The following is a 57,671-nucleotide window of genomic DNA, read 5'->3' on the forward strand; positions in this document are numbered from 1 at the left end:
CCAGTGATGCAACAACTATATGAATGGCTCAACCAACATCATCTGACAGTGCCATCGAGTTCTCCCACCGCCAAGGCCATCAATTACACTCTGAAGCGTTGGCCAGCCTTAAGCCGCTATCTGGATGATGGCAATCTACCGATATGCAACAATTGGGTAGAGAATCAGATGCGTCCCTGGGCGTTGGGGCGCAAGAACTGGCTGTTTGCAGGTTCGCTGCGCAGTGGTCAGCGAGCGGCAAACATCATGACTTTAATCCAGTCAGCAAAGCTGAATGGGCTGGATCCGTATGCCTATTTAAGTGATGTGCTGAAAAGGTTACCGACACATAAAGTGACCCAGATTGAAGAGTTACTGCCGCACTGCTGGAAACCTAAATCGAATTAAAAAATAGGTATGGGATTCAGCGGACGCTTACATTTAAAACCATTTTTCACCAACTCATTTATCGAACTCGATGTTTTTGGTGTTTTTATAATGTATATAGCATTACCTGCCGCATCAGTAGTTTGAGTAGATACGCCTTCTATAGATACGTTATTTGTTGGATCATCTAATTCCAAAGTGACATTAGCACCAGCAACACCGCCTTTATCCTTATCTAAAGCTCTAACAGTAACAGTTAAAGTATCATTCGTTGCAGCAACTGATAATTTATCTAGTTCTATCTTTAAAGCTGTAGCAGTCGCTTGCTGAGATCCGCTATTATTACTTCCAGATGAAGGATTATTACTATTTGATGAACCATTCTGGTAATAACCATCACCTCCCCCGCCACAACTTGCTAACATAATTGATACAGCAATAGCCGACAACTTCAAGGTAAGTTGTTTTTTATACATACTTTTCATTTCCCCAATCTTTCCTAAAGGTATAAGATTTTTTAATTATTTATATTATTAGTGTAATCATATTGGATGCACTCTGTAAACATAAATTACATTGTGTTTTATTATGTAACTTATTATACGAAAAATTTATAGTTATTAGGATTCATAATGTTCGATCTTATTATCATTGGCGCGGGTACGGCTGGTATTAGCGCTTATAAAGAAGCAGTAAAATACACTAATAATCTTTTAATTATAAATGATGGCCCTTGGGATACCACTTGCGCACGTGTAGGGTGTATGCCAAGTAAAGTCTTAATCTCTACTGCAAACCGTATGTATGATATACAAAATGCTCAAGAGGTTGGGCTGAGTGCTTCAGCAGATATTAGTACTGATCAGGTTATGGAGCATGTGAGAACCTTACGTGATCGTTTTACTAAGGCCACATTAAAAGATGTCGAACAATGGCCCACTGAACATAAAATTTCGGGTAAAGCTCATTTTATTGATGCAAAAACTATTGAAGTAAATGGTAAACGGTATCAGTCAAAAAGTTTTATTTTAGCAGTAGGCTCTACACCTAATTATGATCAAACTTGGAAACAAGAATTAGGTGATCGTCTTATTACTACAGATCAAATATTTGAATTAAACACCCTACCCAAGTCTATCGCTATTATTGGAAGTGGAGTAATTGCCTTAGAGATTGCCCAAGCCATGCATCGTGTGGGTGTAGAAACCACTATATTTGCTCGTAGTAAAAGAATCGGGATATTTACTAGTCCTAAGCTACAACAGCTAGCTCAAGAAGAACTGAGTAAAGAGTTAAATTTTTTATTCGAGACATTGCCTCATGAGGTTAAGTCTACTTCTGATGGCGTTATATTGAATTATAAAATTGATGAAAAAGAGGAATCTATCCAAACTGAGTATGTGTTATCTGCAACAGGTCGTTCGAGCTTACTTGACACGCTAAAGTTAGAAAATATTGATAAGTCTTTTAAAGATATTAAATTACTACCTGTAAATGCAAAAACTAAACAACTAGATAACTATCCAATTTTTATTGCTGGTGATGCATACACTTCTACGCCTTTACAACATGAAGCTGCCCATGAAGGTAAAAAAGTTGTTTATAACTGTTTAAATTATCCACAGGTAAACGCAGTTAAGACACTTACTCCATTAGGAATTGTATTTAGTCATCCAGAAATGGCAATTGTGGGACAAAGTTATAAACAACTTAAAGATAATGGAGTAGATTTTGTTACAGGTGAAGCATCTTATGAAAGACAAGGAAGAGCTATCGTACTCGGGAAAAATAAGGGTGCTATTGAAGTTTATATAGAGCGAGAAAGTCAGAAATTGCTTGGTGCAGAGTTATTTACCGAAGCTACAGAACATATGGCTCATCTATTAAGCTGGATTATTGGAGAAGAACTAACTTTAAATGATATTTTAGAGAAACCTTTTTATCATCCAACACTAGAAGAAGGCCTGCGTACTGCCCTTAAACATGCTCGCAGGCAGTTGAAATAATTATTATTAAAAGAGAGCTTTCTTGCAAAGTTAGCTCTTTATACTTCAAGAAGCCTTCTTCTGTTGAGTGCTACATTATTTTTGCTTGATTGAGGCTAAGTTTGTTCAGTTAGATAATACACAGTTTATTTTTATTACCTAGCCACTTTTACCCCTTTCCCATATAAAAAAACACCCCAACCTCTTTTGAGATTGGGGTGTTTAGAATAATGAGCTGGCGATGACTTACTCTCACATGGGTAATCCCACACTACCATCAGCGCTAAGAGGTTTCACTTCTGAGTTCGGGAAGGGATCAGGTGGTTCACTCTTGCTATGGTCGCCAGCACAACTGTTTATGGATACTTGCCTGGGTCTTATTTAATGCCGAAGCGTTTTCCAAATCTGTAACAGACTGGGCTGATTGAATCTTACTTTATCTGTTCATTTTAGCTAGAGGTATAACTAAATCAAGTTGTCTTGCATATTTAAGAATCGATTGATGCTTCATATACAACTGCTTGGGTGTTGTATAGTCAAGCCTCACGAGCAATTAGTATTGGTCAGCTTCACATATCACTATGCTTCCACATCCAACCTATCAACGTCCTAGTCTCGAACGGCTCTTTAGAGGACATAAAGTCCTAGGGAAATCTTATCTTGAGGTAGGCTTCCCGCTTAGATGCTTTCAGCGGTTATCCCTTCCGAACATAGCTACCCGGCGATGCGACTGGCGTCACAACCGGTACACCAGAGGTTCGTCCACTCTGGTCCTCTCGTACTAGGAGCAGATCCTCTCAAATTTCCAGCGCCCACGGTAGATAGGGACCGAACTGTCTCACGACGTTCTAAACCCAGCTCGCGTACCTCTTTAAATGGCGAACAGCCATACCCTTGGGACCTGCTTCAGCCCCAGGATGAGATGAGCCGACATCGAGGTGCCAAACACCGCCGTCGATATGAACTCTTGGGCGGTATCAGCCTGTTATCCCCAGAGTACCTTTTATCCGTTGAGCGATGGCCCTTCCATACAGAACCACCGGATCACTAAGACCTACTTTCGTACCTGCTCGACTTGTGGGTCTCGCAGTTAAGCGCGCTTTTGCCTTTATACTCTACGCGTGATTTCCGACCACGCTGAGCGCACCTTCGTACTCCTCCGTTACTCTTTAGGAGGAGACCGCCCCAGTCAAACTACCCACCAGACACGGTCCTCGTCCCGGATCACGGGACAGAGTTAGAACCTCAACATTACCAGGGTGGTATTTCAAGGACGGCTCCACTGGAACTAGCGTTCCAGCTTCAAAGCCTCCCACCTATCCTACACAAGTAAGGTCAAAGTTCAGTGTCAAGCTGCAGTAAAGGTTCACGGGGTCTTTCCGTCTAGCCGCGGGTACACTGCATCTTCACAGCGATTTCGATTTCACTGAGCCTCTGCTGGAGACAGCGCCGCCATCATTATGCCATTCGTGCAGGTCGGAACTTACCCGACAAGGAATTTCGCTACCTTAGGACCGTTATAGTTACGGCCGCCGTTTACTGGGGCTTCGATCAAGAGCTTCGCTTACGCTAACCCCATCAATTAACCTTCCAGCACCGGGCAGGCATCACACCCTATACGTCCACTTTCGTGTTTGCAGAGTGCTATGTTTTTAATAAACAGTTGCAGCGGCCTGGTTTCTGCGGCTGTCGTCAGCTCAGGAAGCGAGTTCCATCACCAACAACAGCGTACCTTCTCCCGAAGTTACGGTACCATTTTGCCTAGTTCCTTCAGCAGAGTTCTCTCAAGCGCCTTGGTCTACTCGACCTGACCACCTGTGTCGGTTTCGGGTACGATTCCTGTGTAACTGAAGCTTAGAGACTTTTCCTGGAAGCATGGCATCAACCACTTCGCTGTACAAGTACAGCTTGCTATCAGATCTCAGCATAGAGTACCCCGGATTTGCCTAAGATACATGCCTACTTCCTTTCACCTGGACAACCAACGCCAGGCTGATTTAGCCTTCTCCGTCCTCTCATCGCATTACACAGAAGTAATGGAATATTAACCATTTTCCCATCGACTACGCCTTTCGGCCTCGCCTTAGGGGTCGACTCACCCAGCCCCGATTAACGTTGGACTGGAACCCTTGGTCTTTCGGCGAACGGGTTTTTCACCCGTTTTGTCGTTACTCACGTCAGCATTCGCACTTCTGATACCTCCAGCATGCTTCTCAACACACCTTCATCGGCTTACAGAACGCTCCCCTACCACGTATACAAAGTATACATCCGCAGCTTCGGCACATAGTTTTAGCCCCGTTACATCTTCCGCGCAGGCCGACTCGACTAGTGAGCTATTACGCTTTCTTTAAAGGGTGGCTGCTTCTAAGCCAACCTCCTAGCTGTCTATGCCTTCCCACATCGTTTCCCACTTAACTATGATTTTGGGGCCTTAGCTGGCGGTCTGGATTGTTTTCCTCTTGACTACGGACGTTAGCACCCGCAGTCTGTCTCCCGGATAGTACTCATAGGTATTCGGAGTTTGCATCGGTTTGGTAAGTCGGGATGACCCCCTAGCCGAAACAGTGCTCTACCCCCTATGGTATTCGTCCGAGGCGCTACCTAAATAGCTTTCGGGGAGAACCAGCTATCACCAGGCTTGATTAGCCTTTCACCCCTATCCACAAGTCATCCCCTGGCTTTTCAACGACAGTGGGTTCGGTCCTCCAGTTAGTGTTACCCAACCTTCAACCTGCTCATGGATAGATCGCCTGGTTTCGGGTCTATACCCAGCAACTAAACGCCCTATTAAGACTCGATTTCTCTACGGCTCCCCTATACGGTTAACCTCGCTACTGAATATAAGTCGCTGACCCATTATACAAAAGGTACGCAGTCACACCACGAAGGTGCTCCCACTGCTTGTATGCATGCGGTTTCAGGATCTATTTCACTCCCCTCACAGGGGTTCTTTTCGCCTTTCCCTCACGGTACTGGTTCACTATCGGTCAGTCAGGAGTATTTAGCCTTGGAGGATGGTCCCCCCATATTCAGACAAGGTTTCACGTGCCTCGCCCTACTCGTCATCATTATGTGTGCCCTTTCGTGTACGGGAATATCACCCTCTACGTTCGCACTTCCCAGAGCGTTCCACTAAAACACACATAACTTAATGGGCTGATCCCCGTTCGCTCGCCGCTACTGAGGGAATCTCAATTGATTTCTTTTCCTAAGGGTACTGAGATGTTTCACTTCCCCTCGTTCGCCTTGCAACACTATGTATTCATGTTGCAATACCTACCTTAAAGTAGGTGGGTTCCCCCATTCAGACATCTCCGGATCAAAGGATATTTGCCGCCTCCCCGGAGCTTTTCGCAGGCTATCACGTCTTTCATCGCCTCTGACTGCCAAGGCATCCACCACATGCACTTAATTACTTGACTATACAACCCCAAACAGTCGATGTTACCTACAAGTTAGTAACTTCAACATTTCAGTTTAGAGCACTGTGCACTTAAGCACCGTACAGCTTCAATCTAAATTCACATACCAAAACGCTTGATTCAGTTAATTTGCTAGTTCTCAATTCATCTAGATTAATCGCTTAACCTAAACTCTTGAGTGAACAATTTATTTCAGACTCAATTTTGCCAATCTGTTAATGAGTTAATGTGTCTTCGTCAGATCACACTAATTACCGTGATAATGAAATCACAGAAGTTAATAAACCAAGATCTTAATCTTTATTTACTAATTTCTGTAATCCGAACTTATCTTAAGTTCTGGTGGAGACTAGGAGAGTCGAACTCCTGACCTCCTGCGTGCAAAGCAGGCGCTCTACCAACTAAGCTAAGTCCCCAGCTTACATCATCAATCATGTATCTTTTATCTATAACTTCAACCAGTCAAAGTCATGGTGGGTCTGACAAGACTTGAACTTGTGACCCCACGCTTATCAAGCGTGTGCTCTAACCAACTGAGCTACAGACCCTCAGATACATCTATGAAGAACAACTTGTTGTGGATTCTTACCAATCGTCAATCTTTCGTTAAGGAGGTGATCCAGCCGCAGGTTCCCCTACGGCTACCTTGTTACGACTTCACCCCAGTCATCGGCCACACCGTGGTAACCGCCCTCTTTGCAGTTAGGCTAGCTACTTCTGGTGCAACAAACTCCCATGGTGTGACGGGCGGTGTGTACAAGGCCCGGGAACGTATTCACCGCGGCATTCTGATCCGCGATTACTAGCGATTCCGACTTCATGGAGTCGAGTTGCAGACTCCAATCCGGACTACGATCGGCTTTTTGAGATTAGCATCACATCGCTGTGTAGCAACCCTTTGTACCGACCATTGTAGCACGTGTGTAGCCCTGGCCGTAAGGGCCATGATGACTTGACGTCGTCCCCGCCTTCCTCCAGTTTGTCACTGGCAGTATCCTTAAAGTTCCCATCCGAAATGCTGGCAAGTAAGGAAAAGGGTTGCGCTCGTTGCGGGACTTAACCCAACATCTCACGACACGAGCTGACGACAGCCATGCAGCACCTGTATCTAGATTCCCGAAGGCACCAATCCATCTCTGGAAAGTTTCTAGTATGTCAAGGCCAGGTAAGGTTCTTCGCGTTGCATCGAATTAAACCACATGCTCCACCGCTTGTGCGGGCCCCCGTCAATTCATTTGAGTTTTAGTCTTGCGACCGTACTCCCCAGGCGGTCTACTTATCGCGTTAGCTGCGCCACTAAAGCCTCAAAGGCCCCAACGGCTAGTAGACATCGTTTACGGCATGGACTACCAGGGTATCTAATCCTGTTTGCTCCCCATGCTTTCGTACCTCAGCGTCAGTATTAGGCCAGATGGCTGCCTTCGCCATCGGTATTCCTCCAGATCTCTACGCATTTCACCGCTACACCTGGAATTCTACCATCCTCTCCCATACTCTAGCTCACCAGTATCGAATGCAATTCCCAAGTTAAGCTCGGGGATTTCACATCCGACTTAATAAGCCGCCTACGCACGCTTTACGCCCAGTAAATCCGATTAACGCTCGCACCCTCTGTATTACCGCGGCTGCTGGCACAGAGTTAGCCGGTGCTTATTCTGCGAGTAACGTCCACTATCTCTAGGTATTAACTAAAGTAGCCTCCTCCTCGCTTAAAGTGCTTTACAACCATAAGGCCTTCTTCACACACGCGGCATGGCTGGATCAGGGTTCCCCCCATTGTCCAATATTCCCCACTGCTGCCTCCCGTAGGAGTCTGGGCCGTGTCTCAGTCCCAGTGTGGCGGATCATCCTCTCAGACCCGCTACAGATCGTCGCCTTGGTAGGCCTTTACCCCACCAACTAGCTAATCCGACTTAGGCTCATCTATTAGCGCAAGGTCCGAAGATCCCCTGCTTTCTCCCGTAGGACGTATGCGGTATTAGCATCCCTTTCGAGATGTTGTCCCCCACTAATAGGCAGATTCCTAAGCATTACTCACCCGTCCGCCGCTAGGTCCGGTAGCAAGCTACCTTCCCCCGCTCGACTTGCATGTGTTAAGCCTGCCGCCAGCGTTCAATCTGAGCCATGATCAAACTCTTCAGTTAAAATCATTTTGTACCTTATTTATAGACAAGGTACCAATTCTGGCTCATCAATTACTGACTTAAATTTCGCTCAAATAAACTTCGAGTAATTTAAACCAATCAATCAATGAAAATTATTTCGATTAATCAATCAGTAAAAATCCACACAAGTTGTTCTTCAATTCTCTTAATGATCTTCTTACTGGTTCGTCACCAGCAAGCTAGGTCGGCTATATTACTCTTAATCTCTTAAAAGTCAACAGGTAATTTCGATATTTTTAAAACTTAGTCTCTAAACCAACTTACCATCAAACTCATCGCTTAAAGCAACCAATCTAATCACAAGTAACTGTTTTTCAACAAGTTTCTATCTGCATCACCGCCGATGGATGTGCATTATAGACCATCTCTCTCCCTTTGCAACCCCTTTTTCTAGCATTTCATATCAAGCGTACATTTTTTAGGCTTTTCACTGGATATTAGATGAGATATTAAACTTTTTTTAGTTATTCAACTTCATGTAGAATAGATTATTCGTGCAATTGATTTGGCATTAACTCACCATGTGGCACTCCGCTAAGAAAGTATTATTTTGCATACTTGTAGTGTTTGCTACGAGTGGGCCTGCTTATGCCAATTCAAAACATAACTTTTATGTGCTCACTTTATCTATTTTAAGTTATAGCAAATGGGAGAATGTAAGCACGCCTACTCTTTGTGTAATTGATAATGCATCAATTACTTCTACCTTCCAGTCTTATATTCAACAATTATCTTATAATTATCGTGTACAAACCGTTAATGCTAAAGATTTTTCTAAATCGCATTGCCAGGCTGTTTATTTCTCTACTACACCACCTCAGCAGCAACAAAACTTAATTCAGAATTATCCATATCGTTCTTTGCTTTCTTTAAGTATTAATAATCCAGAATGTGAAGTTGGTAGTATCTTTTGTTTATATAATCAAAATAATTACACCACTTTTAAAGTTAACTTAGATGCATTAAGCCATTCCAAGGTCCATATTGATCCAAGGGTTTTACTCTTGGCTAAGAACGCGGAGTAAGGATTATGATATCTAAGTTGTATCAATCCACTTCGCTACATGCACTTTTTAGAAAGTCTCAATTTACAATCTTTGCTATAACTTTCTTTATTTGCTCTTTTACATTTGTATCAATTTCCGTTTTTACGATGGAAACTTATGCAAAACAAAATTTGCAATTACTTAGCCATACTCTTCTTGAGCGTATTCAGCCTGCCGTTGTGTTTAACGATAAGATCACGATCGAACAAATCTTAAATGAATACACAAATGATCACTCTATTCGAGCGATTCATATTTATGACTCTGAACATCACCTGATTGCTCAAAGTTTTAAGTTGTCGAGTCAAACTTCAGTGTTAGAGAAATGGTTTGATCACTGGTTTTTAAATGAGCCGGTACATTTAACGATTTATCATCATCAACAGAATGTAGGTGAACTCACCCTTTTTGGTAGCTCTGAAAAAATATTGCAATTTTTAAAGATGATTATGGTCGGCCTTGCTATTGCGATGCTATTTATTGTTTGTGCATTGTGGTGGTCAGTGAATTTGACTTATCGTCAAATTATGCAAGCGATTTACCCACTCACAAATATTGCTCAAATCGTGAGTGAACAAAAAGCTTATAACCTTCGTTTTCCTTATAACCGAATTAAAGAGTTTCAAGATCTAAATACAGTTTTTAATGAGTTACTTGAAGAAATTCAAATTTGGGATAATCAGCTGCAAAAGGAAAATCGTAAATTATCGTTTCAAGCTCATCATGACCAGCTGACCCTACTACCGAATAGACATTATTTTTATCAAATACTATTAGATATGTTTGAAGATAAGGATTTTGATAATAAGTCAGCCTTATTGTTTATAGATAACAATAACTTCAAATCAATTAATGATCAGTTCGGACATTTAGCTGGTGATGAGGTTTTAAAAGAGATGGCGAAAAGGTTACAAACGCGTTTACGTCATCAAGATTTTATTGCCCGTTTAGGCGGTGATGAATTTGCGGTTATTTTGCATTCCATTACGCATGCCGATCATTTAATATCTATTGCTGAAAATTTACTCGAAAGCTGTAAAGAACCTTTGCATCTAAATGATCAAACGATTTATTTCAGTTTTAGTGTAGGGATTGCTTTATCCCAATTTGCGTCTAGTCCAGAAGATTTTATTATGCAAGCAGATCAAGCGATGTATAAGGCTAAGACTTCTGAGCAACATTGGTTTATTTATAAACCAGAGAATTAAATTTAGGCTAATTTATGAATACAAGATCTTTGAAACTCTCCTTTATTGCATTGCTGTGCATTGCGCTTGCAGGCTGCTTGAGTTTTGGTCCTTTGAAATATCGTCAAGTAAAAATGCTAAAAAAAGAGGGGTTTGTACTTACTAATGAAGGCTGGACTCTAGGTTTACCAGAACGCTTATTATTTGATTTTAATGACGCAACATTAAAACAAAGTCATGAAGCAGAGCTTACACGTTTAGCAAATCAATTAAATAAATATGATTTGAATAAATTAAAAATCGTTGGTCACACTGACGATGTAGGTAATCCTGAATACAACCAGAAGTTATCTGAAGAACGTGCACAAAGTGTTGCGAACCTTTTCTTGACTCACGGTTTTAAAAAGGAAAATATTTACGTTATTGGACGTGGTTCAACTCAACCGTATGTACCGAATACAACCAATGAAAATCGAGCAATTAATCGTCGTGTTGCTATCGTAATTATTCCTTAAATTTTCCATTATAAAAAAGCCAATCCTTTGTGATTGGCTTTTTTGTTTTATACAAGTTCAATAATATCAATAGTAGGTGGTACACGAAATCTTAATGGTATTCCAACCATACCTGTTCCTACGGTAACAAATACATCGGCATGTTCATGCGAATAGAAACCACGTTTATGGCCTAAAATTGATACTTTTTTCATAATATAGTTGGTTACCCACGGAAGTTCGACCTGCCCTCCATGTGTATGACCTGACAACATTAAAGGGCGATTAGGTAATTTAGGAACCATATCTACCGTATCGGGGTTATGGGAAAGAATTAACCATGGTTTATCTTGAGGTAAGTCTGGCATTGAACGCATATCGGTTTTCCCTGCCCATAAGTCACCAATCCCGATTAAACGAAACTCATCAAACTCAACAATTTTTCCTTCAATATCCATTACATCATTGAAGTGAAGTGCATCTTTTAATAATTGTTGAATAGGCGGACCCGGATATTGCTCGTCATGGTTCCCTGGAACTGAATAAACTGGAGCTTTAATATCTTTAAGTACACTCAGTTCCTGTACTAGCTTATCTTCTGGCTCATAAGTCCAGTCTCCTGCCACAACTACTAAGTCTGGCTGTTGTTCATTAAGCTTTTTCACAATGATTTTGAGTTGACGCTCATGCCCAGAGAATAGGCCTATATGTAAGTCTGCAATTAAAGCGACTTTTACAGGTTTAGCAAAACGGCGATCTGGGTTTAAACGATATTGGTGAACATCGATACGCACCATATGTGGCTCTATAAAACGTGCGTAAATGAGAATACCGCTTAATAAAAAGATAAAAATGGTTTCATGAATTGAGTAATAACCTATCCAACCAGCATATAAATTAAAGAACCAAAGTGGAATAAGAAGATAAGATAGATAAAAAGCAAGTAAGTGAACAAAAGCTTTAAATGGATGAATCGTTTCAGTACGTGATTGATGAACCCAAGCTTCAATAATTCCCCAGAGAGCAAGTATTGAAAAAATAAGGTAAAAACAAAAGATGATTGAATTTGGGTTCCACATTACGATTCTCGACTTATCTTATATTGATTGCTAGTGATCAAATTCAATATTTATCTTTCAATATGCACGAATTATACTCTAGCTCACCTTATCGTATGTATTGATTATGGCACAATCCTTTCATTCCAAACAGCTTCAAACTCATCAACTGGCTAAAGGCTTTTTGATTAAAGCTTCTATAGTCGTATGTTCAAGTTTCGCTGTGGCTTTGACAGGTTGTAGCACATTACCCAAACATAGCCCTGAACCAATCCAGTACGCACGAGATATCGATACATCTCAAACTTCTCTTTCAAAAATTATTACGCCTTTACGTGAAAAAAATCCGAATTTAACGGGTTATCATCTTTTAAATGATCCCTTAGAAGCACTCGCGGCTCGCTTAAGGCTGATTGATAAAGCCGAAAAGACTTTAGATTTACAGTACTATATTTGGGATAACGATAAAGTCGGTGCTTTAGCTTTACATGCCATTATTCGTGCTGCTGATCGGGGTGTTAAAGTACGTTTATTAATTGACGACAATAATGCTAAAAAGATGGAAGGCGTGTTACTCGCACTTTCTCAACATAAAAATATTGAAGTTAAATTATTTAACCCATACCGTTTCCGCAAATATCGCGCGATGGATATGATTTTAGACTTAAAACGTATCAATCGTCGTATGCATAACAAGAGCTTTATTGCTGATAATCAGGTTGCGCTTATTGGTGGGCGCAATATGACAAATCAGTATTACAACGTCAGCGACAGTTATCAGTTTTCTGATGTCGATGTCATGTTGGTTGGAGCTGCCGTTGATGATATCGTGAATTCTTTTGATGACTACTGGAATCATGAATATGCATATTCAGTCCAAAGTATCGTCAATGCTCAACAACACCGTTTGCGCTATGAAAGCTTAAAACAACAACTTGATGCTCATTATCAACAAGCCACTGTTCAGAACTTCCTTGACTTAACCTCTAGATCACATGCTTTTGATAAATGGTTAGACCGTAATATTAAATTTGATTGGGTTAAAGCAGAGGTTGTGAAAGACTCACCTGATAAAATTAGATCAAAAGCGAAAAAAGAAGAACATTTAAATTTCCAATTGATTAACCATTTAGAAAAACCAGAAAGCAATGTTGACCTGATTTCAGCTTATTTTATTCCAGAAAAGCAAGGTGCTAAAATTTTAAGTACGCTTGCTAAAGAAGGTGTAGAAGTTCGAGTTTTAACAAACTCATTCAAAGCAAATGACGTAGCTGTTGTTCATGCGTTTTATGGAAAATATCGTAAAGAACTTTTGAAAAACGGCGTTCAACTTTATGAGTTTTTACCAACTCCAGATAAACGCGATTTAAATAAAAATACGGATGAGTTGGCAACCAAAGCGAAAGTAAACATGAAAGGTTTAAGCCGCTCAAGTTTACACACCAAACTTATGGCATTAGATGAACAGGTTTTTATCGGTTCATTTAACTTTGACCCACGTTCGGCGTATTTAAATACTGAAATTGGCGTAATTTTAGATAGTCCATCACTGGCCAAAACAATTCACCATACGATGGATGAAAACTTAAACAAATATGCTTATAAATTAAAGCTCGACCCAAACAATCATATTTACTGGCAACAGGAAACTCCAAAAGGCCCTGTAATTTATAAAAAAGAACCAGAAATGAAATGGTGGCAAAAGGCAGGCATGAAACTACTATCATGGCTGCCACTCGAAGGTTTTATGTAATTAACTTTTTGGCTTAAGTACTTTTTTATGTAATTGAGCCAATCCTTCAACCATTTTTTCTTGCACTTCTTGAGTCAAACTTTTTACATCATGGCCTTCTACCGAAATAGGAGGAAGTGTAAGTAAATGGGCTGTTACTTTCGGCATTTCTAGCACACGTTGAATATGCTCAACGAATGACATCTCACCAATAAATGGTGCAACGGTATCTAACTCACCATGACGGTTTACGTAACAGATTAAACATACCTGTACCGGACGCTGAGCTTCGATAGCAGCTCCGAGTAAACGACCATGAACCCGCTTAACAGAATGGCCATCTGTAGTAGTCGCTTCAGGGAAAAATAAAACCGGAATATTTTGCTTTAAAAATTCGGTAATTTGCTCTCGAATTTTAATGGAGTCACCTGATCCACGTTTAATAAATAAGGTGCCCCCACCTTTCGCCAAATTGCCAAGAATAGGCCACTTTTCTATCTCGGCTTTAGCTAAGAAGAAGACACGTGCACCTGAACCTAAAACGGCGATATCAAGCCAAGAAATATGGTTACTCACCCATAAAGCGGGCTCTCTGGGGATCGTGCCATGTACTTGAACTTCAAGATTAAATACTTGGCATAAACGACGACAGAAATATTGAACATATCGAGTGTTAACAGGGTTATTTGGATCTTTATAAAGTCCATGACGATAAACTAAGTAAAAACCTTCACTGATTGCCGCAGTCGCTGAAGTAACTTTTTTTCCGTATAAACCTATTTTTGAAAATTTCTTTAACGTTGAATTCACTATACTTTGCGTTTGAGTCATAAAATTTCACTAACGATCAATCATTGTTATACCCATCTCGAGCCATTCTATACGTTTCGGAATAAACTTGCATCGCTGTATGATAGACACAAATAAAAATAAAATGCGCTGTAGTTAATCTAAAGAATAAGAGTAAACCCTTTCCCCTTTTGTCCAAGTTTCCTCTAGAATAAAGTTTTACCTTATTCAGGATTTATAGCCACGTGGAATATGTTGATCGGCATCAAGGCGGTGAACGCACAATATTAGTGAGTGTGTCTGTACAATTATTAGATGATCTGGATGCCGAAGAATTTGCTCTACTTGCACAGTCAGCTGGTGCAGATATTCTTGAGCACATTAAAGTTCAACGTAATAAACCGGACCCTAAGTTTTTTATTGGTTCAGGTAAAGTTGATGAGATTGCAGAACAAGTTCAGGACTTAGAAGCAAGTCTTGTTATTTTTGATCATGCATTAACCCCTGCCCAAGAGCGTAATTTAGAAAAGATTTTAAAATGCCGCGTTATTGACCGCACCGGACTCATCTTAGATATTTTTGCCCAGCGCGCGCGGACCCATGAAGGTAAATTACAAGTTGAACTTGCTCAGTTAAAACATTTATCAACCCGTTTAATCCGTGGTTGGTCTGCTGATTTTGAACAACAAAAAGGTGGTATCGGTTTACGCGGTCCCGGTGAATCACAACTCGAAACAGACCGTCGTCTCATTCGTGTTCGTATTACCCAGTTAAAAGATAAGTTAGAGAAAGTCCATCAAACCCGTATGCAAGGACGAGCTGCAAGACAAAAAGCTTCGATCCCAACTGTTTCATTAGTTGGTTATACCAACGCGGGTAAATCAACCTTATTTAATATTTTAGCAAAAAGCGATGTGTATGCAGCCGACCAACTATTTGCAACACTTGATCCAACCTTACGTCGCCTAGAATGGGATGGAATTGGTACGGTGGTTCTAGCAGATACTGTAGGGTTCGTACGAAACTTACAACATGATTTGGTCGAATCATTTAAAGCAACTTTAGAAGAAACGCTTGAAGCTACCCTGCTTTTACATGTCATCGATAGTAGTAGTCATGACATGCTTGACCAGATTGAAGCCGTTGAAGGTGTATTGAAGGAAATTGGCGCGGATGCACCCGTACTTCGTGTTTATAACAAAATTGATTTGAGTGGCGAAGAAGCGAAAATTATTTATTCAGAGCCCCATGTTCCAGATCGTGTTTATGTATCTGCACACTCAGGGTTAGGTCTAGATTTACTTCGCCAAGCCGTACAAGAATGTCTAATGGGACAACTTCAACACTTCTCATTGGTACTTAAACCTGCTTATGGCAAATTGCGTACTCAACTTTATGCTTTAAATGTCATTCAATCTGAGCATTATGACGATGAAGGGCTATTACATATTGATATACGAATTGCACCTCATAAGCTTGAGCAGTTAATTCGCCAAGCCAAACTCCCTATAGATGAGATATTAGGTGAACGCGCGAGTCAGTTTAAAAGACCACTGGAAGAGTTTGAAATCAAGCACTAGATCAGTTAAAACTTGATAAGTAAACTTTTAGAGATAAAAAATATGGATAAGATCAAAAGTATAGACTGGGCAGCATGGGTAGGAACTTTACTACTTATTATCGGTTTTCGCGAAGGCTCAGTCGTCGTTATGCGTGCTTTTGGTCATCCAGAGTTAGGCAATCTGGTAGGTTTAATTAGTTTACTTATCGTTTTACTCATTTGGCGTAAATTTAAGAAAATCCCGCTAAGACTTGTCGATACTAACAATAAAGTCATGAAAGAAAGTGGTTTTGCTTTTTTACCCATTTGTGCAGGCTCCTTAATTATGCTGGTGCATATGGGTAAAGAAATTCCGCTATTTCTTTTTGTTTTGGTAGTGAGCACCCTTATACCCTTGTGGGTCTATGCAAAAATGGCAAAACATTGGTTATAAGGAGAATAAAATGTTTATGATTCTTTATGGATTTTTGATCACTTTAGTTGGCTACCTTTGTGCAAAACCATTAAACCGCCGCTTTCCTCAAGTTCCCCTTTTAGTTTTCGGCATGTTCATTGTCATTGGGCTATTATCAATCTTGAAAGTTCCCTATGAAGAATACCGGCTTTACGTAAATGATTTATTTAGCCATTTATTAGGATATGTCACGGTTGCTTTAGCTATACCTTTGGCTGCAATGCGTTATGACGATTTACCTCTTAAATCGGTGATTGGTATTTTATGCTTTGCCAGCATTAGTGCCGTTGCTTTACCAATGGGCCTTGCTTACCTACTGCATATGTCTGAGCCGACTATTTTGGCTTTTGCTACACGTGCAGTAACCACCCCAATTGCTTTAAACATCGCGACCTTATTACATGCTCCAGAGACATTAGTCACTCTCATTGTGATTTTATCCGGAGTTATTGGTGCAGCATTTTCACCATTTTTACTTAAGCATATACACGATGAAAGAGCTTCAGGTTTAGCTCTAGGCTTAGCTGCACATGCAATTGGAACTGCTCAGGCTTGGCAACGTGGACCTGTAGCAGGTCGTTATGCGGCATTTGGTATGGCATTAAACGGTGTATTTACTGCTATTTGGCTACCAACCTTCATGTTATCTTTTGGAATACACTGATTAAAAAGTAGTTTAAATAAACATTGAACCCGTTATTAATTACAAATAAGATGGACCTTTCAAATCTAAAAGGATTTTTTGATTATGGGGAAATTTTTTGTTGGAGCTTTGCTCCTAGTGGGAATAAATACAGCTACTTTTGCAGCTGATATTACAGGTCTTTGGCAAACGATTGATGATAAAACAGGTACACCTAAAGCACATGTAGAAATACGGAAAGAGGCAAATGGTACTTATGCAGGTAAAATCGTAAAAATTACACCGCGCCCAGGTTATACACCAAAAGAAATTTGTGATAACTGCCCTGCACCTTATACCAATAAGCCTATTTTAGGCTTAGATATCGCAACCGGGCTCAAGCAAACTGATAATTCAACCTATACAGGTGGAAAAATTCTAGACCCAAATACAGGTAAAGTTTACGGATTAAAAGCAAAACTCAGTGCAAATGGTAAACGTCTACACATGCGCGGTTACCTTGGGGTATCTGCTTTAGGCCGTAATCAGATCTGGATTCGCCTAGAATAAATATCTTAAAAATAAAAAAAGCCGCTTCAGCGGCTTTTTTTATTACATAACAGGATTGCTCACAGAAAAAGCTTGTTGATCTTCAAGACGATAAGCAATTAAGTTTTTACCCCATACACAACCGCCATCAACATTTTGGATGTGTTCACTAATAGTTCTACCCTCTAGAGCAGCCCAATGTCCAAAAAATATTTGATGGGTTTGTGCAGCCTTACTTGGAAATTCAAACCACGGTAAATAACCTTCTGGCATTGGTGCATCTAAAGTATCTTTAAAACTAAACTCCAAAGCCCCTTCTGCATTAGTTAAACGCATACGAGTTAAGTAATTGGTAATACAGCGTAAACGTTCATTACCTGTCAAATCATCTGTCCAAAGATCGGGTTTTGAACCATACATTTCAGCTAAAAATGCATCTAGCACAGATAAATCATCATGCGCCAATACAGCCTCAACTTCTTTTGCCAATGCAGCAGTTTTTTGTGCATCCCAAATACAAGGTACACCTGCATGCGTCAGTATTGTTTGCTCATTTGGAAATAAACATAACGGCTGTTTACGTAACCAATCGATAAGATCATCACCATCCACGGCGTCAATAACATCCTGCGTGCGATCTTTTTCTTTAATTTCCTTAAGACCACGAGCACCGGCAATCAGGGTTAAATCATGGTTACCCAATACGGTAGCAGCAGCCCCTCGATCAGCTAGTTTTTTAATAAAACGTAGAGCTCCTACAGAGTTTTCACCACGTGCAACCAAGTCACCAGCAAACCAGATAAAATCTTGATCAGGGTCAAAACGTATTTCTTTTAATAGCGCTTTGAGTGCCTCAAAACAACCTTGCACATCTCCAATTACATAGTTATAGCGCTTAGTCATTTATGCCACCATTTGATCTGCCAAAGCCACAAACTCTGCAAGAGTTAAAGTTTCTGGACGAGCCATTGGGTCGACTCTTGCTTTCTCGAAACCATCTTCTGCTAACATACCTTTAAGACTGTTTCTTAGCGTTTTACGGCGCTGAGTAAAGACGTGGGCAACCAAGCGAGCTAAAGCTTTTTCATCTTTCGCCGTAATTGGTTTTTGTTCGTAAGGAACTAAGCGAAATACTGCACTTGTCACTTTTGGTGGCGGGTTAAATGCGCCTGCTGGAACTTCAAATAAAAAGGTAGGTTGACAATAATATTGGATCATGACTGATAAACGGCCATATTCTTTTGTATTCGGTTCAGCAGTAATACGTTCTACCACTTCTTTTTGCAACATGAAGTGCATGTCTTTAACTTGGCTACCAAATTCCAAGAGATGAAAAAGCAATGGTGTAGAAATGTTATAAGGCAAATTGCCGACAACGCGTAATGGACGCCCATCTTTTACAAGCTGACTAAAATCATATTTTAATGCATCAGCTTCTACGATAGTTAAACGTTCTGGATGTGGCACGCGTTCAGGTAAGCCGGCAGCTAAATCACGGTCTAATTCAACTACAGTTAATGCATCACATTCTCCAATTAAAGGAGAAGTTAAAGCAGCTAAACCTGGACCAATTTCGACGATATTATCACCCGTACGCGGATTGACTGAACGTACAATTTTGGCAATGACTCGTTGATCATGTAAGAAGTTTTGACCAAAACGTTTACGAGCTTTATGCCCTTCATCTTTCGGGTTTAGGGCATTAATTTGATACATAGAACATTTCCAACATGAAAAATTTAACTCGCTGCCAAGGATAAAGCTAAATCGACAGCGACATTTAAACTTGAGCTTTTTGCCAATCCTGTCCCAGCTAAAGACAGAGCAGTACCATGATCGACCGAAGTCCGAATAAATGGTAAGCCCAATGTGATATTGATTGCTTCACCAAAACCCTGTGATTTTAACACAGGTAAGCCTTGATCATGGTACATCGCAAGAACAGCGTCAGCATTTTTAAGATGTTCGGGCGTAAATAAAGTATCAGCTGGCAAACTTAAACTTAATTTAACTCCCTGTGATCGGTAGCTTTCAAGTACCGGATTGATCGTATCAATCTCTTCACGTCCCAAATAACCATCTTCGCCTGCATGAGGATTTAACCCACATACTAAGACTCGAGGATCATTAATTTTAAATTTGGTCTTTAAGTCGTGAAGTAAAATATCAATCACTTGATGCAAGCGTTCTTTGGTAATTGCATCTGCAACATCTCTTAATGGTAAATGAGTTGTCACCAGAGCCACCCGCAACGTTTTCGTTGCCAGCATCATAACAACACGCTCTACACCTGCAAATTCTTGATAATATTCAGTATGTCCACTAAATAAAATCCCTGCATCATTAATCACCGACTTTTGAACAGGAGCAGTGGCTACACCGACGCTCTTACCAGACATAGCATAATCAGCTGAGCGACGTAATTGCTCTAATACATAAGCGGCATTAGCAGCATTAAGCTGTCCATCAACGACTATAGTTTCTAGGGGTACATGTTCTATATAAAGCTCGCCTTGCAAAGACGATTCAGCTTGTCCGCTATACTCTAAAAATTTAATGTCTAGACCAAGCTTTTGAGCGCGTTGTTGTAATAGATTTCGATCAGCCAAAACCACAACAGGACGTTCATCAACCCGTTTTGCCAGACTCAAACAAATATCTGGACCAATACCGGCAGGTTCACCGGAAGTGACATATAAAGGCAGCACAATCACCCCCGACACATCTCTAAAATTTGAATTATTTTAACATATCCTACATTCATCGGATTAGGGATAAAATTATGTAGCTTATATGGGATTTTTCTTGTGATTGACGACAAACTCGTTTAGAATCTCGTCTCCTTTTTGTTTGAGCGATGTCTAGCTCAAACCAACTATAATAGGTAGTGTTTGAATGAAAACTCTCAGCGCAAAGCCTGCTGAAGTACAACACGATTGGTTCGTTGTTGATGCTACAGGTAAAACTCTTGGTCGTTTAGCGACTGAAATTGCACGTCGTTTACGCGGTAAGCACAAAACTTCTTATACTCCTCACGTTGACACTGGTGACTACATCATCGTTATCAATGCTGAACAAGTTCAAGTGACTGGTAACAAAGCGCTTGACAAGAAATACTATCGCCACACTGAATTCCCAGGCGGTTTAAAAGAAACTAATTTCGAAAAATTAGTTGCTCACAAACCTGAAGAAATCTTTGAACGTGCTGTTAAAGGCATGTTGCCAAAAGGTCCTCTTGGTTATGCAATGATCAAGAAGATGAAAGTGTACGCTGGTAGCGAGCATCCACACGCTGCTCAACAGCCACAAGTTTTGGACATCTAAGGGATACAGCACATGGCTACTAATTATGGTACAGGTCGCCGTAAGACCGCAACTGCACGTGTTTTCTTGTCAGCTGGTACAGGTAAACTCGTTATTAACAACCGTACTTTAGAGCAATATTTCGGTCGTGAAACTGCTCGTATGGTTGTTCGTCAACCTTTAGAGCTTTTAGAAGCTACTGAAAAATATGACCTTTACATCACTGTTAAAGGTGGTGGTATCGGTGGTCAAGCTGGTGCGATCCGTCACGGTATTACTCGTGCACTTATCGCTGCTGACGAAACTTTAAAACCTGTTCTTCGTCAAGCTGGTTTCGTTACTCGTGATGCTCGTGAAGTTGAACGTAAGAAACTTGGTTTACGTAAAGCTCGTAAACGTCCTCAATTCTCTAAACGTTAATTCGTTTACCGAATCGGACAAGAAGCCTTGGTTTTTCCAAGGCTTTTTTATTGCATATTCATTTTGTAGATGAGTGAAACAGATAAATATATGAAACTCTATCTTTGTCACCGTGATTTCCACGCATATTTTTAGTATTCTAACCGATTCACACAACCATACCTTGTGATATGTCGGTCGAAAACACCTCAATTCAGGGAATTACCCTTTACAGCCATGCTGATGATTTCCGTTCACACTGGATCCGTTTTTTATTGGCAGAAAAACAAATTAAATATCAATTAATCGTAACTGATCACGAAGATGAAGATCTGGCAAGCCTAAATCCTTATAATCAATTGCCAATGCTGGTTGAGCAAAATCTTAAATTATTTTCAGCACCTATCATTGCTGAGTATCTCGATGACCGATATCGTCAGAATAAACTATATGCCGATGCCCCTATGGCACGTGCAGAGCAACGCCAATATATTTGGCGTCTTGAAAATGATTGGTTTAAGTTGGCCGATCATATGCTTAGACATGCAGATACGTTAAATGTAGAACAAAAACAAAAAGCACAAAAAGAATTGCGTGATACCTTAATATCACTTACCCCTTTATTTCAGCATTTCCCTTATTTTATGTCCGAAAATTTTTCAATCCTGGACTGTATGCTTGCTCCAATTTTTGTGAGACTTAATAGCATGGGAATTGATTTACCAAAGCAGCAGTGTCGACCTATATTTTTGTATTGTAAACGTATCTTTAGCCGCCCTTCTTTTGTTAAATCAATGACGCCCCAAGAGAAAACCCGTTACAATGAACTATTAAATATGGAATAGTGTGATATGTCTGAGCAAACTATTGAATTAACCCCTACACGTCCTTATCTTGCTCGTGCAATCTATGAATGGATTTGTGACAATCAACTCACACCTTATTTACTCGTTGATGCAACACAACCACACACTGATGTACCACAACAGTTTGTGAAAGATGGGCAAATTGTTTTAAACATTGTGCCTCATGCGGTACATCAACTACTCATTAGCAATGATGCGATTACATTTTCAGCACGTTTTGGCGGCGTTTCCAAAGATATTTACGTACCTATTCAAGCAGTTTTAGGTATTTATGCACGTGAAAATGGACAAGGTTTATTCTTTGACCCTGAAGAATATGCCAATGTAGCGCCTGTAGAAGATAAGTTAGACTCAGAAACACAAGAAACATCTGAACCAACCAAGAAAAAGCCAACATTAAGAATTTTAGATTAATTTTAGAGGAATAAAGTATGGCATTTGATTTAGTCCAATACTTTGCTGAGCAAATAAAAATTCAAAAGCCTCAGCTTTTAAATCAATATCCAGCCAATGAGAAAAATAAGCTGATTGACGAAGTGAATATATTGACGCTTGGTAAATTAATCAGCTTATGGCGTCAGGACGACAATAAAATTTATCATGAAATCAAAACTGCCGATCCATTGTATATTCAAGAAGTTGCACGTCATCTAACTACGTCAAAACACAATAAGTCAGTTTTAAAAAATTCTGAACTTGAGCAAAGTATTTCTGAGATTCTGGCATTACAGTTAACAGAACTTAATCAACTTGATGAGACTGGTGGTTTCGGCCAAAGTGGTTTAAAAGAGCTCATTTTAGGGCAAGTTGAACATTTATCTGGCCAAGCTGAAGATTGGGTTTGGTCAACAAACCATCTAACAGAGCTCATTGGTTCTAAACCTGTTGAACAAGAAGAGCTATCATTGGATGCAACAATGAAGGAGTTCAACCAAATGGTTCACCAAGCCCAACCACATCATGAAGATTTACATGTTGAAGAGCAACCTATCGAAACTTTTATTCCTGGATGGTCAAAAGTTATCGCTCCTCTTGTTGCTTTAGCTATTTTAGGCTATCTCTATTGTATGTATACACAGCTTGTATAATTTTGTTTTTTATAATTAAAGGGAACGTATGTTCCCTTTTTTGATTTAAATAATCATCTTCTATAAATCAATAGTGATTACTAGTAACCACAATTGCTCTTCTCTTAAATTTGGATACTAAATAACATCTGCCGTTTTTTCACTTGTTGACCTTGCTGACCTAAAATTTCATCGACTACCCCATCCACATCAGATTTAATCTGTTGCTGAATTTTCATGGCTTCAAGAATCAATAATGTTTGCCCCTTCACTACTTGATCGCCTTCATTGACCAGAATATTCACCACAGCACCATCCATCGGTGCACGAATTTTGCCATCACCAGCCACATCAGCTATTTCGGGGGCAGCATAAGTTACGTTGCGAATTGCAACATTGCCATTATCTCGATCTAAATAAACCTGATCATCATTTAATACATATTGGACACGGCGGCGTACACCATCAATTAAATAAACTAATTGCTCTGGCATTCTCTCAAGTACTTCAATACAAATAGTTTGATCGCAGAGCTGTACCGTAAACGTATTATTTAGCGATGAAAGCTGCAATTGAACTTGCTGATCATCATATTTAAGCTTTAATGGTAATGGCACACCTAGACCCGTTTGCCACACTGCCGTACCGTTACTTTGGCTAAATAATGCCGCAGCAATTGCTAAGGTTTCTAAAGATAGAACCTGCTTATGTAGACTGCTGTCGTTTTGAAAATGCTGTTGAATGAATGCAGTATTGGTATCTCCTGCAACAACAATTGGATGACGCAGTAAATTGACCAAAAACTGCTTATTACTATTTACACCTAGCAACACACAGTCATTAACTGCACGCGCCAGTAAGCGAATCGCATCCTCACGGGTTTTCCCATATGCGATCACCTTTGCTACCATCGGATCGTAAAATGGACTAACCTCATCAGTTGCCAACATCCCATGATCAATCCGTACATTTGGCAAAGTTGCTGGCTGCCAACGCAGAACTTGTCCTGTTTGTGGTAAGAAATCTTGCCGTGGATCTTCTGCATACAAACGTACTTCAATAGCATGTCCGTTTAAAGTCAATTCATGTTGTTGCAGTGGTAAGTGCTCACCATTGGCAACACGTAACTGCCATTCAACCAAGTCCAATCCTGTAATAAGCTCAGTCACAGGATGTTCTACCTGTAAGCGGGTATTCATTTCCAAAAAGTAAAATGCACCCGATGCATCTAGCAAAAATTCAACTGTACCAGCTCCGACGTAAGCACATGCTTTTGCCGCTGCTACGGCTGCCTCACCCATTTTCTGACGAAGTTCAGGCGTCATCACTGGACAAGGTGCTTCTTCAACGACCTTTTGATGACGGCGCTGGATTGAACAATCACGCTCGAACAAATAAACATAATTGCCGTGTGTATCACCCAAAACCTGAATTTCGACATGGCGTGGAGCAATGACTGCTTTTTCTAAAATCAACTCCCCCGAACCAAAAGCATTTTCAGCTTCTGAACGTGCGGTTTGTAATGCCTCAAACAACTCGGATGCTTGCTGTACCAAACGCATGCCACGACCGCCACCACCCGCCGAAGCTTTGACCATAATTGGAAAACCAATCTGCTCAGCTTGAGTTGCTAAATATTCAAGGTCTTGTCGGTCACCTTCATACCCCGGCACACAAGGTACACCTGCTTCAATCATGGCGATTTTTGAAAGGCGTTTACTGCCCATTAACTCAATTGCAGAAGCGGTAGGCCCAATAAATGTAATCTGGTTGTCGATACATGCCTGAGCAAAATCAGTATTTTCTGACAAAAAACCATAGCCAGGGTGAACCGCATCTGCCCCAGTTTTTTTGCATGCATCTATTATCTTGGTAATAGAAAGATAAGACTCTGATACTTTTGAAGCACCAATATAGACAGCTTCATCGGCCTCTTGCACATGGCGAGCATGACGGTCTGCATCGGAATAAACTGCGACAGTTTGATAGCCCATTGCCTTAGCAGTTTGCATGACTCGAACTGCAATTTCTCCACGATTGGCAACCAGTACTTTTGAAAATTTCATTATTTTTATCCCTATCGCTTATGATTCATCAGCCCAATTCGGCAACCGTTTCTGAATAAAAGCCATCGTTCCTTCTTGTCCCTCAGTACCACCAACTGCTTGAGCAAACTGCTGTGCAGCATCATCTAATAAACCACTCAAAGGTTCATTGAGCGTTCGATGTAACAGCGTTTTAGTCACACGCGAAGCCTGAGGAGCTGCTCGTTTAATTTGCTGAATTGTTTCTTGTAAAGCTTGCTCAAGTTCAATTTCATTATGTGCAATTTGATGAACCACACCGACATTCAGTGCCGTATGCCCTTCAAAACGCATACCTAATAAAGCTAATCGACGAGCTTGAGTTAGACCAATACGTTTCACTACAAAAGGAGCAATTTGCGCAGGAATCACACCAAGTCCAGTTTCAGGTAAACCAAACTGCGCATTATCACGACTAATGGCAACATCGGAAACACATGCCAGACCAAAACCACCACCTAACACCGCGCCTTCTAAAATCACCACAACCGTTTGCGGTGCGGCTTCAACTTGCTCAAGCAAGGCACCAAAACGGCGGTTAAAGTCCACATAAGGTTGTAGACTGCCAACATTAGCTGCCTCAACACGTAAAGCTGCCATGTCTTTAATGTCACCACCCGCACAAAAAGTTCCACCTTCACCACGGATAATTACCGCGCGAATTGAAAGGTCATCGCGAATGGCAGCAAAAACTTGCTGAATGGCATTGACCATATTCAGGTTCATGGCATTGCGACTCTCTGGTCGATTTAACCAAAGGTATAAAATACCGCCGTCCTGTTCCAATTGAATGCTGTCATCAAGATCTAAAACTTGTAGAGATGCTGAAAGTGTCATGGCTGATTCCTTATTTTTGTTTTTTTGGCAAGATATCCATCAACTTACAAATAATCCCCAACATAATCTCATCTGCGCCCCCGCCAATAGAGCCTAAACGACCATCACGATATAGCTGGGATGCAGGGTTATCCCACATAAAGCCATTGCCGCCCCAATATTGCAAGCAGCTATCGGCAACTTCACGGCTTAAACGGCCTGCTTTGAGCTTTGCCATAGATGCCAGTTTGGTCACATCTTCACCAGCAATATGCTGTTCACACGCTTGGTATGTTAAGGCTTTAAGCGCTTCTACTTCAGTCATGAGTTCGGCAAAACGAAAATGGATATATTGGTTATTAATCAGTGGTTGACCAAATGTCGTACGCTCTTTGGTATAGGCGATAGTCTTTTGAATTAAATTTTCCAAACCACCAATCGCATTAGCACAAGCCCATAAACGCTCTTCCTGAAATTGCATCATCTGCATCATGAAGCCCATACCTTCAACGCCAACCAAGTTACGCTGAGGTACACGTACATTGTCTAAATAAACCTGCGCTGTGGTCGTTGAACGCATCCCTAATTTATTTAACGGCTCTGAAAAACTAATCCCTTTAGTTTTGGCTGGCACAATAATCATCGACTTATTAACATGTGGTTTATCGTCAGATGTGTTGGCTAAAAGACAGAAGAAATCGGCCTGCAGTGAGTTGGTAATCCACATTTTGCTGCCGTTAATGACATAGTCATCGCCATCTTTTTTAGCAGTCGTTTTAATAGCAGCAACATCCGAACCAGCATGCACTTCCGATACCGCAATTGAGGCAACATATTCTCCAGCAATGGCTGGTGTTAAAAACTCATCACGTAATTCTTTGCTACCAAAACGCGCCAAAGCAGGTGTTGCCATATCGGTTTGTACACCAATGGCTAAAGGCACACCGCCGCAAGCTGCGCGTCCAATTTCTTCAGCAACAACCAAGTTATAAGAGTAATCTAAAGCCAGACCACCATTTTCCTCAGGCTTACAAATCCCCAATAGACCAAGATCACCCATCTTTTTAAATACATCGTGGATCGGGAAACGTCCAGCTTCTTCCCATTCTGGAATATGTGGATTCAGTTCATTTTCAACAAATTGACGCGCTGTGCGACGTAATGCTTCATGTTCGGCAGTAAATTTCATGGCGTTGTTCCTATTAATTTTTTTAATTACGGTAAAGATTGATTAAAAACGAGACACACCAAAACGGGTCGGATTTAGTTCGCGTTGCTGTGCTTCATAAATAGTTTCTAAAAGAAAAATAAGTAATTTTCGGGTATCTCGCGGGTCAATAATGCCGTCATCATGTAGCATGGCCGTATTGAAAAGCGCGGTAGATTGCTGCTCTAATTTCATGGCCGTACTTTGCTCAAGAAAATCGAGCATTTGCGGATTCGGTTCCTGCCCGGAAGCTTTTTGTTTCCCTTCAGCAACAATACGTAGTACCTTTCCGGCCTGTGCAGCCCCCATTACAGCAACATGCGAGTTCGGCCAAGCAAAAATAAAATCTGGCGATAAACTCCGACCACACATTGCGTAGTTACCAGCACCATATGACCCTGCCACAACGATTGAAATTTTAGGTACAGTACAATTGGCAACCGCTTGAATCAGTTTTGAGCCATGCTTAATAATGCCATTTTGCTCGGCATCGGTTCCCACCATAAAGCCAGTAGTGTTATGTAAGAATAATAACGGGCGGTTAGTCTGTTCACATAAGTGAATAAACTGCGCTGCTTTCGCTGCTCCTTGAGGGGTAATCGGACCATTATTGGTAATAATACCGATATGCAAACCACCAATTTTTGCCCAGCCACATACCGTTAAATCATCATATTCCTGCTTAAATTCTAGAAAATCTGAATCGTCAATAATGCGGGCAACCACTTCTTTCATATCAAATGGTTGTTTAGGATCACTTGGAATAACACCCAATAGTTCCTCGGTATCGTAACGAGGCTCTTTATAAGTCACATCAACTGGTTTGATTTGCTCTTTCCAGTTGAGGTGTTCAAAAATTTCACGTGCAAGCCGAATTCCATCGGCATCATTTTCAGCCAAATATTCTGCGGTTCCAGCAACCTGTGCATGCATTTCGGCCCCACCCAATTCCTCCGCTGTGGCGACTTCACCCGTGGCAGCCAGAAGTAAAGGTGGACCTGCAAGAAGCATCTCTGTTTGTTTGCGTACTACAATGACATAATCCGAAAGACCTGGTTGATAAGCTCCTCCTGCCGTTGCATTCCCATGTACCACTGCAAGTTGTGGAATACCTGCTGCAGACAAACGTGCCTGATTGGCAAAAGTCATACCACCATAGGTAAATACTTCAGCTGCATAATTTAAGTTAGCACCACCACTTTCGGTCAGCGTAATCAGCGGGAGTTTTTGTTCTAAGGCAATTTTTTGCAAACGCAAAGTTTTCTGTACCCCCATAGGAGACATGGTCCCGCCTTTAATCGCGCTATTACTTGCAGAGACCAGACAACGCACACCACTGACAAAACCAATGCCAGCAATTACACCACCACCAGCTTCGGAGCCATCCTTGTCATCATGCATGTTGTAGCCAACCAAACCACAAAGCTCGACAAAAGGCGAATCAGCATCGAGCAATAACCGTATACGCTCATGCGGCAGAATCTTGCCCTTTTTATCGAATTTCGGTTTAGCAGCATACGATTTATCAATGCTTTTTTGCTGAATTGCACGGACTTCACTCAGCTGAGCAAGCAGTGCCTCTTTATTCTTTTGATACTGTTCACTACCAACAGTAATTTCGGATTGAAGAATGGTCATTTTTTATTCCTCACTCCGAGCCTGAATTATTGCTTTGCTCGACTTTCTCAGTCTTATCTTTTTTAAAAATTTCAGGAATAAACGCGCGGTGGAAACCATTATAAGACTGACTATTTGTCGCTTCGGCTAGTGGGTACATGCGTGTCCCTTGCGATGCAGCGCCATCAATACGCAAAGTTACACCTGACACAAAAGCCGCAGCATCGGACAGTAAATAACAAATTGCCGATGAGACTTCCGACTCAGTTCCCATACGTTTTAACGGTACATTGCCGGCAAGACTTGGAATAATTACTTTGGCAAAATCACCGCTATAATTATCCATACCGGATGATACAATCCACCCCGGTGCAACCGCATTTACACGAACACCAGATTTGCCCCACTCAACCGATGCTGTTTTAGTTAAGTTATCAACCCCTGAACGCGCAGCACCAGAATGTCCCATTCCCGGCATACCACCCCACATATCAGCAGTCATATTGACAATACTGCCACCATGTTTAGCCATCCATTGGTTATAAGCTTCACGCATTAAATAGAAAGTTGCGTGTAAATTATTACGCACGACTGCATCGAAACCATTCGCCGAAATATTCTCTAAAGCTGAGGGAAACTGCCCGCCTGCATTATTTACCAAACCATCGAGTTTGCCGAATTTCTCAATCACTTCGGCAATCATATTTTTCACTTGTTCTTCTTCACGGTTATCACAAACAATGAAATGAACTAAACCACCATCTTCTATTATTTCTTGGCTTACTTTCTCTAATTTTTCAATTTTGCGTCCTGTAATCACTACTTGAGCGCCAAGGGCTGCAAGCTCATGTGCAGTACAGCGTCCAATTCCGGAGCCGCCACCTGTTACAATAATGACTTTATTGGCGAAAGCATCTGGTCTAAATATTGATTGATAACTCATCTTTGTTTCATCCATTCATTTTATTTTTCTAAAAGATGTGCCGGAACTTTAACAGGCATATCCAATAACTGTTGGGCAAAAGCTTTACCTTGCGGATCAATACGTAAGCTGGCAACACCACCACCGCCTAAGGCATTCTCCAACATAAAATTCAGTGCATTTAAACCCGGTAACTCATAACGGATTACTCGCCCTTTCTCAGCATCCAAGACATGTTGCATATAGCTTGCAACAGACTGTTCAGTTAGTGCTGCACGAATCCATGGTAAATAGTCTGCTTTACGTGCAATCACGCCAATATTGCTATGATTGCCTTTATCACCACTGCGGGCATGCGCAATTTCAATCAAAGGAACTTCAATTTCATCTCCTTGATAAACTGCATTTTCACCTGCCGTCAATGTAAGCAATTGCTCTGTAGAAACCCCTTGTGGAATCTCAACTGGGTAACGTTTGCCTCCAAAATCAATTTCAATATTCAATTGATTTTTATCAATTAAAAATGAAAATAACTTGATCACTGGAGATGTTTTTGGTCGACCTCCAACAATTCCTGCCAAGGCTGGAGCCATACCTGTCGAAGCTTGTGCAATTTCAGATGCAAAGAACATACATGCTTCTTTAAACATGTGTTTTACAGCTATTTTGACCACAACTTCACGACTATTTAATGTTTGGGCATGGTCGCCATAGGTACTTTCAATACCTAAAATTTCAACAGACTTTTCACTAAATGGCGGCACTGAGCGCATTGCTAAAACACGTTCGCACTTAGTCAAAATCGCATCAGCAATGACTTGTGCTTTTTGTGGTGCCTCACGTCCTGCAATGAGGAAACTCACTAAAACCCGATATCCATCTGGGTAAGTCGCGCTGACTTTATATTGTGTAGTTGGTGCTTGTCCTTTTGCACCCATCACACGAACTCGGTGCTCCCCAACTTGCTCTAAATGCACGTGGCTGAAATCAGCAATTACATCGGGTAGTAAATATGCTTGAGGATTGCCTATTTCATAAACAATTTGCTCTGCAACTGTAGCAGTAGAAACCAGACCACCCGTACCTTGAGGCTTAGTTACAACAAATGAGCCATCTTCACTCACTTCAACCACTGGAAAGCCCATGTTGTCAAAGCCCTGTACCAATTGCCAATCGGTAAAATTACCACCCGTACATTGGGCTCCACATTCAATTACATGACCTGCCAACGAACCTTGTGCCAATTTGTCATAGTCATCTAAAGGCCACTGATATTCATGAAGTAAGGGTGCAAGTACCACAGCAGAGTCAACTACACGACCCGTAATCACAATATCTGCACCTAAGTCTAAGGCGTCACGAATAGCAACCGCGCCTAAATAAGCATTACTGCTTGCCACCTGTTCTGGCAACGCTTCTCCGCTAAACATTTCTTGAATATTCTGTGATTTTAGCTGCTCATGTTTTGGCAAAAGATCATCACCTAATACCACAGCCACTTTCAGATCTAGACCATACTCTTTAATAATTTTTTGCAAGGCATCCCGACAAGCTAATGGATTAACACCACCCGCATTACTAATCACTTTAATCTTTTTTTCAGCAATTTTTTTTAGTAAGGGTGCCATGACTCGGCTGACAAAATCTAAAGCATAACCATGTTTCGGTTCTACCATCTTCGCTTTTGCCATAATCGACATGGTAATTTCGGACAAATAATCAAAAACCAAATAATTAATATCGGTCAAATGCACTAACTGAAAAGCGGCAGTATTGGTATCTCCCCAAAACCCAGAGGCACACCCTATTTTTACGACTAGATGATCATCCTGCTGATTATTTGCCATTCTATTTCTCATTATTTTGTCTAAAAATCAGCCTCAACATTACCAAGCAAGCGCTTGGTTTGTAAAGCGCAAAATGTTATTGTGATGTTGACCAAATCTTCCAAATTCGGCAAATAATCTGAAATGCGATGAAATTTAGTGAAAATTTCCACTATAGACTTTTAGATAAAGGAACAAACTGAGCACATGATTGCCACCTCAATTGAACAGATTCCATATATCCCCTGCTTTGATGACAGTCCACGTGGCCGTTTATTGCATGGTGCAGCCTATCTTTTTCATAAGCAAGGCTATGATAAAACCACTGTTCGTGAACTTGCTCAATTTATTGGAATCCAATCGGGAAGCTTATTTCATCATTTCAAAAGTAAAGATGATATCCTCGCTCATGTGATGGAACAGACCATTATCTATAATCTTGCCCGTTTAAATGATGCAGTAACTCAATCTACAGACCCAGAACAACAATTACGTGCTCTTATTAAAGCCGAACTGATCTCAATTACTGGAGATACTGGTGCAGCCATGGCTGTGTTGGTGTACGAATGGTTCGCTCTATCAAAAGAAAAGCAAGATTATCTTTTAAAAATGCGTAATGAATATGAACAAATCTGGCTCGACGTTATAGAAAAGTTACGCACACAAGGTAAAGTCAAACACGATGCTTTTATTTGGCGACGCTTAATTGGCGGTGCAATTTCATGGACTGTAACTTGGTATAAATCTGAGGGTAAAGTCAAAATTGATGAGTTAACGGAAATGGTTTGGGAAATGGCTTTGAAATAAAAAAGGTGGCTCAAAGTCCACCTTATAAGAATTAATAACCAAGCTGTTTACTAATCAAATCTTTCATAATTTCTTCAGCACCACCGCCAATCATATTGACCTTTACTTCACGGTAAATACGTTCTGACTTGGTACCTCGCATAAAGCCCATACCACCTAATGTTTGTACAGCCGCATCAGCACAAAATTGCATAGTGCGAGTCGCAACATTTTTAAGCATTGAAATTTGCGCCACCAACTCAGGTCCTTGTAACTTCGGCTGAGTCATTTTCCATGCTGTTTCTTCAAGTAATGCCCTCGTTGAGGTCAGTTGGGTTGCCATATCTACCAATTTATGGCGTACTACTTGATGATCAATTAATCGCTTACCAAAAGTTTTACGTTGCTGTGCCCACTCTAAAGCTTCTTCATAACAGACTAATGCATACCCATAAGCGACTACTCCCAAGAAAAACCGCTCCATATTAAAGTTATTCATAATAACTTTAAAACCGGCATTTTCTTTGCCAAGTAGATTTGATGCAGGTACTCGTACTTGATCAAAATGCAAATGTGCCGTATCTGATGCCCACCATCCCATTTTCTTCAAAGGCGTTTTAGTAATACCTTCACTATGTGCATCAATGAGTAACATTGAAATGCCTTCTGCACCCGTTTTTGTCGGATCAGTACGCACTGCAACTGTATAATAGTCTGCACGAATTCCCGATGTAATAAATGTTTTCTCGCCCGAAACAATATAATAATCCCCATCTCTGACAGCTTTAGTCTGTAATGCAGCAACATCTGAACCACCACCAGGTTCTGTAATCGCTAAAGCCGAAATTTTCTCACCGGAAATAATACCTGGCAGAACTCTAGCCTTTAACTCCGCACTTCCAAAGTGCTGAATGGGAGGGGCGCCAATGGTATGGACCATGAGCGAGATATGCACCCCACCTGAACCCGCCTTTGCCATTTCGATACCAGCCAGTAATGAATAGAATGGATCTGCATCTGGAATACCACCATATTCTTCTGAAAAACCTAGACCCAATAATCCAATTTCGGCAGCCTTTTTATAAAGTTCTCTTGGGAATGTCTCAGCCTCATCCCATTCATTAACGAAAGGTGTCATTTCTTTTTGTACAAATCTACGAACATTATCGGCAAAAGCTATATGTTGTTCATTATAGTAAATTGGATTGAGCTGCATTTTTAGAAATGTCCTGATGTTTTTATTTAATTCCAGAACATATCTTGTCATGTTTACCATCCGTCAAAAGTTGCAAGAATCTCCATTTTCTTGGCATAAAATATCAAATCCAAACGATCGAGTTGATTCGCAAGACCTATACCCTTAAACAGCAGCGAAAACCACGAGCTGCATAATATGACTGGGCTCCATTGTGATAGATGAAGACTCGACCATAGCGACGGTCCGCAAAAAGAGCTCCTCCTAATTTTCGGATTTCCTCTGGAGTAGCAAGCCAGCTTGATGTTTTTAGATCAAACTCCCCGAGCTGTTGTAATTGGTGATATTGCTCTTCTGTTAGGAGTTCAGCCCCTATTTCTTGGACTAAGTCTATTGCGCTATTTTTAGGAGGATGATCTTTTCTAGACTCTAAGGCTTCTCGATCATAGCAAAGGCTTCTACGACCTTTCGGTGACTCAACAGAGCAATCTATAAACAAATATTCATCTTTCTGCTGGTCATAAGCAATAACATCCGGCTCTCCTCCTGTATTTTCCATTTCCTGCAATGTCCATAGTTTGTCTGGAGACTCAATGAGTTTAGCTCGCACATTCGTCCAATCAATTTCTTTATGTCGATGTATATTCTTTTCAAATCTATTTTTTAATAATTCAAGCAACATATCTATTTGCTTTGAAGTTAATTGTTTTTTAGTCATCATTGAATAAACCTAGTTATTAAACAGAACGCCCATCAAAATAATTTATTTTTATCTTTTCTAAATCAATATCATCTATACATCGAACATTAATCGCAAAGATCGAATTACCTTGGGCATCTATACCTTGAGCATAGGGATGAATACCGCAATTTTTACAGAAATGATGATTAATCACATGCTTGTTAAAAGTGTAATTCGCTAAAATATCAGGAGAATCTAAAGTAACGGTAACCTGATTAGTCGGCAGGAACCAAAGTAAAGCCCCTTTCTTTTGGCAGATAGAACAATTACAAGATAAGGCTTCTGTTAGCTCACCTTCCGCGGCAAACTTTACCTGACCACAATGGCAACTTCCTTTATATTCCATTTCATTTTTCCTATTTCTAATTTTTTATAGTTTTATAATATTCTGCCGTTTAGTTCAATTTTCAATCAAAAATGATTTGTAGTTATATAATTAAACAATTCTTTATTGATTGATTTCTTGCTATAAAAAAACACCCCAACCTCTTTTGAGATTGGGGTGTTTAGAATAATGAGCTGGCGATGACTTACTCTCACATGGGTAATCCCACACTACCATCAGCGCTAAGAGGTTTCACTTCTGAGTTCGGGAAGGGATCAGGTGGTTCACTCTTGCTATGGTCGCCAGCACAACTGTTTATGGATACTTGCCTGGGTCTTATTTAATGCCGAAGCGTTTTCCAAATCTGTAACAGACTGGGCTGATTGAATCTTACTTTATCTGTTCATTTTAGCTAGAGGTATAACTAAATCAAGTTGTCTTGCATATTTAAGAATCGATTGATGCTTCATATACAACTGCTTGGGTGTTGTATAGTCAAGCCTCACGAGCAATTAGTATTGGTCAGCTTCACATATCACTATGCTTCCACATCCAACCTATCAACGTCCTAGTCTCGAACGGCTCTTTAGAGGACATAAAGTCCTAGGGAAATCTTATCTTGAGGTAGGCTTCCCGCTTAGATGCTTTCAGCGGTTATCCCTTCCGAACATAGCTACCCGGCGATGCGACTGGCGTCACAACCGGTACACCAGAGGTTCGTCCACTCTGGTCCTCTCGTACTAGGAGCAGATCCTCTCAAATTTCCAGCGCCCACGGTAGATAGGGACCGAACTGTCTCACGACGTTCTAAACCCAGCTCGCGTACCTCTTTAAATGGCGAACAGCCATACCCTTGGGACCTGCTTCAGCCCCAGGATGAGATGAGCCGACATCGAGGTGCCAAACACCGCCGTCGATATGAACTCTTGGGCGGTATCAGCCTGTTATCCCCAGAGTACCTTTTATCCGTTGAGCGATGGCCCTTCCATACAGAACCACCGGATCACTAAGACCTACTTTCGTACCTGCTCGACTTGTGGGTCTCGCAGTTAAGCGCGCTTTTGCCTTTATACTCTACGCGTGATTTCCGACCACGCTGAGCGCACCTTCGTACTCCTCCGTTACTCTTTAGGAGGAGACCGCCCCAGTCAAACTACCCACCAGACACGGTCCTCGTCCCGGATCACGGGACAGAGTTAGAACCTCAACATTACCAGGGTGGTATTTCAAGGACGGCTCCACTGGAACTAGCGTTCCAGCTTCAAAGCCTCCCACCTATCCTACACAAGTAAGGTCAAAGTTCAGTGTCAAGCTGCAGTAAAGGTTCACGGGGTCTTTCCGTCTAGCCGCGGGTACACTGCATCTTCACAGCGATTTCGATTTCACTGAGCCTCTGCTGGAGACAGCGCCGCCATCATTATGCCATTCGTGCAGGTCGGAACTTACCCGACAAGGAATTTCGCTACCTTAGGACCGTTATAGTTACGGCCGCCGTTTACTGGGGCTTCGATCAAGAGCTTCGCTTACGCTAACCCCATCAATTAACCTTCCAGCACCGGGCAGGCATCACACCCTATACGTCCACTTTCGTGTTTGCAGAGTGCTATGTTTTTAATAAACAGTTGCAGCGGCCTGGTTTCTGCGGCTGTCGTCAGCTCAGGAAGCGAGTTCCATCACCAACAACAGCGTACCTTCTCCCGAAGTTACGGTACCATTTTGCCTAGTTCCTTCAGCAGAGTTCTCTCAAGCGCCTTGGTCTACTCGACCTGACCACCTGTGTCGGTTTCGGGTACGATTCCTGTGTAACTGAAGCTTAGAGACTTTTCCTGGAAGCATGGCATCAACCACTTCGCTGTACAAGTACAGCTTGCTATCAGATCTCAGCATAGAGTACCCCGGATTTGCCTAAGATACATGCCTACTTCCTTTCACCTGGACAACCAACGCCAGGCTGATTTAGCCTTCTCCGTCCTCTCATCGCATTACACAGAAGTAATGGAATATTAACCATTTTCCCATCGACTACGCCTTTCGGCCTCGCCTTAGGGGTCGACTCACCCAGCCCCGATTAACGTTGGACTGGAACCCTTGGTCTTTCGGCGAACGGGTTTTTCACCCGTTTTGTCGTTACTCACGTCAGCATTCGCACTTCTGATACCTCCAGCATGCTTCTCAACACACCTTCATCGGCTTACAGAACGCTCCCCTACCACGTATACAAAGTATACATCCGCAGCTTCGGCACATAGTTTTAGCCCCGTTACATCTTCCGCGCAGGCCGACTCGACTAGTGAGCTATTACGCTTTCTTTAAAGGGTGGCTGCTTCTAAGCCAACCTCCTAGCTGTCTATGCCTTCCCACATCGTTTCCCACTTAACTATGATTTTGGGGCCTTAGCTGGCGGTCTGGATTGTTTTCCTCTTGACTACGGACGTTAGCACCCGCAGTCTGTCTCCCGGATAGTACTCATAGGTATTCGGAGTTTGCATCGGTTTGGTAAGTCGGGATGACCCCCTAGCCGAAACAGTGCTCTACCCCCTATGGTATTCGTCCGAGGCGCTACCTAAATAGCTTTCGGGGAGAACCAGCTATCACCAGGCTTGATTAGCCTTTCACCCCTATCCACAAGTCATCCCCTGGCTTTTCAACGACAGTGGGTTCGGTCCTCCAGTTAGTGTTACCCAACCTTCAACCTGCTCATGGATAGATCGCCTGGTTTCGGGTCTATACCCAGCAACTAAACGCCCTATTAAGACTCGATTTCTCTACGGCTCCCCTATACGGTTAACCTCGCTACTGAATATAAGTCGCTGACCCATTATACAAAAGGTACGCAGTCACACCACGAAGGTGCTCCCACTGCTTGTATGCATGCGGTTTCAGGATCTATTTCACTCCCCTCACAGGGGTTCTTTTCGCCTTTCCCTCACGGTACTGGTTCACTATCGGTCAGTCAGGAGTATTTAGCCTTGGAGGATGGTCCCCCCATATTCAGACAAGGTTTCACGTGCCTCGCCCTACTCGTCATCATTATGTGTGCCCTTTCGTGTACGGGAATATCACCCTCTACGTTCGCACTTCCCAGAGCGTTCCACTAAAACACACATAACTTAATGGGCTGATCCCCGTTCGCTCGCCGCTACTGAGGGAATCTCAATTGATTTCTTTTCCTAAGGGTACTGAGATGTTTCACTTCCCCTCGTTCGCCTTGCAACACTATGTATTCATGTTGCAATACCTACCTTAAAGTAGGTGGGTTCCCCCATTCAGACATCTCCGGATCAAAGGATATTTGCCGCCTCCCCGGAGCTTTTCGCAGGCTATCACGTCTTTCATCGCCTCTGACTGCCAAGGCATCCACCACATGCACTTAATTACTTGACTATACAACCCCAAACAGTCGATGTTACCTACAAGTTAGTAACTTCAACATTTCAGTTTAGAGCACTGTGCACTTAAGCACCGTACAGCTTCAATCTAAATTCACATACCAAAACGCTTGATTCAGTTAATTTGCTAGTTCTCAATTCATCTAGATTAATCGCTTAACCTAAACTCTTGAGTGAACAATTTATTTCAGACTCAATTTTGCCAATCTGTTAATGAGTTAATGTGTCTTCGTCAGATCACACTAATTACCGTGATAATGAAATCACAGAAGTTAATAAACCAAGATCTTAATCTTTATTTACTAATTTCTGTAATCCGAACTTATCTTAAGTTCTGGTGGAGACTAGGAGAGTCGAACTCCTGACCTCCTGCGTGCAAAGCAGGCGCTCTACCAACTAAGCTAAGTCCCCAGCTTACATCATCAATCATGTATCTTTTATCTATAACTTCAACCAGTCAAAGTCATGGTGGGTCTGACAAGACTTGAACTTGTGACCCCACGCTTATCAAGCGTGTGCTCTAACCAACTGAGCTACAGACCCTCAGATACATCTATGAAGAACAACTTGTTGTGGATTCTTACCAATCGTCAATCTTTCGTTAAGGAGGTGATCCAGCCGCAGGTTCCCCTACGGCTACCTTGTTACGACTTCACCCCAGTCATCGGCCACACCGTGGTAACCGCCCTCTTTGCAGTTAGGCTAGCTACTTCTGGTGCAACAAACTCCCATGGTGTGACGGGCGGTGTGTACAAGGCCCGGGAACGTATTCACCGCGGCATTCTGATCCGCGATTACTAGCGATTCCGACTTCATGGAGTCGAGTTGCAGACTCCAATCCGGACTACGATCGGCTTTTTGAGATTAGCATCACATCGCTGTGTAGCAACCCTTTGTACCGACCATTGTAGCACGTGTGTAGCCCTGGCCGTAAGGGCCATGATGACTTGACGTCGTCCCCGCCTTCCTCCAGTTTGTCACTGGCAGTATCCTTAAAGTTCCCATCCGAAATGCTGGCAAGTAAGGAAAAGGGTTGCGCTCGTTGCGGGACTTAACCCAACATCTCACGACACGAGCTGACGACAGCCATGCAGCACCTGTATCTAGATTCCCGAAGGCACCAATCCATCTCTGGAAAGTTTCTAGTATGTCAAGGCCAGGTAAGGTTCTTCGCGTTGCATCGAATTAAACCACATGCTCCACCGCTTGTGCGGGCCCCCGTCAATTCATTTGAGTTTTAGTCTTGCGACCGTACTCCCCAGGCGGTCTACTTATCGCGTTAGCTGCGCCACTAAAGCCTCAAAGGCCCCAACGGCTAGTAGACATCGTTTACGGCATGGACTACCAGGGTATCTAATCCTGTTTGCTCCCCATGCTTTCGTACCTCAGCGTCAGTATTAGGCCAGATGGCTGCCTTCGCCATCGGTATTCCTCCAGATCTCTACGCATTTCACCGCTACACCTGGAATTCTACCATCCTCTCCCATACTCTAGCTCACCAGTATCGAATGCAATTCCCAAGTTAAGCTCGGGGATTTCACATCCGACTTAATAAGCCGCCTACGCACGCTTTACGCCCAGTAAATCCGATTAACGCTCGCACCCTCTGTATTACCGCGGCTGCTGGCACAGAGTTAGCCGGTGCTTATTCTGCGAGTAACGTCCACTATCTCTAGGTATTAACTAAAGTAGCCTCCTCCTCGCTTAAAGTGCTTTACAACCATAAGGCCTTCTTCACACACGCGGCATGGCTGGATCAGGGTTCCCCCCATTGTCCAATATTCCCCACTGCTGCCTCCCGTAGGAGTCTGGGCCGTGTCTCAGTCCCAGTGTGGCGGATCATCCTCTCAGACCCGCTACAGATCGTCGCCTTGGTAGGCCTTTACCCCACCAACTAGCTAATCCGACTTAGGCTCATCTATTAGCGCAAGGTCCGAAGATCCCCTGCTTTCTCCCGTAGGACGTATGCGGTATTAGCATCCCTTTCGAGATGTTGTCCCCCACTAATAGGCAGATTCCTAAGCATTACTCACCCGTCCGCCGCTAGGTCCGGTAGCAAGCTACCTTCCCCCGCTCGACTTGCATGTGTTAAGCCTGCCGCCAGCGTTCAATCTGAGCCATGATCAAACTCTTCAGTTAAAATCATTTTGTACCTTATTTATAGACAAGGTACCAATTCTGGCTCATCAATTACTGACTTAAATTTCGCTCAAATAAACTTCGAGTAATTTAAACCAATCAATCAATGAAAATTATTTCGATTAATCAATCAGTAAAAATCCACACAAGTTGTTCTTCAATTCTCTTAATGATCTTCTTACTGGTTCGTCACCAGCAAGCTAGGTCGGCTATATTACTCTTAATCTCTTAAAAGTCAACAGGTAATTTCGATATTTTTAAAACTTAGTCTCTAAACCAACTTACCATCAAACTCATCGCTTAAAGCAACCAATCTAATCACAAGTAACTGTTTTTCAACAAGTTTCTATCTGCATCACCGCCGATGGATGTGCATTATAGACCATCTCATTCCCTTTGCAACCCCTTTTTATAGCATTTCATATCAAGCGGTCGTTTTTTACCCAAAAATGATAAAAATATTCATTTTTTATATAAACACGGTTGTAAAAGCAGCAATTTATCGAGCATTTTTTCGTTTTGATTCTTTTCTTGCCATCTTAAAGGTCGACAATCAATGTATTCACAATATCCACCTTCTCCTTGAAGACATTGATCATTCCAACTTAATTGATAACGAAAACTTCCTATGTATCCAGCAGCTAACCCAAATTTGTAATCACCACGACTTTCACCATAGAGTTCAAAAATAACTTTTCCATTTTTTTTACATTGCCAAGAAAACTCTCGTGGTAAATACATTTCTCGCCCATGCGGTGTTTCAACTTTTGGATAAACCCGGTGGATGTGGAAATTAACATCTTCGGTAAACGTGACGGGCGGCTTTCCTAGTTCTTGAATATCTAAACGTGAAAATAGAATGATATTCCACTGATTTCTTATTTGAGAAAGTGTAACTTGAGTTGTTTCATTCAAATTAATAATTTGGCAGGTATAAAAACATAAAGATAAAAAAGGTAAATGTAAGGCTCGAGCATGTTTAAATCGGCCTAATCCATTGACCTCATATTTCTGACCTTTATATAAAATCTCACCTTCACAGTGGCACAAAATAGACCAGTAGTCAGATATTCCCCACTGCAATGCTGATGAATTCGAAATGTCGGAAGGAGTTTGGACGATTAAATCACAACTCATTTCAGAATCGATTCGTCTAAGCTGAACTCTTGGGATTTGCCACTCAATAAGATCAGTTTTATCGAATTGATACCGACTAGGATTAAGCTGACATTGGCGTCGAATGGAATAAGTTTTTAAGTGCCCTACACTATGTAAGCTATTGCTAACTAGTACGGTTGCTGTATCAACTGCAGAAGTCACAATACCATTTGCGTTATAGCAAAGAGGGATTCTAGGCTGTCCGATTAGACTAATGTAATTAAAGTAACGAAGTGGTGCAGGCAGGTTAGGAAGAATTAAACCTTGATAGACAACTTTAAAAAAACCTCTGGCGGGCTGATAGACAACTCCCCCATTTGAGTTGAGGCTCAGTTGCTGTAATTGATTTTTTTCACTTATCAACTTAGGCATACTGAACCTCATCTAATTTTATGTTTTGATGGTCTCGTTATTTTTTTTAGCTAAAAGTGTGGTAACAAAACCTGATAGAGCATAGATGATTGATACAATCAAAATACCCATTGGAATATTATAAGTGATTGCTGCAAAAATCAGTACTACTGGCAACATAACTACAAAAGGAACACGCTTACGATCCATTTGCTTAAATGAATAATATTTAATATTAGAAATCATAAGTAGTCCTACAACCACCATGATGACCGCGTTAATGGTTTGAATAGCAATATCGCGTAAATCAAAAATGAACGGATAATCACGAGCTACCCATACGAGTGAAATAATGATAATCGCGGCGAGTGGACTAGCAATACCAATAAAATAGCGCTTATCAACCACTCCAATCTGAACATTAAATCGTGCTAAACGGAACGCGGCACAAGCGGTATAAACAAAACAGCATGCCAAACCGATACGGCCTAAGTCATGTAGACTCCAGCTATACATTAGCATTGCTGGCGCTACACCAAATGCTAACAAATCTGATAAAGAGTCATATTGCTCACCAAAAGCACTTTGGGCACCAATAGCTCTGGCAACACGCCCATCTAACCCATCAAATAATGCTGCAAGAAAAATGGCATAAATCGCTTGAGCAAATTCGCCATTCATACTTGCAATAATGGAATAGAAACCAGACAACAAAGCGGCTGTCGTGATTAAGTTAGGCCAAAGGTAAATACCTCTGCGCTTCACTTTTTGTCCTTCCGGATTATCTTCTTCTTCAACCACTTCGAACGTAATCCCATCAAAAGAATGTTCATTATGAGTTAAATCTTGCTCTGGTTTAGGCGCATTTGTCATTATTTTCTATTCCAAACATGTGCATTGATTTAGATTAATTATTACTCACCCACTAACCAGCGTACAGCGGCATGACCACCTGTTTCTTGCATACGTAAGTGAGGGAATAACCATTGTAGGGCTTGATCTGCTTGTTCGGAGAACTGCCAAGGTGGATTAATTACTAATAATCCACAACCATTCAAACCTACAGGTGTGTCATCTGGCCAAACACAAATTTCACAGATTAATTGACGGCGAATTCCAGTTTTAAACATTTTCTTTTCAAAACGTTCAATCATTGCGCGATCTTTAATTGGATACCAAACCGCGAAGACACCTGTTGGCCATTTTTTATAAGCGCTTTGTAAAAGTTCAACCAATTGCGGGAAATCCTTACGCTCTAATTCGTAAGGCGGATCAATCATCACTAAACCGCGCTTTTCCTTTGGTGGAATTACGGCAAGCAAGCCTTCATATGCATCACGCTCATGCAAGCCCGCACGTTTATCATGAATGTTATGGCGTAATTGCTGAAATACATCACGCTGCATTTCAAATATTGTAGCCTTATCAATTTCACGCATACCTTGCAAAGCAAACCACGGAGAGCCCGGATAACTTCCCTTACCTTCTTGAGCACGTAATTCTTCTACAAGTTTTAGGTATTGCTGGATGGCTTCAGGAGCTTGGCGCTTTTCCATGTCAGAAAGCTGTACAAGACGATGAATACCTGTTAGGAATTCTCCTGACTTTTGTGCAGGTGCCTGAGATAGATCATATTTTCCTGCACCTCCATGCGTATCGATATAACGATAAGGTTTATCTTTAGCATTTAAACGGTTGAGAAGCTGTAGCAAAAGCACATGCTTCATAACATCTGCAAAGTTGCCCGCATGGAAATGGTGACGGTAATTCATGTTGACTTTAATTCCTCAATTCAACGATTAGTTTAACATGAAAAAAATATTCTTTCGTAAGGTTGTGATCATCTAAAATAAGGCTGCTTGATTTTCTTACGATCGATATGAGGTTATATGCGCTCTCAACCGCTTCCTGACTGCTGGAATCTGGACCAGATTTTAGATGACTTAAATGCTCATGGTTTCGCAATTGTGAACCAAGCTTATTCTGCTGAATATCATACTCAAGTTGCCAAAGAGTGTAGCCATCACTTTGATGAGTTTCGAGAAGCGGGTATTCAAAATGGTGTGGTGAGTACGATCCGAAGCGATCATATTTTATGGATTAACGAATCTCTTCCTGTTGCTGAGCAGCATGTAGAAACATTATCTTCATTTTGCCAGCATCTAAATCAAGCTTTCTTTTTAGGGATTAAAGAAGTAGAAGCACATTTTGCCTGTTATAACCCGGGTGAATTCTACGCATTACATCGAGATAACCCTCAGCAAAAAAATGATCGTATTATGTCTACCGTTTATTATTTACACCCTGAATGGCAAGATGACTGGGGTGGCCAATTACGCTTACAAGATAAAAACAATATTTGGCACATTATTACACCAGAGCCTAATCGCTTAGTTATATTCCAGAGCAATTTGCTTCATGAGGTTTTAGTTTCTAAACAGCAGCGCCTCTCTATTACTGCTTGGCTTCGTAGCGGAAACTCAATTTGGGTTTAAAAGAAAGCTCTTTAAATTTCTTAAATGGACCCGATATAAAAGATATTGATTAAAAAGGCGAAGGCGTATGTCTATTGAAACAAAAGCGATTGTGTCCAGAATTGGTGAAACAGACCAACTCTATTTAACTGAGAATACGCCCGAGCTTGCTTTGGAGCGTGCAGAATTACGTATGCAGCTCGTTACGTTAAGCCGTGTTCGCCAAGAACAAATTCACTTCTTGCAAGAAGCCATTGTTTTGCTGGAACAAGCTCGTATGGAATATGAAGAAATGCCAATGAGTTTGTATTTAAACCTATCGCTGCATTTAGCTAAAGCTTATATGCTTTATTTTGAGTTAAATAAGGAAAAACGCTTTGCGCTGATTGCTCAGCAAATTTTGAAACCTCTAGCTCATCATCAACATGGCGATATATATTTCTTCTTGGCTTATGCGTCAGCAGCACAGCAAGAGTCTGCACTAACTCGTCATTGGCTCACAAAATATTTATCAACCGCTCAATGTGATCTTGAGTTGCTTCATGAACATCCTATATTCAATCCAGTACGTCATGAACCATGGTATAAAAATTTAATTAAGTTAAGAACTCATTAACTTATTAGTAAAAAAGGCTTGTTAACTATAACAGGCCTTTTTTATTAGTTATTTTTTTACACTATCTTCATGTAATTGCTCATTCAGCTCATCAATAACTACAATCCATTCATCATCTTTTTCCCAATGACTTTTTAAAAAATCACTTTGGCCTTGGGACCAGAAAGAGGCCTCATGTAACTTCTGTTCAGCCGGCAATTGATGCGTTCTGATAAAATTTTCAATACTTGCATCATCAGAATCTAAACCCAATTGCTCAAATAAAAGTTGTAATGTCGGTTGTTGTTCAAACATTGTTATTCTCCCATGGCTTCTTTTCAATAATCTAACAACAATAGATGTGAGTTGCATATCTATGCCTATATTTTCTTGTTGTTTTTTGTTTGTTCTTATTAAATTTCACATATAAAAAAGCACCCTACAAGAGAGTGCTTTCCAACTCATCAAACTGATGAATTATTTTACCATGTCAGCAATTGCTGCACGTTCTTCTTCAAGCTCGTTTAGAGTGAAGTTGATACGCTCACGGCTGAATTCATCGATTTCTAAACCTTGAACGATTTTGTATTCACCGTTTTCAGTTGTTACAGGGAAACCGAACATAACGCCTTCAGGAATACCATAAGAACCGTCAGAAGGAACACCCATAGTTACCCATTTGCCGTTTGTACCAAGTGCCCAATCACGCATATGGTCGATTGCAGCGTTAGCAGCAGAAGCAGCAGAAGACAAACCACGCGCTTCGATAATCGCAGCACCACGTTTACCAACAGTTGGAAGGAATACGTCTTTGTTCCAAGCTGGATCGTTGATCTTGTCTTTTAAGCTTTCACCATTTGCAGTTGCAAAACGATAGTCAGCATACATAGTTGGAGAGTGGTTACCCCAAACTGTTAATTTTTCGATGTCAGCTACAGCAACACCAGCTTTTTGAGCAACTTGAGTCAACGCACGGTTGTGGTCAAGACGCAACATTGCTGTGAAGTTTTTCGCTGGAAGATCTGGAGCAGATTTCATCGCGATGTAAGCATTCGTGTTTGCAGGGTTACCTACAACTAATACTTTAACGTCACGGCTAGCAACTTCGTTTAATGCTTGACCTTGGCCAATGAAGATTTCGCCGTTAACTTTTAACAAGTCAGCACGTTCCATACCAGGACCACGTGGACGAGAACCTACCAATAACGCATAGTCAGCATCTTTAAATGCAACTTTAGGATCATCAGTCCCGATCATGCCAGCCAATAAAGGGAAAGCACAGTCATCAAGTTCCATCATTACGCCTTTAAGCGCTTGTTGTGCTTTTTCAACTGGAACTTCAAGCAATTGTAAAATAACAGGTTGATCTTTACCTAGCATTTCACCGCTTGCGATACGGAATAATAAGCTGTAACCAATTTGACCTGCAGCGCCAGTCACGGCAACACGAACGGGTTGCTTCATGTAATTGTCTCCAATGAGTGTCCTTAATCGGGTTAAGTAGCGATTCTACTTAACCAAATCATCATAAACGGCAAAGATTGTACTCTAAAGAAGTGGCAGATGCATGTAAAAGCGACTCATTTTCACCAAAAGTCTGATAGAAAATACAAATTAACCTTTACAAATAGATTCAATGTATGGTCAGCATTTTTTTATGAAATGATCATTGCTCTTAATAACTGCCTTTAATGGTAATTTCACTAGGGCAATTAGAGACAACGTGATTTGAGCATTGCTTATATTGACCATTTACCGTGTAACAAACTTTAACTTCTGTTAGTACGACATCAGAGCGTGAGAGCTGACAAGTGAAGCGAATACCATTTTGAGGTAAGCTCGGATTAAGCTTGGTAAATTGTTGACGTAATGTAGATTGCTGCATTTCCACATTAGTAGAGCTGGTTAGATTAGCAGGTATTTTTAAACGTTCAGCAAAGTTAATAATCGTACGGAAATATTGACTTGCATTCATAGGCACACAGCCACCCACACTTCTCCAGAGTTGCACACGAGCATTATTGTCTGGCATCACCCGAGCGACCACCTTAGCTTGCAGTGGTGACAGTGTAGCTGAGCTTTGTGTTGAACAGTCAGTTCTGGTGGTTTCAGGTATTAAACCAGTAATCGTAAGCGAATATCCTTCAAGACATTTACGCTGCTTTTGTTTAGAAGGATCTAGCGCACAAACAGCAGGCGTCATCTGTACATGCATAACATAACCTTGCACGTTAACAGGTTCCGCATGTAAAACAGAACTCAACAAACCAACGCTTGCACAGATGATCCACCATGCAAGTTGCGATATTGATTGAAGTCCTAGGTCTCTATATTTCATTTAATTAAAACTTGGTTATGCCAATTAAAAGAATGTTCCATCATTCATCATCTAAAACTAAGGTGATGATCGCGTTGGAATGACTTTCATACGTTGTATTAATGATTGAGCACCTTGACCTAATATCACTCCATAATGCGTCGCATTCGTCATGACATGCTTGACATAATCTCTGGTCTCAAGCAATGGAATGGTTTCTGTATATTGATCAGCCTCAATCGGTTGATAATCAGGTTGCCAACGTCTTGCCCGATTCGGCCCAGCATTATAACCCGCCGTTGCTAAAACAGGGTTATTACTTAATTGCCCTTGAATCATCGATAAATAAAATGTCCCATAACGAATATTGGTGTTCATTTCACTTAACGCTGCCGGATTATATGTTTCTCCCATCTGGCGAGCAATCAACTTTGCCGTATCCGGCATAATTTGCATAAGTCCACCAGCACCTACATGAGAGCGTGCCGAGGTAACAAACCGGCTTTCTTGACGCATTAAACCATAAGCCCAAGCAGGATCAATTCCAGCATTGTAACTATGGCTTACGACATTGGTCTTATGCGGGGTCACATAACGATACGTATCATTATGTTTATTCGTTGTACGATCTGCCGCATAAATCGCGCGGTCATACCATCCCATATCATGAGCACGTTTTGCCGCCGCTAATAGTAATCCATCATCATGCTGAAGATATGCTTGACGAACAGCCCAGTTCCACTCTCGGTTGGTATAGGTTGGATTGGCATTAATTCGTCTTAAAGTAAATGCACGATTAAAGTGAATATTTTGATCTAAACGGCGTAAATCACTTGCAGTTGGCTCATCATTATACGGCTGATGATTATATCGTACGCCTAAACGGTCTTTTGCAAGAAGGTTGTGATAATCATCCCCACTTTCAGCTAATTTTTTATAAATACGGTGTGCCGTGTTTTTAGAATTACTATCGCCACGTTGCTCTGTCGCACGCGCTAACCAATATTGCCAGCGATCTTCTTGTTTTTGTGAAACTGACATACTATCAATTGCACGAATTAAACTTTCCCATGCACTAAAACGAATAGCTTGTCGTGCATAAATTTCAGCTTCTTCAGGACTTAACGGATAGCCATAACTTGCGTCAAAATATTGAAGGACTTCACGGTTAAAGTTGTTTTTCATTACCGTAGTTCCACCAATATAGGCTACGGTTCGATAGAGATACTTTTGCACGCTCTCTGGAGTACCTTGCGCTACACGCTGTACATTTGCAAAAGCATTACCTAAATCATTATTTGCTAAACGACCTAGTGCAAAAATTAAATAGGCATAATCTACATCATTGGTTTTTGGTGCTGACCACAAGTAATTCAGTGGATTCGCCTGAATCTGATTGAGCTGAGCCAAAGACAAATTCAAACCCAAAGTCTGCGCTGTAGCAAGCGCCTGTCCAGATAAACCTGCACGTAACTGTACCCAAAGTCGCTGCTGCTTGTCTTGTGTACTCATTAATGGACTAGACAGCATCATACGGCCAAGTCCAATACATGATTCTGGTTGTGATTCAGTGGCTAACCATACATCTTTATATTCAGCAAAAACTAATGCATCACCACTTTTAGCTCTCACCTGCGCTAAAGCACAATTTTCGGCCTGGTCAGGATTCGAAACATAAGGCAAGATTGGTTGTGCAGACGCAAAATCAGCTTGTTTAACTTTTTCTTCGACATAATCCGCGGCCAGCTTTTCTGCCATAGCAGACTGTGGATAGCGCTGTGCGAAGCTTACAATTGATGTCGGAGATTGAAAGCCTAAATTCGTGTTTAATTTCCAATATTCAGGATAGTAGCCCAACACATCATTTTGCATTGCAAGCTGATATTGATCTAACAATGCAGTATTACCACTATTGGCGGCATTGAGTGCATCGTTAAATTGTTCTTCTGCAGCATAAGATAATGAACAACCAAGTAAACACACAGCTCCTAACCAGCTACGATGTGCATATTTATTTTTCATCACACGACTCTTGTTTGATGAGCTCTTTTTACCTGGTCTCATAAATGCGTTAAATCCTGACTATCCACCTTTAGGCATAGTTTAATTATTCTTCATGCTTTCTTTTGTTGTGTTATGTAACTATCTGATTCAACATCATTAAAATTCATGTCATTTGTCTCCATAAATCATGTGTAGCTTATGGGAGTTTATTGTTATCTGTTCTGCTCAAAATACTGCTATAATGATTGGTTTGACCCGTTTTGGGTCATTTTATTATTTAACTAGATCGATCTGTTAGGAGCCTGCATGACGGTTCAAACCTTCATTCCCAATGGTGCCAAAGCTGCCTCAGAAAACACTGTTACCCAGCCAACGCACACCACTGACGTTTCAATAAAGAAACTATATATTGAAACTCAAGGGTGTCAGATGAATGAGTATGACAGTCACCGTATGGCAGACCTTTTGGGGGATTCTCATGGTTATGTGTTAACGAACAACCCTAATGAAGCAGACATTCTGCTCATGAATACTTGCTCTATTCGTGAAAAAGCACAAGAGAAAGTATTTAGTGAATTAGGCCGTTGGCGTAAACTAAAAGAACAAAATCCTGATCTTGTTATTGGTGTGGGTGGATGTGTTGCTTCTCAAGAAGGTGACAATATTCAAAAACGTGCACCTTATGTCGACATGATTTTTGGTCCACAAACCTTACACCGTTTACCGCAAATGCTTGATCAACATCATGCACAAGTGGAAAAGCCAAAAAAAGAAAAAATTAAGCTCGTTGATATTTCATTCCCTGATATTGAAAAATTCGACTTCTTACCTGAACCACGCGTAGAAGGTTTTAAAGCATTCGTTTCTATTATGGAAGGTTGCTCTAAATACTGCTCTTTCTGTGTTGTTCCATACACTCGTGGTGAAGAAGTTTCACGTCCACTTGATGACGTTCTTGCAGAAATCGCAGGTCTTGCTGAAAAAGGTGTCCGTGAAATCAGCTTACTTGGTCAAAATGTGAACGGATATCGTGGTGAAACATTCGAAGGCGGCATTTGTACCTTCCCTGAATTGTTACGACTCGTTGCAGAAATTCCAGGTATTGGCCGTTTACGTTATACAACTTCGCATCCACTTGAGTTCTCTGATGAACTTATTCAGTGTTATGAAGATTTACCTCAAATGGTTTCACACTTACATTTGCCAGTACAAAGTGGATCTAATGATGTACTCAAAGCAATGAAGCGAAATCACACGATTGATGTATACATTGATAAGATTGCCAAGTTACGCAAAATACGCCCTGATATGCATTTATCGAGCGATTTCATCATTGGTTTCCCTGGTGAAACGGATGAAAATTTTGCAGAAACATTGCAATTTATCAAAGACTTAGACTTTGATCACTCTTATAGCTTTGTTTACTCAAAACGCCCGGGTACACCAGCATCTGACTTACCTGATACAACCCCTGAACACGTTAAAAAAGAACGTTTGGCACAAGTTCAACAAGTCATTAAGCAATCTAGTATTGAAAAAACTGACGCAATGCTTGGCAAAATTGAACGTGTACTTATTGAAAAAGTATCTGATCAAGACCCTAATATTTTAGTAGGTACAGCAGACAATACACGTTTAGTGACTTTTGTAGGCGATGCATCGTGGATTGGTCGTTTTGCAGAGATTGAGATTACAGAAATTAAAACTTTAAATTTAGTTTACGGTGAACTCTTGAATCTTGAGCCTGACGTGGCGTAATGTAGAGGTATTCTAAAGTCTACTGAAAGGTTTTCTCTTGACTGCAGCGATTCGACGTACCGTAACATTTCCTGAAATTTCAATGGAACGTTTAAAGAGCATCTTGGGTGCCTATAATGGGCACCTTAAGCAAATTGAACAGCGTTTAGATGTCAAAATTACTCATCGTGGAGATGTTTTTTACATAGATGGTGAGATAGATGCTGTTGGGAGAGCCGAAGCGCTATTGCAACGACTCTACGAAGAAACAGAGGCGTCCCAACAAATCAGTGCTGACCTGTTACACCTCTTGATTCAATCTTCGCAAACTGAACGAAACTTTGAACTAGTTGGCGAAGAAATGGATGAGCATGATGCGCCCATGGATGTCTATTTCCAGACTCGAAAAGGTCGCATTAATCCACGTGGTGCCAATCAAAAACGCTATGTACAACGTATTTTACAAAGCGATATTTCTTTTGGTGTAGGCCCTGCTGGTACAGGTAAAACTTATTTAGCAGTTGCTGCCGCAGTGGACATGTTAGAACGTAATGAAATCCAGCGCATTTTACTTGTCCGCCCTGCGGTAGAGGCAGGAGAAAAGCTCGGTTTCTTACCTGGTGATTTAACCCAGAAAATCGACCCATATCTACGTCCTCTTTACGATGCCCTCTACGAAATGCTGGGCTTCGAAAAAGTCGCCAAGTTAATCGAACGTCAAGTGATTGAAGTTGCACCACTTGCTTATATGCGTGGTCGTACTCTTAACCATTCATTTGTGATTTTGGATGAAGCTCAAAACACTACACCAGAACAAATGAAAATGTTCTTGACCCGTTTAGGTTTTGGCTCTCGTGCAGTGATTACAGGTGACATTACCCAAGTAGATTTACCTCGAGGCCAACAATCTGGTTTGGCACACGCTCTTCGCGTACTTGAGAACATTAAAGAAATTCATATTACCCGTTTCCATTCCCGCGATGTAGTACGCCATCAACTTGTTCAAAAAATTGTTGAAGCTTATGAGGGGTGGGATGGTGAACAACAGCGTCTTAATGCTGAAGCACGTGCTGAACGTAAAGCACGCCAAGAAGCATTAATTGCTGAAAACGATACAGCAGCAGACTTGCAACATCAGGATGCTTAAGGATTCATTTTGAAAATCAGTTTAAGTTTACAACAAGACTTTCAATCCCCTGAGTTAGAGCTCAAACGAGCTCAACTCAAAAAAATTATTGAGACAACTTTACGCCACGTTGGCTATAAAGAAGATTGCGAAATTGGTATCGCATGTGTTGATTTGGAAGAAAGCCATCAACTTAACTTGCAATATCGAGAGAAAGATAAGCCAACTAACGTTCTGTCTTTTCCAAGTGATATTCCTGAAGAAGTTTTACCAATGCTCGACGCATTACCGTTGGGTGATTTAGTAATTTGTATTCCAGTGGTATTACAAGAGGCTTTGGAACAAAAGAAAACCGCACAAAATCATTTTGCGCATCTTTTAGTTCATGGGGTTCTACATTTACTTGGTTATGACCATGAAACAAGTGATGAGGATGCTGAAGAAATGGAAGGTTTAGAGATCGAAATCTTAGCTAAACTCAATATTGCCAACCCATATCAGGAATAATCAAATTCCCTCATACGATTAAGAACGCAGTCAGCTTCTTATACATTTTAAAAATGTGGATATCCTAAAAGTTATCCACATTTTTTCATTAATGAACTTCAAATTCAGCTTCAGCTGGATCAAAACGCCATGTACGAATAATACGAAGTTCCGAAATATCTTTCATATTTGCATCAAAACGGCCAAACGGCGCTCCACGCCGTACCGATGCCTTTGCTGCTTCATCTAGAACTGGATGACCTGAGCTTTCAAGCAAACGAATTGCACGAATTCCCCCTTGAGCATTCAAAATTACCATAAGGCGAACTTCACCTTTTAACTGTTGCTGTTTCGCTTCTTCTGGATAATAACGGTTGCCATAAAGCTCTACTTTTTCACGAAATTTATCTAGATAAGCTGCTGACGCATCTTTCTTGGCTTGAATACCATCTACTGTTTTTATCTTTTGTTGGCGACTAAAATCTTGCTGACGTTGTAAATACTGAGCTTCAAGACTCGCTACCATGGCAGCTTTTGCCTGAAACTGACTTTGTAATTGTTCAAGTGCTTTTTTTCTTTGGCTCTCCTCTGCTTGTTTCTGCCAACTCAATACAGTCATGAGTACTTTTTCTTCAAATTTAAGTTCTCTTTGTTGCTGCACTTTTTCTAAAGTTTCTAGCTGAGCTTCTCCTGTTGAAGCATCACTTGGCATAGGCGCTGGAGAGTTACTCGACATCCGATGAGCTTCCCGAAAAGCCCCTGAACCTTGTTGATCAGCTTGGGCTAAAAAGTCTGCATGCTTGATCACATCTTCAGTAGGACGAATCGATATTGCAATTTCTTTAGTCGATTGTTCTGACGGCGCAGGCATCGCAAAATGGATGAGCAACACAAAAATATGCAGTAAGATTGCTAATATTATTGCAGCGATAAAGACTCGGTCTTGCCACCAATAATAAAAAGGCTCTATGGATAGACTTCTTTTTTTCAACATAATCTTAAAAGCATATAGATGCCTTTTCCCCACGGTATTACCGAATAAAACATAAACTGATATTCAAATATGGATAAAAGTGTGATTCACTTCAAATATTGATATTTATCCATTTTCATTTTGTCAAAATGTATCAATTAAATTTGTTACACTGCAATATCAAAACCTGTTTTTTATCATAATAAAGATTGTGTGGATTCTTTAGTAAATCATCTTCTGGAAGTTCTTTTATGCAAACGCTATTTTCCTCATTAGTCAAACGTCTTCATAAAGTCTACCGAAAAGCTGAAGCCTTCATTGAGGAAGAAAGAGATTTTACATTATCGCAAACTTTTCTAAATGCGACCTTAGAACGCTACGTGACTAATAATGTCGAGTTTTTAGATGATTTACATGCAGATCTTTATCATGACTGGTTAAGACTCTATGCCACAATGCATGTTAAAGGTTTAGAGACCACTTTGTCGGTCGACTTAAAACTTATCCAGATGGAATTTAATAAAGAACAACAACTTATTGTTTTTGAGCAAATTAGTAACACGCAAATTGTAGAAGCTAAATATAAAAATTTCTGGCAAAAAATTGCTGTAAAAGCGGCTATTTTTTACTATCACAAAATTCTAAAAAAAGATCCATTAGGCATGATTCTGGAGCGATTTGATGTAGCCCAAGAAAAAGATGACCTGATCTTCTTAGACCTTAACCGTTGGTTTGCTAAAAAGGCCAGTATTATTGAAACTTTAGGCAAGGTTCATATCAACTATGCACGAGTACGTGAAGCAGAATTAGTTGTCTTTGGTAATGTTAATCTCGCTGCTTTACTTTTCCGTGATCAAGATGATGACTCTGAGGATGAACTTGGAGACACTGAAATTACGCCAATACAGCAAAAAGATGTATAACAACGGTATGAACTAAAGAAATACACTGTTAAAAAACACAAAGAGATTACATATTTAGCATAAATCCTGATTTTTTCTCCATGATCAACAGGCATAATATGCAAAAGTCATAGATGCATCAGCACTGACCTATCAGTCTGTACAAGGATATTTACTTATGGCAACAAAATTTCTGAAATCATTCAGCATCGCAACTGGTATTTCGACAACTTTGCTTATCGCAGGTTTCTCTAGCCATGCACTTGCCATGAGCCCATTTCAGGCAAATTATCAGTTTACCTACAATAATAAAGGTATGGGTTCAGCGACACGTGCATTGAGTCAACAAGGCAATAATTGGACTTATCAATTCACAGCAAAAGCAGGTGGAATCGCTTCTGCAAGTGAAACAAGTAAATTTAGTTTTGCAAACGGTAAAATTGGTTCACAAAGCTTTAGTCGTACCAGTAAAATTTTGATCCATAACAACACAATGAGTATTAATTTTAATCCTGCTAATAAGACTATTAGCACGAAAAAAGACGATAAAACGCGCTCATTTGCTTGGCAGGCAGGTGTGCTTGATGAGCTAAATGCAGAATTACAGATTCGTGAAGATTTAAAAAATGGTTCACTTAAATCGTCTTACCCTCTAGCCGATGCAAAAGAAGTTGAAAATCGTCGTTTTGTTAAACAAGGCAACGAGAAAATTAAGACCTCTTATGGCACATTCGATACCGTGAAAGTTGTTTTACAACATAAGAAACCTGAGCGCAGCACAATTTTCTGGCTAGCACCGAAATTAGACTACCTTCCAGTCAAGGTAAGTCATATTGATGGCAAAACATCTTATGGTTTGTTATTAACAAGTTATACAGGTAAAACGAATTAAAGCTTGCATTTTTTCGGATGCTTTTTAAAATACGCATTTGCTTTAAAAAGCATCCGTCTAGAGGATTCTCCCGTGCACGCACTAGAACAGAAAATCTTAACAGAAGGTATCGTTCTATCTGATCAAGTGTTGAAAGTCGACGCTTTCTTAAATCACCAAATTGACCCTGTACTCATGCAGCAGATTGGTAAAGAATTTGCCGCTCGCTTTAAAGATGCAGGGATTACCAAGATTATTACCATTGAAGCTTCAGGTATTGCGCCAGCAATCATGGCAGGTTTAGAACTTGGTGTACCTGTGATTTTTGCTCGTAAATATCAATCGCTTACTTTAAAAGACGATTTATACCGCGCTAAAGTGTTTAGTTTCACTAAACAGACAGAAAGTACCATTGCTATTTCAAATAAGCACATCAACTCAAGCGACAAAGCCTTAGTAATTGATGACTTCTTAGCAAATGGTCAAGCTGCGCTTGGTTTGATTGACTTAATTCATCAAGCAAATGCAGAAGTTGTAGGTGTGGGTATTGTGATTGAAAAATCATTCCAACCAGGCCGTGATTTATTACTTGAAAAAGGTTACCGCGTTGAGTCATTAGCGCGTGTTCAATCACTTGCTGATGGCACAGTAACTTTTGTAAAAGAATAAAATGGTTTAAATAAAAAAGAGCGGAAACCCGCTCTTTTTTATTTCCATAAATTTAAGAATGAAGTTTTTTTACGATTTCGCCTAAACGCTTCCCTTGAGCTTCACATAAAATTTTTTCATCTTGGCTTAAACTTTGATCATGTCTTGGACCGCTCACGTGGCTTGCGCCATAGGGAGTCCCACCTGTTTTAGTATTCGACAAAGCCGGAATAGAGTTTGGTAATCCTAAAATCATCATACCGTGATGAAATAAAGGAGGTAACATTGTTAATAACGTACTTTCTTGCCCACCATGCATTGAACCAGAAGAAGTAAAAACGCATGCTGGCTTATTATGTAAAGCACCATTTAACCAAAGGCTTGTAGTCTGATCCCAAAAATATTTCATTTCGCTTGCCATATTACCAAAGCGAGTTGGAGACCCTAGCGCTAAGCCTGCACAATTGGCCAGTTCCTCTAAAGTACAATAAATATCACCTTCTTCAGGAATGCTTGGCTCAGCTTCTGTTACCACTGTTGCAATATTAGGTACTGTGCGAATTTTTACATTCACACCTGCCGATTCAACACCATTCGCAATAAGGTGCGCCATTTCTTTAGTTGAACCATATTTACTGTAATAAAGCACAAGAATGTAAGGTTGCATCGGTTTCACGAATTTTGTTAAAAAGAACACTATACGGTATTTTTTGTTTTTTTGGCGTAGCCAATTTTATGAAATTCTAGAGGTGATTGATTTTTAAGGGCACAGTAACAAATATCGGTAAAAGCTTTTTACTACCTTTTGTTACGATGATACATACAGAACTTTCAGAATACTTTTTTATTCTTTAGGTTAAAGTTTACCCACATCAACGATAGTGTTCTCAACCGAATACACTGGTGAATATCAATCACCCACATCATGATTAAAAAAATCGGGATAGATGACGCATGTTAGAACGTTTTTTGAAGAAGCTTCCTTTTTATAACAAGACCTGGTTTCAATTTATTTTATTCGTAATTAAGCGTTTTGAAGCGGATCGTTGCCGTGAACAAGCCGGCTCCCTCACCTATACGACTCTTTTTGCCGTTGTACCTATGTTAACGGTATTTTTAGTTATTATTTCTTCAATTAAGGCATTGGAACCTGCCAGACAACAGTTACAGCACTTAATCTACAGTAATTTTTTACCTAAAAGTACGATTGCTTTTGATAAAGCTCTTAATGCTTTTACCGAAAAGTCCAGTAATTTAACAGTAATTGGTGTGCTATTCCTCTTTGTCACAACAGTTTTAATGCTTACTTCAATTGAAACCGTTTTTAACCGAATATGGCGAGTAAAAGAAACCCGTAGCGGTATTGTAGGCTTTATGCGTTACTGGACCATTATTTCGCTTGGTCCAATTATTTTAGGTAGTGCATTTGTTATTTCATCAACTGTTGCTTCCATGAATTTATTGAGCAATAACTTCACAGGTTATCAACTTGATGGCGCCTTTTTACTCTGGCTTATTTCTTTTGTTCTCACAATTTTAGGTTTTTTTATTTTATATTGGACTATTCCCAACCGCACAGTTCCCCTATATGCAGCAGCAATTGCTGCATGCTTAAGTGCTGCATTATTTGAGACACTCAAAAATTTATTTAGCTTTGTTATGTCAAATTTCACCAGTTATGAAATCATATATGGTGCGTTTGCAGCAGTACCTATTTTCCTATTATGGGTCTTCTTATCTTGGAATATTGTATTGCTTGGTGTCGAGGTAAGTTTTGCTCTTACCGCTTTTCATTCAGGCAAAGAGCAAAAAAGACATCCGGTTTTAATGCTACTCGACATTTTGGAATTGTTCTATAAAAAGCAAAAACTTGGTGAAAGCGTAAGTGATAAAGAAGCATTAGAAATTTTAGG

General features: G+C 40.9%; 46 protein-coding genes, 4 tRNA genes, 6 rRNA genes and 3 pseudogenes (2 of these 59 only partly in view). 25 read left to right on the forward strand and 34 right to left on the reverse strand.

Annotation, left to right across the window (positions count from 1 at the left end; all coding sequences use genetic code 11):
* Positions 1-387 (forward strand): annotated as a pseudogene (locus tag EGS71_RS09980) (IS66-like element ISAba25 family transposase) (its annotated part extends 885 nt beyond the left edge of the window); the annotation flags it as partial.
* A gap of 14 nt (positions 388-401) precedes the next feature.
* Here EGS71_RS09980 and EGS71_RS09985 read toward each other — a convergent pair.
* Positions 402-851: pseudogene (locus EGS71_RS09985) on the reverse strand (hypothetical protein); the annotation flags it as partial.
* Positions 852-998: 147 nt separating this feature from the next.
* Between EGS71_RS09985 and EGS71_RS09990 the strand changes: the two are divergent.
* Positions 999-2,372 (forward strand): dihydrolipoyl dehydrogenase, encoded by a 1,374-nt coding sequence (locus tag EGS71_RS09990; protein ID WP_000459903.1) that lies wholly within the window; start codon positions 999-1,001, stop codon positions 2,370-2,372.
* A 212-nt stretch (positions 2,373-2,584) separates the two neighbouring features.
* On the opposite strand, the gene rrf (EGS71_RS09995) is transcribed toward EGS71_RS09990, so the two are convergent.
* The 5 genes from rrf (EGS71_RS09995) to EGS71_RS10015 form a co-directional block, all read right to left on the reverse strand.
* Positions 2,585-2,699, reverse strand: a 5S ribosomal RNA gene (gene rrf, locus EGS71_RS09995).
* A gap of 184 nt (positions 2,700-2,883) precedes the next feature.
* Positions 2,884-5,776 (reverse strand): 23S ribosomal RNA (locus tag EGS71_RS10000).
* A 340-nt stretch (positions 5,777-6,116) separates the two neighbouring features.
* Positions 6,117-6,192 (reverse strand) — tRNA-Ala (locus EGS71_RS10005).
* 55 nt (positions 6,193-6,247) lie between these two features.
* Positions 6,248-6,324: transfer RNA gene (locus EGS71_RS10010), tRNA-Ile, on the reverse strand.
* A gap of 59 nt (positions 6,325-6,383) precedes the next feature.
* Positions 6,384-7,920, reverse strand: a 16S ribosomal RNA gene (locus EGS71_RS10015).
* The 16S, 23S and 5S rRNA genes sit together here with 2 tRNA genes alongside, the layout of an rRNA operon.
* 542 nt (positions 7,921-8,462) lie before the next feature.
* On the opposite strand from EGS71_RS10015, the gene EGS71_RS10020 reads away from it, so the two are divergent.
* From EGS71_RS10020 to EGS71_RS10030, 3 genes are read left to right on the forward strand one after another with little or no spacing between them, the layout of a single operon-like run.
* Complete coding sequence (locus tag EGS71_RS10020; protein ID WP_001985194.1) at positions 8,463-8,966, forward strand: YfiR family protein; 504 nt, start codon at positions 8,463-8,465, stop codon at positions 8,964-8,966.
* 5 nt (positions 8,967-8,971) lie between these two features.
* Positions 8,972-10,195 carry a diguanylate cyclase domain-containing protein gene (locus tag EGS71_RS10025; protein WP_002014284.1) on the forward strand — a complete coding sequence of 408 codons (1,224 nt, stop codon included), beginning with the start codon at positions 8,972-8,974 and terminating at the stop codon, positions 10,193-10,195.
* 14 nt (positions 10,196-10,209) lie between these two features.
* A complete protein-coding gene (locus EGS71_RS10030) occupies positions 10,210-10,689 on the forward strand; it encodes an OmpA family protein (protein WP_001097560.1) in 480 nt (159 codons plus the stop codon).
* Positions 10,690-10,736: 47 nt separating this feature from the next.
* On the opposite strand, the gene EGS71_RS10035 is transcribed toward EGS71_RS10030, so the two are convergent.
* Positions 10,737-11,747 (reverse strand): metallophosphoesterase, encoded by a 1,011-nt coding sequence (locus EGS71_RS10035; RefSeq protein ID WP_000267330.1) that lies wholly within the window; start codon positions 11,745-11,747, stop codon positions 10,737-10,739.
* Between the two features lie 106 nt (positions 11,748-11,853).
* Between EGS71_RS10035 and EGS71_RS10040 the strand changes: the two genes are divergently transcribed.
* Positions 11,854-13,479 (forward strand): phospholipase D family protein, encoded by a 1,626-nt coding sequence (locus EGS71_RS10040; protein WP_000079183.1) that lies wholly within the window; start codon positions 11,854-11,856, stop codon positions 13,477-13,479.
* Here the strand turns inward: EGS71_RS10040 and EGS71_RS10045 are convergent, their stop codons facing one another.
* Positions 13,480-14,289 (reverse strand): lysophospholipid acyltransferase family protein, encoded by an 810-nt coding sequence (locus EGS71_RS10045; protein ID WP_000195147.1) that lies wholly within the window; start codon positions 14,287-14,289, stop codon positions 13,480-13,482. It lies immediately after the preceding gene.
* Between the two features lie 203 nt (positions 14,290-14,492).
* Between EGS71_RS10045 and hflX the strand changes: the two genes are divergently transcribed.
* From hflX to EGS71_RS10065, 4 genes are all read left to right on the forward strand, one after another.
* Positions 14,493-15,827, forward strand: coding sequence for a ribosome rescue GTPase HflX (gene hflX, locus EGS71_RS10050; protein ID WP_000456884.1), 1,335 nt, complete (start codon positions 14,493-14,495; stop codon positions 15,825-15,827).
* A 42-nt stretch (positions 15,828-15,869) separates the two neighbouring features.
* Entirely contained in the window at positions 15,870-16,241 is a 372-nt protein-coding gene (locus EGS71_RS10055) for a hypothetical protein (RefSeq protein ID WP_000357904.1), read from the forward strand.
* A 10-nt stretch (positions 16,242-16,251) separates the two neighbouring features.
* Entirely contained in the window at positions 16,252-16,926 is a 675-nt protein-coding gene (locus EGS71_RS10060; RefSeq protein ID WP_000480818.1) for an LrgB family protein, read from the forward strand.
* Between the two features lie 84 nt (positions 16,927-17,010).
* Positions 17,011-17,454 carry a DUF2147 domain-containing protein gene (locus EGS71_RS10065; protein WP_000514366.1) on the forward strand — a complete coding sequence of 148 codons (444 nt, stop codon included), beginning with the start codon at positions 17,011-17,013 and terminating at the stop codon, positions 17,452-17,454.
* Positions 17,455-17,496: 42 nt separating this feature from the next.
* Here EGS71_RS10065 and EGS71_RS10070 read toward each other — a convergent pair whose 3' ends face one another.
* The 3 genes from EGS71_RS10070 to pdxA are packed head-to-tail and all read right to left on the reverse strand — an operon-like array spanning position 17,497 to position 20,156.
* Complete coding sequence (locus tag EGS71_RS10070; RefSeq protein ID WP_000167240.1) at positions 17,497-18,336, reverse strand: symmetrical bis(5'-nucleosyl)-tetraphosphatase; 840 nt, start codon at positions 18,334-18,336, stop codon at positions 17,497-17,499.
* On the reverse strand, positions 18,337-19,149 hold the full coding sequence (rsmA, locus tag EGS71_RS10075) for a 16S rRNA (adenine(1518)-N(6)/adenine(1519)-N(6))-dimethyltransferase RsmA (protein WP_000284348.1): 813 nt from the start codon (positions 19,147-19,149) through the stop codon (positions 18,337-18,339).
* A 23-nt stretch (positions 19,150-19,172) separates the two neighbouring features.
* Positions 19,173-20,156 carry a 4-hydroxythreonine-4-phosphate dehydrogenase PdxA gene (gene pdxA / locus EGS71_RS10080; RefSeq protein WP_000017234.1) on the reverse strand — a complete coding sequence of 328 codons (984 nt, stop codon included), beginning with the start codon at positions 20,154-20,156 and terminating at the stop codon, positions 19,173-19,175.
* Between the two features lie 172 nt (positions 20,157-20,328).
* On the opposite strand from pdxA, the gene rplM reads away from it, so the two are divergent.
* The 5 genes from rplM (at position 20,329) to EGS71_RS10105 (ending at position 23,089) form a co-directional block, all read left to right on the forward strand.
* Positions 20,329-20,757 carry a 50S ribosomal protein L13 gene (gene rplM, locus EGS71_RS10085; protein WP_000854895.1) on the forward strand — a complete coding sequence of 143 codons (429 nt, stop codon included), beginning with the start codon at positions 20,329-20,331 and terminating at the stop codon, positions 20,755-20,757.
* 12 nt (positions 20,758-20,769) lie between these two features.
* Positions 20,770-21,156 (forward strand): 30S ribosomal protein S9, encoded by a 387-nt coding sequence (rpsI, locus tag EGS71_RS10090; RefSeq protein WP_000224786.1) that lies wholly within the window; start codon positions 20,770-20,772, stop codon positions 21,154-21,156.
* Between the two features lie 170 nt (positions 21,157-21,326).
* Positions 21,327-21,980: a glutathione S-transferase N-terminal domain-containing protein gene (locus EGS71_RS10095; RefSeq protein ID WP_000110148.1), complete on the forward strand. Its 654-nt coding sequence runs from the start codon at positions 21,327-21,329 to the stop codon at positions 21,978-21,980.
* Positions 21,981-21,986: 6 nt separating this feature from the next.
* Positions 21,987-22,415, forward strand: coding sequence for a ClpXP protease specificity-enhancing factor (locus EGS71_RS10100; RefSeq protein WP_000003709.1), 429 nt, complete (start codon positions 21,987-21,989; stop codon positions 22,413-22,415).
* Positions 22,416-22,432: 17 nt separating this feature from the next.
* Positions 22,433-23,089 carry a hypothetical protein gene (locus EGS71_RS10105; RefSeq protein ID WP_000863328.1) on the forward strand — a complete coding sequence of 219 codons (657 nt, stop codon included), beginning with the start codon at positions 22,433-22,435 and terminating at the stop codon, positions 23,087-23,089.
* 104 nt (positions 23,090-23,193) lie between these two features.
* Here EGS71_RS10105 and EGS71_RS10110 read toward each other — a convergent pair whose 3' ends face one another.
* Genes EGS71_RS10110 through EGS71_RS10135 form a run of 6 tightly spaced genes read right to left on the reverse strand, consistent with a single transcriptional unit; the run spans position 23,194 to position 31,561 of the window.
* Positions 23,194-25,134, reverse strand: a complete 1,941-nt coding sequence (locus EGS71_RS10110) for an acetyl/propionyl/methylcrotonyl-CoA carboxylase subunit alpha (RefSeq protein WP_000672674.1) — start codon at positions 25,132-25,134, stop codon at positions 23,194-23,196.
* An 18-nt stretch (positions 25,135-25,152) separates the two neighbouring features.
* Positions 25,153-25,989, reverse strand: a complete 837-nt coding sequence (locus EGS71_RS10115; RefSeq protein ID WP_000175519.1) for an enoyl-CoA hydratase/isomerase family protein — start codon at positions 25,987-25,989, stop codon at positions 25,153-25,155.
* Between the two features lie 10 nt (positions 25,990-25,999).
* Entirely contained in the window at positions 26,000-27,157 is a 1,158-nt protein-coding gene (locus tag EGS71_RS10120; protein WP_000673010.1) for an acyl-CoA dehydrogenase family protein, read from the reverse strand.
* Positions 27,158-27,199: 42 nt separating this feature from the next.
* Entirely contained in the window at positions 27,200-28,813 is a 1,614-nt protein-coding gene (locus EGS71_RS10125; RefSeq protein ID WP_000154086.1) for an acyl-CoA carboxylase subunit beta, read from the reverse strand.
* 10 nt (positions 28,814-28,823) lie between these two features.
* On the reverse strand, positions 28,824-29,735 hold the full coding sequence (locus EGS71_RS10130) for an SDR family oxidoreductase (RefSeq protein WP_000121939.1): 912 nt from the start codon (positions 29,733-29,735) through the stop codon (positions 28,824-28,826).
* Positions 29,736-29,755: 20 nt separating this feature from the next.
* Positions 29,756-31,561: an acyclic terpene utilization AtuA family protein gene (locus tag EGS71_RS10135; RefSeq protein ID WP_000002849.1), complete on the reverse strand. Its 1,806-nt coding sequence runs from the start codon at positions 31,559-31,561 to the stop codon at positions 29,756-29,758.
* A gap of 186 nt (positions 31,562-31,747) precedes the next feature.
* Between EGS71_RS10135 and EGS71_RS10140 the strand changes: the two genes are divergently transcribed.
* Positions 31,748-32,347 (forward strand): TetR/AcrR family transcriptional regulator, encoded by a 600-nt coding sequence (locus tag EGS71_RS10140; RefSeq protein WP_000562198.1) that lies wholly within the window; start codon positions 31,748-31,750, stop codon positions 32,345-32,347.
* A gap of 31 nt (positions 32,348-32,378) precedes the next feature.
* On the opposite strand, the gene EGS71_RS10145 is transcribed toward EGS71_RS10140, so the two are convergent.
* The 11 genes and pseudogenes from EGS71_RS10145 to EGS71_RS10195 all read right to left on the reverse strand — a co-directional run bounded on the left by EGS71_RS10145 (position 32,379) and on the right by EGS71_RS10195 (position 43,397).
* The gene (locus tag EGS71_RS10145) at positions 32,379-33,542 is read right to left on the reverse strand and encodes an acyl-CoA dehydrogenase family protein (protein WP_001176656.1); all 1,164 of its coding nucleotides are present in this window, start codon (positions 33,540-33,542) and stop codon (positions 32,379-32,381) included.
* A gap of 136 nt (positions 33,543-33,678) precedes the next feature.
* The gene (locus EGS71_RS10150) at positions 33,679-34,242 is read right to left on the reverse strand and encodes a DUF4256 domain-containing protein (RefSeq protein WP_000988417.1); all 564 of its coding nucleotides are present in this window, start codon (positions 34,240-34,242) and stop codon (positions 33,679-33,681) included.
* 16 nt (positions 34,243-34,258) lie between these two features.
* A complete protein-coding gene (locus EGS71_RS10155; RefSeq protein ID WP_000455811.1) occupies positions 34,259-34,609 on the reverse strand; it encodes a GFA family protein in 351 nt (116 codons plus the stop codon).
* A 171-nt stretch (positions 34,610-34,780) separates the two neighbouring features.
* Positions 34,781-34,895 (reverse strand): 5S ribosomal RNA (rrf, locus tag EGS71_RS10160).
* A 184-nt stretch (positions 34,896-35,079) separates the two neighbouring features.
* A 23S ribosomal RNA gene (locus EGS71_RS10165) occupies positions 35,080-37,972 on the reverse strand.
* Between the two features lie 340 nt (positions 37,973-38,312).
* Positions 38,313-38,388, reverse strand: a tRNA-Ala gene (locus EGS71_RS10170).
* Positions 38,389-38,443: 55 nt separating this feature from the next.
* Positions 38,444-38,520 (reverse strand) — tRNA-Ile (locus tag EGS71_RS10175).
* Between the two features lie 59 nt (positions 38,521-38,579).
* A 16S ribosomal RNA gene (locus EGS71_RS10180) occupies positions 38,580-40,116 on the reverse strand.
* Positions 40,117-40,535: 419 nt separating this feature from the next.
* Positions 40,536-41,646: pseudogene (locus EGS71_RS10185) on the reverse strand (DUF6670 family protein).
* Positions 41,647-41,664: 18 nt separating this feature from the next.
* The gene (gene pssA / locus EGS71_RS10190; RefSeq protein ID WP_000180205.1) at positions 41,665-42,498 is read right to left on the reverse strand and encodes a CDP-diacylglycerol--serine O-phosphatidyltransferase; all 834 of its coding nucleotides are present in this window, start codon (positions 42,496-42,498) and stop codon (positions 41,665-41,667) included.
* 41 nt (positions 42,499-42,539) lie between these two features.
* Positions 42,540-43,397, reverse strand: coding sequence for a 23S rRNA (adenine(2030)-N(6))-methyltransferase RlmJ (locus EGS71_RS10195; RefSeq protein ID WP_001109438.1), 858 nt, complete (start codon positions 43,395-43,397; stop codon positions 42,540-42,542).
* 117 nt (positions 43,398-43,514) lie between these two features.
* Here EGS71_RS10195 and EGS71_RS10200 point away from each other — a divergent pair, with 117 nt between their 5' ends.
* Both EGS71_RS10200 and EGS71_RS10205 read left to right on the forward strand, forming a co-directional pair.
* Complete coding sequence (locus EGS71_RS10200) at positions 43,515-44,120, forward strand: 2OG-Fe(II) oxygenase (RefSeq protein ID WP_001257515.1); 606 nt, start codon at positions 43,515-43,517, stop codon at positions 44,118-44,120.
* Positions 44,121-44,187: 67 nt separating this feature from the next.
* Positions 44,188-44,715 carry a hypothetical protein gene (locus EGS71_RS10205; RefSeq protein WP_000021434.1) on the forward strand — a complete coding sequence of 176 codons (528 nt, stop codon included), beginning with the start codon at positions 44,188-44,190 and terminating at the stop codon, positions 44,713-44,715.
* 48 nt (positions 44,716-44,763) lie between these two features.
* Here the strand turns inward: EGS71_RS10205 and EGS71_RS10210 are convergent, their stop codons facing one another.
* The 4 genes from EGS71_RS10210 to EGS71_RS10225 form a co-directional block, all read right to left on the reverse strand.
* Positions 44,764-45,009, reverse strand: a complete 246-nt coding sequence (locus tag EGS71_RS10210) for a DUF2789 family protein (RefSeq protein ID WP_000462894.1) — start codon at positions 45,007-45,009, stop codon at positions 44,764-44,766.
* Between the two features lie 162 nt (positions 45,010-45,171).
* Complete coding sequence (locus EGS71_RS10215; RefSeq protein WP_000813006.1) at positions 45,172-46,158, reverse strand: malate dehydrogenase; 987 nt, start codon at positions 46,156-46,158, stop codon at positions 45,172-45,174.
* A 211-nt stretch (positions 46,159-46,369) separates the two neighbouring features.
* Positions 46,370-47,032 (reverse strand): hypothetical protein, encoded by a 663-nt coding sequence (locus tag EGS71_RS10220; RefSeq protein WP_000877280.1) that lies wholly within the window; start codon positions 47,030-47,032, stop codon positions 46,370-46,372.
* A 57-nt stretch (positions 47,033-47,089) separates the two neighbouring features.
* Positions 47,090-49,033, reverse strand: a complete 1,944-nt coding sequence (locus EGS71_RS10225; protein ID WP_000792525.1) for a lytic transglycosylase domain-containing protein — start codon at positions 49,031-49,033, stop codon at positions 47,090-47,092.
* A gap of 288 nt (positions 49,034-49,321) precedes the next feature.
* Between EGS71_RS10225 and miaB the strand changes: the two genes are divergently transcribed.
* Genes miaB through ybeY form a run of 3 tightly spaced genes read left to right on the forward strand, consistent with a single transcriptional unit; the run spans position 49,322 to position 52,385 of the window.
* On the forward strand, positions 49,322-50,773 hold the full coding sequence (miaB, locus tag EGS71_RS10230) for a tRNA (N6-isopentenyl adenosine(37)-C2)-methylthiotransferase MiaB (RefSeq protein WP_000218140.1): 1,452 nt from the start codon (positions 49,322-49,324) through the stop codon (positions 50,771-50,773).
* Positions 50,774-50,810: 37 nt separating this feature from the next.
* Positions 50,811-51,899 (forward strand): PhoH family protein, encoded by a 1,089-nt coding sequence (locus tag EGS71_RS10235; RefSeq protein WP_000122983.1) that lies wholly within the window; start codon positions 50,811-50,813, stop codon positions 51,897-51,899.
* 9 nt (positions 51,900-51,908) lie between these two features.
* Positions 51,909-52,385: an rRNA maturation RNase YbeY gene (ybeY, locus tag EGS71_RS10240; RefSeq protein ID WP_000703571.1), complete on the forward strand. Its 477-nt coding sequence runs from the start codon at positions 51,909-51,911 to the stop codon at positions 52,383-52,385.
* Between the two features lie 88 nt (positions 52,386-52,473).
* Here the strand turns inward: ybeY and EGS71_RS10245 are convergent, their stop codons facing one another.
* Positions 52,474-53,358 carry an energy transducer TonB gene (locus tag EGS71_RS10245; protein ID WP_000914774.1) on the reverse strand — a complete coding sequence of 295 codons (885 nt, stop codon included), beginning with the start codon at positions 53,356-53,358 and terminating at the stop codon, positions 52,474-52,476.
* A 230-nt stretch (positions 53,359-53,588) separates the two neighbouring features.
* Between EGS71_RS10245 and EGS71_RS10250 the strand changes: the two genes are divergently transcribed.
* The 3 genes from EGS71_RS10250 to EGS71_RS10260 all read left to right on the forward strand — a co-directional run bounded on the left by EGS71_RS10250 (position 53,589) and on the right by EGS71_RS10260 (position 55,779).
* Complete coding sequence (locus tag EGS71_RS10250) at positions 53,589-54,260, forward strand: hypothetical protein (RefSeq protein ID WP_001193958.1); 672 nt, start codon at positions 53,589-53,591, stop codon at positions 54,258-54,260.
* A 157-nt stretch (positions 54,261-54,417) separates the two neighbouring features.
* Positions 54,418-55,131 carry a DUF3108 domain-containing protein gene (locus tag EGS71_RS10255; RefSeq protein WP_000201543.1) on the forward strand — a complete coding sequence of 238 codons (714 nt, stop codon included), beginning with the start codon at positions 54,418-54,420 and terminating at the stop codon, positions 55,129-55,131.
* A 72-nt stretch (positions 55,132-55,203) separates the two neighbouring features.
* The gene (locus EGS71_RS10260; protein ID WP_000543071.1) at positions 55,204-55,779 is read left to right on the forward strand and encodes a xanthine phosphoribosyltransferase; all 576 of its coding nucleotides are present in this window, start codon (positions 55,204-55,206) and stop codon (positions 55,777-55,779) included.
* A 52-nt stretch (positions 55,780-55,831) separates the two neighbouring features.
* On the opposite strand, the gene wrbA is transcribed toward EGS71_RS10260, so the two are convergent.
* Positions 55,832-56,425 (reverse strand): NAD(P)H:quinone oxidoreductase, encoded by a 594-nt coding sequence (gene wrbA / locus EGS71_RS10265; protein WP_001183355.1) that lies wholly within the window; start codon positions 56,423-56,425, stop codon positions 55,832-55,834.
* Between the two features lie 287 nt (positions 56,426-56,712).
* Here wrbA and EGS71_RS10270 point away from each other — a divergent pair, with 287 nt between their 5' ends.
* Positions 56,713-57,671 carry the 5' portion of a YihY family inner membrane protein gene (locus EGS71_RS10270; protein WP_000893466.1) on the forward strand. The gene runs 289 nt beyond the window's last position, so 959 of the gene's 1,248 nt are visible here — the first part of the coding sequence; it begins with the start codon at positions 56,713-56,715; the stop codon falls past the right edge of the window.

The organism is Acinetobacter sp. FDAARGOS_559 (assembly GCF_003940475.1).
GTDB lineage: Bacteria > Pseudomonadota > Gammaproteobacteria > Pseudomonadales > Moraxellaceae > Acinetobacter > Acinetobacter baumannii.

Bases quoted from the DNA above. Each gene is read 5' to 3' on its own strand.
- EGS71_RS10125 (WP_000154086.1), bottom strand. From the start codon at position 28,813: ATGACCATTCTTCAATCCGAAATTACTGTTGGTAGTGAACAGTATCAA.
- EGS71_RS10095 (WP_000110148.1), top strand. From the start codon at position 21,327: ATGTCGGTCGAAAACACCTCAATTCAGGGAATTACCCTTTACAGCCAT.
- EGS71_RS10025 (WP_002014284.1), top strand. From the start codon at position 8,972: ATGATATCTAAGTTGTATCAATCCACTTCGCTACATGCACTTTTTAGA.
- EGS71_RS10210 (WP_000462894.1), bottom strand. From the start codon at position 45,009: ATGTTTGAACAACAACCGACATTACAACTTTTATTTGAGCAATTGGGT.
- EGS71_RS10040 (WP_000079183.1), top strand. From the start codon at position 11,854: ATGGCACAATCCTTTCATTCCAAACAGCTTCAAACTCATCAACTGGCT.
- rplM (WP_000854895.1), top strand. From the start codon at position 20,329: ATGAAAACTCTCAGCGCAAAGCCTGCTGAAGTACAACACGATTGGTTC.
- EGS71_RS10100 (WP_000003709.1), top strand. From the start codon at position 21,987: ATGTCTGAGCAAACTATTGAATTAACCCCTACACGTCCTTATCTTGCT.
- EGS71_RS10250 (WP_001193958.1), top strand. From the start codon at position 53,589: ATGCAAACGCTATTTTCCTCATTAGTCAAACGTCTTCATAAAGTCTAC.
- EGS71_RS10200 (WP_001257515.1), top strand. From the start codon at position 43,515: ATGCGCTCTCAACCGCTTCCTGACTGCTGGAATCTGGACCAGATTTTA.
- EGS71_RS10140 (WP_000562198.1), top strand. From the start codon at position 31,748: ATGATTGCCACCTCAATTGAACAGATTCCATATATCCCCTGCTTTGAT.
- EGS71_RS10145 (WP_001176656.1), bottom strand. From the start codon at position 33,542: ATGCAGCTCAATCCAATTTACTATAATGAACAACATATAGCTTTTGCC.
- EGS71_RS10030 (WP_001097560.1), top strand. From the start codon at position 10,210: ATGAATACAAGATCTTTGAAACTCTCCTTTATTGCATTGCTGTGCATT.
- EGS71_RS10220 (WP_000877280.1), bottom strand. From the start codon at position 47,032: ATGAAATATAGAGACCTAGGACTTCAATCAATATCGCAACTTGCATGG.
- EGS71_RS10065 (WP_000514366.1), top strand. From the start codon at position 17,011: ATGGGGAAATTTTTTGTTGGAGCTTTGCTCCTAGTGGGAATAAATACA.
- EGS71_RS10060 (WP_000480818.1), top strand. From the start codon at position 16,252: ATGTTTATGATTCTTTATGGATTTTTGATCACTTTAGTTGGCTACCTT.
- EGS71_RS10195 (WP_001109438.1), bottom strand. From the start codon at position 43,397: ATGAATTACCGTCACCATTTCCATGCGGGCAACTTTGCAGATGTTATG.
- EGS71_RS10020 (WP_001985194.1), top strand. From the start codon at position 8,463: ATGTGGCACTCCGCTAAGAAAGTATTATTTTGCATACTTGTAGTGTTT.
- EGS71_RS10150 (WP_000988417.1), bottom strand. From the start codon at position 34,242: ATGATGACTAAAAAACAATTAACTTCAAAGCAAATAGATATGTTGCTT.
- EGS71_RS10155 (WP_000455811.1), bottom strand. From the start codon at position 34,609: ATGGAATATAAAGGAAGTTGCCATTGTGGTCAGGTAAAGTTTGCCGCG.
- EGS71_RS10135 (WP_000002849.1), bottom strand. From the start codon at position 31,561: ATGGCAAATAATCAGCAGGATGATCATCTAGTCGTAAAAATAGGGTGT.
- EGS71_RS10120 (WP_000673010.1), bottom strand. From the start codon at position 27,157: ATGAAATTTACTGCCGAACATGAAGCATTACGTCGCACAGCGCGTCAA.
- EGS71_RS10035 (WP_000267330.1), bottom strand. From the start codon at position 11,747: ATGTGGAACCCAAATTCAATCATCTTTTGTTTTTACCTTATTTTTTCA.
- EGS71_RS10255 (WP_000201543.1), top strand. From the start codon at position 54,418: ATGGCAACAAAATTTCTGAAATCATTCAGCATCGCAACTGGTATTTCG.
- EGS71_RS10055 (WP_000357904.1), top strand. From the start codon at position 15,870: ATGGATAAGATCAAAAGTATAGACTGGGCAGCATGGGTAGGAACTTTA.
- EGS71_RS10045 (WP_000195147.1), bottom strand. From the start codon at position 14,289: ATGACTCAAACGCAAAGTATAGTGAATTCAACGTTAAAGAAATTTTCA.
- EGS71_RS10130 (WP_000121939.1), bottom strand. From the start codon at position 29,735: ATGAGTTATCAATCAATATTTAGACCAGATGCTTTCGCCAATAAAGTC.
- EGS71_RS10105 (WP_000863328.1), top strand. From the start codon at position 22,433: ATGGCATTTGATTTAGTCCAATACTTTGCTGAGCAAATAAAAATTCAA.
- rpsI (WP_000224786.1), top strand. From the start codon at position 20,770: ATGGCTACTAATTATGGTACAGGTCGCCGTAAGACCGCAACTGCACGT.
- miaB (WP_000218140.1), top strand. From the start codon at position 49,322: ATGACGGTTCAAACCTTCATTCCCAATGGTGCCAAAGCTGCCTCAGAA.
- EGS71_RS10070 (WP_000167240.1), bottom strand. From the start codon at position 18,336: ATGACTAAGCGCTATAACTATGTAATTGGAGATGTGCAAGGTTGTTTT.
- wrbA (WP_001183355.1), bottom strand. From the start codon at position 56,425: ATGCAACCTTACATTCTTGTGCTTTATTACAGTAAATATGGTTCAACT.
- EGS71_RS10225 (WP_000792525.1), bottom strand. From the start codon at position 49,033: ATGAAAAATAAATATGCACATCGTAGCTGGTTAGGAGCTGTGTGTTTA.
- rsmA (WP_000284348.1), bottom strand. From the start codon at position 19,149: ATGTATCAAATTAATGCCCTAAACCCGAAAGATGAAGGGCATAAAGCT.
- EGS71_RS10245 (WP_000914774.1), bottom strand. From the start codon at position 53,358: ATGTTGAAAAAAAGAAGTCTATCCATAGAGCCTTTTTATTATTGGTGG.
- EGS71_RS10205 (WP_000021434.1), top strand. From the start codon at position 44,188: ATGTCTATTGAAACAAAAGCGATTGTGTCCAGAATTGGTGAAACAGAC.
- EGS71_RS10110 (WP_000672674.1), bottom strand. From the start codon at position 25,134: ATGAAATTTTCAAAAGTACTGGTTGCCAATCGTGGAGAAATTGCAGTT.
- EGS71_RS10215 (WP_000813006.1), bottom strand. From the start codon at position 46,158: ATGAAGCAACCCGTTCGTGTTGCCGTGACTGGCGCTGCAGGTCAAATT.
- EGS71_RS10115 (WP_000175519.1), bottom strand. From the start codon at position 25,989: ATGACACTTTCAGCATCTCTACAAGTTTTAGATCTTGATGACAGCATT.
- EGS71_RS09990 (WP_000459903.1), top strand. From the start codon at position 999: ATGTTCGATCTTATTATCATTGGCGCGGGTACGGCTGGTATTAGCGCT.
- pssA (WP_000180205.1), bottom strand. From the start codon at position 42,498: ATGACAAATGCGCCTAAACCAGAGCAAGATTTAACTCATAATGAACAT.